The sequence below is a fragment of the Thiothrix sp. UBA5583 genome (assembly GCA_002425225.1).
GTDB classification, from domain to species: Bacteria; Pseudomonadota; Gammaproteobacteria; order Thiotrichales; family Thiotrichaceae; genus Thiothrix; species Thiothrix moscowensis.
This window is the reverse complement of the sequence record DILV01000025.1, coordinates 1-46750: the sequence shown is the minus strand read 5'-3', so window position 1 is coordinate 46750 and position 46750 is coordinate 1. Positions and strand designations below refer to the sequence as shown.

48 protein-coding genes are annotated in these 46750 nt (G+C 52.6%); 30 read left to right on the top strand and 18 right to left on the bottom strand.

Translation table 11 applies throughout. The features are described from left to right. The 14 genes from B2U47_RS08735 to rraA form a co-directional block, all read left to right on the top strand. The coding region (locus B2U47_RS08735; RefSeq protein WP_296688323.1) for a c-type cytochrome at positions 1–307 on the top strand (307 nt) is incomplete at its 5' end. Between the two features lie 101 nt (positions 308–408). Continuing rightward, a complete protein-coding gene (dapC, locus tag B2U47_RS08730) occupies positions 409–1602 on the top strand; it encodes a succinyldiaminopimelate transaminase (protein ID WP_296680026.1) in 1194 nt (397 codons plus the stop codon). A gap of 16 nt (positions 1603–1618) precedes the next feature. Then, a complete protein-coding gene (gene dapD, locus B2U47_RS08725) occupies positions 1619–2452 on the top strand; it encodes a 2,3,4,5-tetrahydropyridine-2,6-dicarboxylate N-succinyltransferase (RefSeq protein ID WP_296680023.1) in 834 nt (277 codons plus the stop codon). An 86-nt stretch (positions 2453–2538) separates the two neighbouring features. Then, a complete protein-coding gene (locus B2U47_RS08720; protein WP_296680021.1) occupies positions 2539–3186 on the top strand; it encodes a lytic transglycosylase domain-containing protein in 648 nt (215 codons plus the stop codon). A 122-nt stretch (positions 3187–3308) separates the two neighbouring features. Further along, complete coding sequence (locus B2U47_RS08715) at positions 3309–4040, top strand: MotA/TolQ/ExbB proton channel family protein (protein WP_296680019.1); 732 nt, start codon at positions 3309–3311, stop codon at positions 4038–4040. Further along, positions 4037–4471, top strand: a complete 435-nt coding sequence (locus B2U47_RS08710) for an ExbD/TolR family protein (protein WP_296680017.1) — start codon at positions 4037–4039, stop codon at positions 4469–4471. Before B2U47_RS08715 ends, B2U47_RS08710 begins: the two co-directional genes overlap by 4 nt. Before the next feature lies 1 nt (position 4472). Then, on the top strand, positions 4473–6230 hold the full coding sequence (gene msbA, locus B2U47_RS08705; RefSeq protein ID WP_296680015.1) for a lipid A export permease/ATP-binding protein MsbA: 1758 nt from the start codon (positions 4473–4475) through the stop codon (positions 6228–6230). Beyond that, positions 6211–7242, top strand: a complete 1032-nt coding sequence (lpxK, locus tag B2U47_RS08700; protein ID WP_296680012.1) for a tetraacyldisaccharide 4'-kinase — start codon at positions 6211–6213, stop codon at positions 7240–7242. Before msbA ends, lpxK begins: the two co-directional genes overlap by 20 nt. Next, positions 7181–7372 carry a Trm112 family protein gene (locus B2U47_RS08695; protein WP_210219950.1) on the top strand — a complete coding sequence of 64 codons (192 nt, stop codon included), beginning with the start codon at positions 7181–7183 and terminating at the stop codon, positions 7370–7372. The genes lpxK and B2U47_RS08695 overlap by 62 nt, the downstream gene beginning before the upstream one ends. Further along, positions 7369–8106: a 3-deoxy-manno-octulosonate cytidylyltransferase gene (gene kdsB / locus B2U47_RS08690; protein ID WP_296680001.1), complete on the top strand. Its 738-nt coding sequence runs from the start codon at positions 7369–7371 to the stop codon at positions 8104–8106. Before B2U47_RS08695 ends, kdsB begins: the two co-directional genes overlap by 4 nt. Positions 8107–8256: 150 nt before the next feature. Further along, positions 8257–9474 (top strand): OmpP1/FadL family transporter, encoded by a 1218-nt coding sequence (locus B2U47_RS08685; protein ID WP_296679999.1) that lies wholly within the window; start codon positions 8257–8259, stop codon positions 9472–9474. Positions 9475–9825: 351 nt separating this feature from the next. Beyond that, positions 9826–11340, top strand: coding sequence for a malate dehydrogenase (quinone) (gene mqo, locus B2U47_RS08680; RefSeq protein ID WP_296679998.1), 1515 nt, complete (start codon positions 9826–9828; stop codon positions 11338–11340). A 239-nt stretch (positions 11341–11579) separates the two neighbouring features. Beyond that, the gene (aceA, locus tag B2U47_RS08675; RefSeq protein WP_296679996.1) at positions 11580–12893 is read left to right on the top strand and encodes an isocitrate lyase; all 1314 of its coding nucleotides are present in this window, start codon (positions 11580–11582) and stop codon (positions 12891–12893) included. A gap of 143 nt (positions 12894–13036) precedes the next feature. Further along, on the top strand, positions 13037–13528 hold the full coding sequence (gene rraA / locus B2U47_RS08670; protein WP_296679994.1) for a ribonuclease E activity regulator RraA: 492 nt from the start codon (positions 13037–13039) through the stop codon (positions 13526–13528). Here the strand turns inward: rraA and B2U47_RS08665 are convergent, their stop codons facing one another. From B2U47_RS08665 to opgC, 5 genes are all read right to left on the bottom strand, one after another. Further along, positions 13529–15115, bottom strand: coding sequence for a TRAP transporter large permease (locus B2U47_RS08665; protein ID WP_296679991.1), 1587 nt, complete (start codon positions 15113–15115; stop codon positions 13529–13531). After that, entirely contained in the window at positions 15112–15648 is a 537-nt protein-coding gene (locus B2U47_RS08660) for a TRAP transporter small permease subunit (protein ID WP_296679989.1), read from the bottom strand. Before B2U47_RS08660 ends, B2U47_RS08665 begins: the two co-directional genes overlap by 4 nt. A gap of 159 nt (positions 15649–15807) precedes the next feature. Next, entirely contained in the window at positions 15808–16914 is a 1107-nt protein-coding gene (locus B2U47_RS08655) for a TRAP transporter substrate-binding protein (protein WP_296679987.1), read from the bottom strand. A 40-nt stretch (positions 16915–16954) separates the two neighbouring features. Then, complete coding sequence (locus B2U47_RS08650) at positions 16955–17824, bottom strand: SH3 domain-containing protein (protein WP_296679982.1); 870 nt, start codon at positions 17822–17824, stop codon at positions 16955–16957. Between the two features lie 275 nt (positions 17825–18099). Further along, positions 18100–19329, bottom strand: a complete 1230-nt coding sequence (gene opgC, locus B2U47_RS08645) for an OpgC domain-containing protein (protein ID WP_296679980.1) — start codon at positions 19327–19329, stop codon at positions 18100–18102. 137 nt (positions 19330–19466) lie between these two features. On the opposite strand from opgC, the gene B2U47_RS08640 reads away from it, so the two are divergent. Genes B2U47_RS08640 through B2U47_RS08615 form a run of 6 tightly spaced genes read left to right on the top strand, consistent with a single transcriptional unit; the run spans position 19467 to position 26154 of the window. Next, complete coding sequence (locus B2U47_RS08640) at positions 19467–20978, top strand: ArnT family glycosyltransferase (protein WP_296679978.1); 1512 nt, start codon at positions 19467–19469, stop codon at positions 20976–20978. Between the two features lie 6 nt (positions 20979–20984). Beyond that, the gene (locus B2U47_RS08635) at positions 20985–23507 is read left to right on the top strand and encodes a TIM-barrel domain-containing protein (protein ID WP_296679976.1); all 2523 of its coding nucleotides are present in this window, start codon (positions 20985–20987) and stop codon (positions 23505–23507) included. Further along, a complete protein-coding gene (locus B2U47_RS08630; protein ID WP_296679974.1) occupies positions 23504–23872 on the top strand; it encodes an EamA family transporter in 369 nt (122 codons plus the stop codon). The genes B2U47_RS08635 and B2U47_RS08630 overlap by 4 nt, the downstream gene beginning before the upstream one ends. After that, positions 23869–24267, top strand: a complete 399-nt coding sequence (locus tag B2U47_RS08625; RefSeq protein WP_296679971.1) for a hypothetical protein — start codon at positions 23869–23871, stop codon at positions 24265–24267. Before B2U47_RS08630 ends, B2U47_RS08625 begins: the two co-directional genes overlap by 4 nt. Further along, positions 24260–25000: a dolichyl-phosphate beta-glucosyltransferase gene (locus B2U47_RS08620; RefSeq protein WP_296679969.1), complete on the top strand. Its 741-nt coding sequence runs from the start codon at positions 24260–24262 to the stop codon at positions 24998–25000. Before B2U47_RS08625 ends, B2U47_RS08620 begins: the two co-directional genes overlap by 8 nt. Continuing rightward, positions 25000–26154 (top strand): deoxyguanosinetriphosphate triphosphohydrolase, encoded by a 1155-nt coding sequence (locus B2U47_RS08615; RefSeq protein WP_296679968.1) that lies wholly within the window; start codon positions 25000–25002, stop codon positions 26152–26154. The genes B2U47_RS08620 and B2U47_RS08615 overlap by 1 nt, the downstream gene beginning before the upstream one ends. A gap of 3 nt (positions 26155–26157) precedes the next feature. On the opposite strand, the gene B2U47_RS08610 is transcribed toward B2U47_RS08615, so the two are convergent. The 6 genes from B2U47_RS08610 to B2U47_RS08585 form a co-directional block, all read right to left on the bottom strand. Continuing rightward, the gene (locus tag B2U47_RS08610) at positions 26158–26853 is read right to left on the bottom strand and encodes a hypothetical protein (RefSeq protein ID WP_296679966.1); all 696 of its coding nucleotides are present in this window, start codon (positions 26851–26853) and stop codon (positions 26158–26160) included. Positions 26854–27010: 157 nt separating this feature from the next. Next, positions 27011–27640: a DUF4124 domain-containing protein gene (locus B2U47_RS08605; RefSeq protein ID WP_296679964.1), complete on the bottom strand. Its 630-nt coding sequence runs from the start codon at positions 27638–27640 to the stop codon at positions 27011–27013. A gap of 302 nt (positions 27641–27942) precedes the next feature. Continuing rightward, positions 27943–28422, bottom strand: coding sequence for a YidB family protein (locus B2U47_RS08600; protein ID WP_296679962.1), 480 nt, complete (start codon positions 28420–28422; stop codon positions 27943–27945). 17 nt (positions 28423–28439) lie between these two features. Next, complete coding sequence (gene lysM, locus B2U47_RS08595; RefSeq protein WP_296679960.1) at positions 28440–28883, bottom strand: peptidoglycan-binding protein LysM; 444 nt, start codon at positions 28881–28883, stop codon at positions 28440–28442. 122 nt (positions 28884–29005) lie between these two features. After that, positions 29006–29614, bottom strand: a complete 609-nt coding sequence (locus tag B2U47_RS08590; protein ID WP_296679958.1) for a C40 family peptidase — start codon at positions 29612–29614, stop codon at positions 29006–29008. Positions 29615–29744: 130 nt separating this feature from the next. Continuing rightward, complete coding sequence (locus tag B2U47_RS08585; RefSeq protein ID WP_296679957.1) at positions 29745–30116, bottom strand: TusE/DsrC/DsvC family sulfur relay protein; 372 nt, start codon at positions 30114–30116, stop codon at positions 29745–29747. A gap of 209 nt (positions 30117–30325) precedes the next feature. Between B2U47_RS08585 and B2U47_RS08580 the strand changes: the two genes are divergently transcribed. Beyond that, complete coding sequence (locus B2U47_RS08580; RefSeq protein ID WP_296679953.1) at positions 30326–30931, top strand: hypothetical protein; 606 nt, start codon at positions 30326–30328, stop codon at positions 30929–30931. A 17-nt stretch (positions 30932–30948) separates the two neighbouring features. Here the strand turns inward: B2U47_RS08580 and B2U47_RS08575 are convergent, their stop codons facing one another. The 5 genes from B2U47_RS08575 to B2U47_RS08555 all read right to left on the bottom strand — a co-directional run bounded on the left by B2U47_RS08575 (position 30949) and on the right by B2U47_RS08555 (position 36809). Beyond that, positions 30949–32175, bottom strand: a complete 1227-nt coding sequence (locus B2U47_RS08575) for a primosomal protein N' (replication factor Y) - superfamily II helicase (RefSeq protein WP_296679951.1) — start codon at positions 32173–32175, stop codon at positions 30949–30951. A 12-nt stretch (positions 32176–32187) separates the two neighbouring features. Continuing rightward, entirely contained in the window at positions 32188–33282 is a 1095-nt protein-coding gene (locus B2U47_RS08570; RefSeq protein WP_296679949.1) for an SPFH domain-containing protein, read from the bottom strand. A 2-nt stretch (positions 33283–33284) separates the two neighbouring features. Further along, entirely contained in the window at positions 33285–34454 is a 1170-nt protein-coding gene (locus B2U47_RS08565; protein WP_296679948.1) for a toxic anion resistance protein, read from the bottom strand. Positions 34455–34485: 31 nt separating this feature from the next. Continuing rightward, the gene (locus B2U47_RS08560; protein ID WP_296679946.1) at positions 34486–35337 is read right to left on the bottom strand and encodes a 5-bromo-4-chloroindolyl phosphate hydrolysis family protein; all 852 of its coding nucleotides are present in this window, start codon (positions 35335–35337) and stop codon (positions 34486–34488) included. 680 nt (positions 35338–36017) lie between these two features. Beyond that, on the bottom strand, positions 36018–36809 hold the full coding sequence (locus B2U47_RS08555) for a peptidoglycan DD-metalloendopeptidase family protein (RefSeq protein ID WP_296679944.1): 792 nt from the start codon (positions 36807–36809) through the stop codon (positions 36018–36020). Positions 36810–36845: 36 nt separating this feature from the next. Between B2U47_RS08555 and B2U47_RS08550 the strand changes: the two genes are divergently transcribed. Then, on the top strand, positions 36846–38018 hold the full coding sequence (locus B2U47_RS08550; protein WP_296679942.1) for a pyridoxal phosphate-dependent aminotransferase: 1173 nt from the start codon (positions 36846–36848) through the stop codon (positions 38016–38018). Here B2U47_RS08550 and ypfJ read toward each other — a convergent pair whose 3' ends face one another. Beyond that, positions 38019–38891 carry a KPN_02809 family neutral zinc metallopeptidase gene (gene ypfJ / locus B2U47_RS08545; protein WP_296679939.1) on the bottom strand — a complete coding sequence of 291 codons (873 nt, stop codon included), beginning with the start codon at positions 38889–38891 and terminating at the stop codon, positions 38019–38021. A gap of 145 nt (positions 38892–39036) precedes the next feature. On the opposite strand from ypfJ, the gene B2U47_RS08540 reads away from it, so the two are divergent. From B2U47_RS08540 to rpoS, 5 genes are all read left to right on the top strand, one after another. Beyond that, complete coding sequence (locus tag B2U47_RS08540) at positions 39037–39648, top strand: RNA polymerase sigma factor (protein WP_296688320.1); 612 nt, start codon at positions 39037–39039, stop codon at positions 39646–39648. Next, positions 39648–40061, top strand: a complete 414-nt coding sequence (locus B2U47_RS08535) for a hypothetical protein (protein WP_296679935.1) — start codon at positions 39648–39650, stop codon at positions 40059–40061. The genes B2U47_RS08540 and B2U47_RS08535 overlap by 1 nt, the downstream gene beginning before the upstream one ends. An 18-nt stretch (positions 40062–40079) precedes the next feature. Then, on the top strand, positions 40080–40301 hold the full coding sequence (locus B2U47_RS08530; protein WP_296679933.1) for a hypothetical protein: 222 nt from the start codon (positions 40080–40082) through the stop codon (positions 40299–40301). Continuing rightward, positions 40298–40765, top strand: coding sequence for a DUF3106 domain-containing protein (locus tag B2U47_RS08525; protein ID WP_296679929.1), 468 nt, complete (start codon positions 40298–40300; stop codon positions 40763–40765). The genes B2U47_RS08530 and B2U47_RS08525 overlap by 4 nt, the downstream gene beginning before the upstream one ends. A gap of 527 nt (positions 40766–41292) precedes the next feature. After that, positions 41293–42294, top strand: a complete 1002-nt coding sequence (gene rpoS, locus B2U47_RS08520) for an RNA polymerase sigma factor RpoS (RefSeq protein ID WP_296679927.1) — start codon at positions 41293–41295, stop codon at positions 42292–42294. An 18-nt stretch (positions 42295–42312) separates the two neighbouring features. Here rpoS and B2U47_RS08515 read toward each other — a convergent pair whose 3' ends face one another. Further along, complete coding sequence (locus tag B2U47_RS08515; RefSeq protein WP_296679926.1) at positions 42313–42681, bottom strand: Mth938-like domain-containing protein; 369 nt, start codon at positions 42679–42681, stop codon at positions 42313–42315. A 108-nt stretch (positions 42682–42789) separates the two neighbouring features. Between B2U47_RS08515 and alaC the strand changes: the two genes are divergently transcribed. The 3 genes from alaC to thrC are packed head-to-tail and all read left to right on the top strand — an operon-like array spanning position 42790 to position 46746. After that, a complete protein-coding gene (alaC, locus tag B2U47_RS08510; protein WP_296679924.1) occupies positions 42790–43983 on the top strand; it encodes an alanine transaminase in 1194 nt (397 codons plus the stop codon). Positions 43984–43985: 2 nt separating this feature from the next. Next, positions 43986–45296, top strand: a complete 1311-nt coding sequence (locus B2U47_RS08505) for a homoserine dehydrogenase (protein ID WP_296679922.1) — start codon at positions 43986–43988, stop codon at positions 45294–45296. 4 nt (positions 45297–45300) lie between these two features. Next, positions 45301–46746: a threonine synthase gene (thrC, locus tag B2U47_RS08500; RefSeq protein ID WP_296679920.1), complete on the top strand. Its 1446-nt coding sequence runs from the start codon at positions 45301–45303 to the stop codon at positions 46744–46746. Positions 46747–46750: the final 4 nt, after the last annotated feature.

Below are 46750 nucleotides of genomic sequence, written 5' to 3'. Positions count from 1 at the left end.
GGAAGGCATGGCAGGCATGAGCGGTATGTCTGGAATGCAAGGCATGTCCGGCATGGCTGGTGGTGCTGCTAACGGCGAGAAAGTCTATAAAGGTCTGTGCTTTAGCTGCCACGACATGGGCATTGCGGGCGCACCAAAATTGGGTGACAAGGCTGCTTGGGCGCCGCGCATTGCAACTGGCAACGATGCTCTCTACACATCTTCCCTGAAGGGCAAGAATGCAATGCCAGCCAAAGGCGGCAACCCTGCTCTGTCTGATGCCGAAGTCAAGGCCGCGGTTGATTTCATGGTTTCCAAAGCCAAGTAATCAACACGTTTCAGCGTGATCCTGAAAAAGCCCCGTTTCGGGGCTTTTTCTTTTTCCGGTATACTGCCCCTTTTTCGAGAAAATCAGGAAACCAGCGGCTGATGAATTCTGATCTTGCACGTCTGCAACCTTACCCGTTTGAAAAAATCCGCACTTTGCTGCAAGGTGTGGCTCCGGCTGATTTGCCTGCCGTTTCGTTGGCAATGGGGGAGCCAAAGCATCCCACGCCGGATTTTATCCATCAGGCGGTTGTTGCCAACATGGGTGGGTTTGCTAACTACCCGTTGACCAAAGGCATCCCAGCGTTGCGGGAAGCGATTGCAGGCTGGCTGACGCGGCGTTTCCAGTTGCCGCCGGGTTCCGTGGATGCGGAGCAGCATGTGCTGCCAGTCAACGGAACTCGTGAGGCTTTGTTCGCGTTTGCCCAGACCGTGGTGGAGCGCAGGGCAGATGCTGCGGTGGTCATGCCCAACCCGTTTTACCAGATCTACGAGGGAGCGGCATTGCTGGCGGGGGCTGAGCCGGTTTTTCTGCCCTGTACTGAGGACAACGGTTTTATCCCGGATTTTGCCGCCGTACCGGATGCGGTGTGGCAGCGTTGCCAGTTGCTGTACATTTGCAGCCCCGGCAACCCGACCGGTGCAGTCATGCCGCTGGAGACTCTCAGGCAGGTGTTGGAGCTGGCAGAAAAACACGATTTCATCATCGCGTCTGACGAGTGCTATTCCGAGCTGTATTTTGACGAAGACCAGCCTCCACCGGGGCTGCTACAGGCTGCCGCCCAAATGGGGAATACTGCTTGGAAGCGTTGTGTGGTATTCCATAGTCTTTCCAAGCGATCGAATGCGCCGGGGATGCGTTCCGGTTTTGTGGCTGGGGATGCAGCGGTACTGAAACAGTTCCTGTTGTTCCGCACCTATCACGGTTGTGCGATGCCACCGCCGTTTCAGGTCGCCAGTATCGCTGCCTGGAATGATGAAACGCATGTACAGGTCAACCGGGCATTGTACCGGCAGAAATTTGCCACAGTGATGGAAATCCTTGCACCGGTGCTGGATGTCAAACTGCCACAAGCCAGTTTCTATCTGTGGCCAGTAACCCCGGTGGATGATGAAATTTTTACCCGTGAGTTGTTTGCACGCGCCCATGTCAATGTTGTGCCGGGCAGTTATCTGTCTCGGGATGTGAATGGGCTGAATCCGGGGCGTAACCGGGTACGGCTGGCCTTGGTGGCTTCGCTGGAAGAATGTACCGAAGCGGCGGAACGTATCCGGCGCGTAACCGAAAACCTTTAAAAATCAGGAGAGAGACATGTCACAAGTTGCAGAACTGCAAGCAGTCATCGAGGAAGCGTTTGAACGCCGCGCCGACATCAACCCGCGTAATGCAGACGCCAAAACCCGCGATGCGGTCAATGCAGCGCTGGATTTGCTGAATCAGGGCAAGCTGCGGGTTGCCACCCAGCACGGGGTAGGCCAGTGGGAAGTCAACCAGTGGCTGAAAAAGGCGGTATTGCTGTCTTTCCGCCTGAATGACAACGAAGTGATGGATGGCGGCTGCACCCAGTATTACGACAAGGTTCCATCCAAATTTGCGGGGCTGAGTGCGGAAGAGTTTGCGGCAGGTGGTGTGCGTGTTGTGCCGAATGCGATTGCCCGCCGTGGTTCCTATATTGCTCCTGGCTGCGTGCTGATGCCTTCCTACGTCAATATTGGCGCGTATGTGGATAGTGGCACGATGGTGGATACCTGGGCAACCGTCGGTTCCTGTGCGCAAATCGGCAAAAACGTTCACCTTTCCGGTGGTGTAGGCATCGGTGGGGTGCTGGAGCCGGTACAGGCAGGCCCGACCATCATTGAAGACAACTGCTTCATCGGTGCGCGTTCCGAAGTGGTGGAAGGCGTGATCGTTGAAGAAGGTTCCGTCATTTCCATGGGCGTTTACATTGGTCAAAGTACCCGTATTTATGACCGTGAAACTGGCGAAGTCATGTATGGGCGTGTCCCGGCGGGTTCTGTGGTTGTTTCCGGCAACCTGCCTTCCAGCGATGGTAAATACAGTCTGTATTGTGCGGTTATTGTGAAGAAAGTGGATGCCAAAACCCGTGGCAAGGTGGGTATCAACGAATTGTTGCGTGATATTTGACGCTACATTGAACCTGTCGCACCAAATGGGGACTAATGTATTAGTCTATACTAATATATTAGTTTCCCGTGGGTATGAGGTCTGAGATGAAGTATGCATTGCTGCTTGCAACAAGTTTGCTGTGGGGGATGGCATCCAGTGCCGGGGCGCAGGTTTGTGTCAGCATGAATGCCGATGGCATCGAGAAAAAGGCTACCCCGCATCTGGAAACCATCAGCAAGTATTCCGGGCAATACGGGGTGGATACCGCGATGATCAAGGCGGTGATCGCGGTTGAATCTTGTTACAACAACACTGCCGTGTCACCCAAGGGGGCGCAGGGCTTGATGCAATTGATCCCGGCAACGGCGGCCCGCTTTGGTGTGGAGGATTCTTTCAACAGTACCCAGAATATTCATGCCGGAACCCGCTACCTGAGCTGGTTGATGCAACGTTATAACGGCGACTTGTATAAGGCGATTGCGGCTTACAATGCTGGGGAAGGGGCTGTCGACAAGTATCAGGGAATTCCCCCCTACAATGAAACCCAGCATTATGTCCGGCGAGTGCTGACCGTGTATAACCGTTTGAGTGGACAGGCGGTTGCCTTGCCTGCCGTGACCACAACGGGCGGTAAAGTATCCAAAGCAGGCGGGCGGGTTTCTGCGGTTTACCAGTCGCCCTTTGCGGGCAAACCGGGGCGTTCCGGCCTGATGGCAAACAAGGCCAAAGCACCGCATCTCTACAAACGCTGAAGTCTTTTTGTTGTGGGCAAGCATCATTGTATGATGCTATGCTTTTCTGCGTTTGTTCCTTGTGGTAAATCACCATCATACACTCACGGGCTAAATCATATAAAAATGAGGCATGAATAGGTATGTTTGAATTAATCAAGTCTGGCGGGATCATGATGTTTCCCCTGATCCTGAGTTCGGTCATTGCAGTAGCTATTATCATCGAACGTTTCATGTCGCTGCGTGTGGGCAAGGTTGTGCCCGCCGAAGATATTGAACGCGCCCGCAAACTGGCCGGTAGTAGTAAGTTGCAGGATGCACAGGTCGATGAATTGCGCAACAGTTCCCTGATGGGGCGGGTGTTGGCGACCGGGCTGGAAAGCCGTGAACTGCCGCGCCACATCATGAAGGAAAATGTCGAGGAAGCCGGGCGACACGCGGTGCAGGAACTGGAACGTTATCTGCCAGCGTTGGGCACGGTGGTGACGATTGCACCAATGATGGGTCTGTTGGGAACCGTGTTGGGCATGATAGGTGTTTTCAGTGCTATCAATGCCGCCGGAGTCGGCAACCCGCAGCAAATGGCTGGGGGGATTTCCGAAGCCCTGATTACCACCGTGGCGGGTTTGCTGATCGCCATCATCACACTGGTGTTTGAGCGCTATTTCAAGGCTAAGGTGGATGGCTATGTGGCAACCATGGAACGTGAAGCCCTGCGTCTGATCGAGATTGCTAATTCCAACCGTAAAACCATGCCCGCCATGCCTGCGGGTGCTGCGGCACGTCCTGCCCCGGCTGTGGCAGCTAGCACAGCTCAGCAACGTCCTGCTCCGGCTGCGGGAACACCTCCTGCACGTGGAGGGCGGCCTGCATGAAATTCCGTACCCGCGAACGTACCCACAGTGGTGTTGACCTGACATCACTGATTGATGTGGTGTTCATGTTGCTAATTTTTTTCATGGTAACAACCACCTTTGACAAAAATGCCGAACTCAAGATTGAACTGCCGACTGCCAGCAATACAGCGTCGACGGCTGTGCAGGACAAGCTGGAACTGTTGATCGACGGGCAGGGGCGTTATTACATCAATGGGCGCGAAGTGCTGAACAACCAACCGGAAACCCTGTTTCAGGCCATGAGCCAGACGCTGGAAGATTTGGGCAACAATACGCCACCGTTGGTGATTTCCGCTGATGCTAATGTCGATTATCAGGCGGTTGTTACGGCGATGGATATTGCCGGGCGCTTGGGTCTGACCAATTTCTCGCTGGCGACATCACAGTCAAGCCGCAAACCACAGGAATAGGATGAACATACCCCGCACGACTGGCTTGCAGGTTTACCGACGGCTGATTGGTTATTCGCTGACGTATGGGCATTACCTGTTGCTGGCTATCGTAGGGCTGATTGTCAGTGCCATTACCCAGCCGCTGTTTGCGTGGATTCTGGGGCCATTGCTGGATAAGGCGATCCTGCAACGTGATCAGGCGGTGATTGCATGGTTGCCGCTGGGCATTTTGGGGATTTTCCTGTTGCGTGGCGCTGCTATGTTCGTGTCGGGTTATTACATCGGGCTGGTGGGAAGACAAGTGACCAAAACCCTGCGTGATCAGGTGTTTGCCCACCTGTTGCGGATGCCGGTACGGTTTTTTGAGAATACGTCTTCTGGCAAGTTGCTGGCTTACGTCAGTTACTATATTGATCAGGTCGCCAATGCCAGTATTCGGGGTATCACGTCTCTGGTGCAGGATTCCGTCACCATTATCGGTTTGCTGGCGCTGATGTTTTATCAGAGTTGGCAACTGACGCTGGCAACGCTGGTGATTGCCCCACTGATTACCGTGGTTGTGGTGTATGCCACCCGCCGTTTGCGCCGTTTAAGCCACAAGGTACAGGATTCAGTGGGGCAGGTGACACAGATTGCCAATGAAATGATCCGTGGTTACAAAGTGGTGCGGATTTTCAACGGCGAGCAGTACGAGTCGCAGCGATTCTCGGCAGCCAATGAGGACAACATCAATCTGCAAATGAAACGCATGGTGACGGAGTTGCTCAGTACCCCGTTGGTGCAATTCATGGTGGCAGTGGCACTGGCGGCAATGGTGTATATTGCAACCCGTCAATCGACACTGGAAACCCTGTCTCCCGGTACGTTCATGTCTTTCATCATGTCGATGATCCTGATGCTGACCCCGATCCGCAACCTCACACAACTGAATGCACAATTGCAAACCGCGATTGCTGCCGGTGAAGGCATTTTTGAATTGCTGGACAGCCAGACCGAGCGTGACAACGGGACGCAAGTACTGCAACAGTGCCGGGGTGAAGTCGAATTCCGCGATGTGGCATTCGTTTACCCGGAAACCGACAAGACTGTGCTACGCAACATCAACCTGAAGGTCAAGCCGGGTGAGAAAATCGCGCTGGTGGGCAAATCAGGCAGTGGCAAGACCACGCTGGTGAACTTGTTGCCACGTTTCCATGATGTGCAAACTGGCGAAATCCGGCTGGATGGTGTGCTGTTGCAGGACATTCGTCTGCGTGATTTACGCAGCCATCTCGCTTATGTGGGGCAGGATATTGTGCTGTTCAATGATTCAGTACGTAACAACATTGCCTATGGTGACATGCGCGGGATGCAGGAAGAACGTATCCGCGCTGCGGCTGAAGCTGCCCATGCCTTGGAATTCATCGAAAAACTGCCACAAGGGTTTGATACGCTGATTGGTGACAACGGCGTGATGTTGTCAGGTGGGCAACGCCAGCGCCTGTCGATTGCCCGCGCCATCCTCTCTTCTGCGCAAATCCTGATTCTGGATGAGGCTACCTCTGCACTGGATACTGAATCCGAACGTCATATTCAGGCGGCGCTTGACCGTTTGCTGGAAAATCGTACCACCTTCATGATAGCCCACCGTCTTTCCACCATTGAAAATGCTGACCGGATTCTGGTCATGCAGGATGGGGAAATCATCGAATCCGGCAAACATGCCGACCTGTTGGTGCAGAATGGTCAGTACGCACGACTGCACGCGCTACAATTCCATGATGAAGCAAGCACTTGAACGCTGGTTGCTGAATGTCTGGTACGGCGATGGCTGGCTGGGCAAATACCTGCTGTTGCCATTGACCGGCGTTTTCTGTCTGCTGAGTGCTCTGAACCGCCAGTTGCAACGACGTAAACAGGTTAAACATGCTGTTCCGGTGATTGTGGTGGGCAACATTTCCGTCGGTGGCACTGGCAAGACACCGCTGGTGATCTGGTTGGTGGAACACTTGCGGGCGATGGGTTTCAAACCGGGGGTGGTAAGCCGGGGATATGGCGTAACCTTGGACAAGGGGGGATGGCGCGATGTTTCTGCCAATGCTTCCGCCAGTGAAGTTGGTGATGAACCTTTGCTGATCGTTCAACGCACCAATGTCTCTTTGGTAATTGGCAAAGACCGTAATCAAGCCATTTCCCGGCTTCTTGACCAGTATGCCTGCAACATCATCGTTGCTGATGACGGTTTGCAACATTACCGCATGGGGCGTGATCTGGAAATCTGCGTGGTGGATGGGCAACGGCGTTTTGGCAATGGCTTGTGCCTGCCTGCCGGACCATTACGTGAATCGCTCAGCCGTCTGTCAGCCTGTGATGTTGTGGCGATCAATGGTGAAAACATGCACATGCGGGGCGATACGCTGGTTAATCTCGCCACGGGTGAGCGCAAGCCATTACAGACTCTGACAGGGCAAAGTGTGCGAGTTGTGACGGGAATCGGTAATCCACAACGTTTCATCCACACTCTGGAACAGGCTGGTTTGCAGGTTGAGCCCTGTATTTACCCAGATCATCATGCTTTTTCCGGCAAGGAGCTGCATTTCGGGGATACCCGGCCTATCCTGATGACAGAGAAAGATGCGGTAAAATGCCGCCCATTCGCCAATCGCCATTGCTGGTATTTGCCAGTTGAGGCTGCGCTGGATGCCGAATTGACCCAAACATTGCTGACACATTTACAAGGATTTCATCATGGACAAGAAATTGCTGGAAATTCTGGCTTGCCCCGTGACCAAAGGGCCGCTGATTTATGACAAGGCCAAACAGGAACTGATTTCTAAATCGGCACGTCTGGCTTATCCGATCCGCGACAACATTCCGGTCATGTTGGAAGAGGAAGCCCGCCCTTTGACCCAGGAAGAGGTGGAGCAACTGGCTGAATGAATACGGTTCTGGTGATTCCTGCCCGCTACGGTTCTTCCCGTTTGCCGGGCAAACCCTTGCGTCTGCTGGCAGGCAAACCCTTGATCCAGCATGTGCATGAACGGGCACTGGAAGCGGGGTTCGCCACTGTGCTGGTGGCGACAGACGATGAACGCATCCGTGCTGTCTGTGCGGGTTTCGGGGCGCAGGTTGCGATGACGGCTTCCACCCATGAAACCGGCAGTGACCGGCTGGCAGAAGTGGTGCAACAACAGGGCTGGGCAGATGACACCATTGTGGTCAACCTGCAAGGTGACGAGCCCCTGACGCCAGTTGCCAATTTGCATCAGTTGGCGCGTAATCTGGCTCGTTTTCCGCAGGCGGGTATTGCCACGTTGGCTACACCGATTGCGGATGAAGCTGATTTTGTGAATCCGAATGTCGTCAAGGTCGTGCGGGATGAAACGGGCATGGCGTTGTATTTCAGCCGTGCCCTAATTCCGTTCCAGCGCGATGCGGGCATGGCAGTGCGGGACTATGCCTTGCGGCATATCGGCATGTATGCCTATCGGGCAAGTTTCCTTAAGGCATTTGCCGGATTGACACCAACGCTGCCGGAACAACTGGAAAAGCTGGAACAACTGCGGGCACTATCCTATGGCTACAAAATTCATGTGGATATGGCAATGCAAGTGCCAGGGGCTGGGGTAGATACGGAGGAAGACCTGCTGAAAGTTGAGGCGCTATTGCTGTAATATAACGAATCGCTAATTTTATTATATCCGAATATTCTGAATGATCATTGAGGAGGTCAATAATAACCATTTGACAGCTCAATGATGCTCTGTCACTATTCTGCAACAAAGATTGATAAATTTACGACAAAATCGTTCTGGAGGAGTTACATGCGTCGCGCAATCAACAAAACCTTGCTGGCATCATCTATTTTGCTTGCTCTCGGTTCTCAAGCTGCTTTTGCAACCAATGGTTTGGCACCTACTGGCGTAGGTATGGAACACCGTGCAATGGGTGGGGCAGGTGCTGGTTATGCTGCCAATACGATGAGCATGGGAACTAACCCTGCGTCAGGAGCCTTTATCCGCGATGGATATGATGTTGGTGTAGAGGTATTTATGCCAAGCCGGAAAGCTGAGTTTAATGGGACAGCCGTAGGTATGCCCGCTGATACTGAGTATGATGGAAATGGAAAAGATACCTTTTTTATTCCTGAAGCTGGATATAAGAAACAAATTAATGAAAAAGTTTCCGCCGGTGTTGTTGTTTATGGCAATGGTGGAATGAATACGTCTTATGAAAAAGCTAATCCTTTCGCTATTCCCTTGACATTTCCTGGTGCGCTCCCCGCAGGTGCAAGCATTGGTTCTGAAGCAGGGGTAGACTATCAGCAATTATTTGTATCTCCAACAATTTCTTATAAGATCAATGAGAATAATGCAGTCGGTATATCTGCCAACTTGGTTAGACATAAGATAAAAGTTAACCCAGGTTTTACTTTTCCGGGACATGCTTACAATTATGAGGACTCTACTGGTTTAGGTGCAACTGTAGGTTGGCAAGGTAAAATATCTCCTAGTGTTACTGCAGGTGTTTCACATAGAACCAAGGTGGCAATGGGGGATTTCGATACTTATACTTTTGGGGGGCATAAATCACTTGATGTTCCTGCCGCTACTACAGTAGGGGTTGCATGGCAAGCTACGCCTAAAACATTGGTGGCTGCTGATATTCAGCGTATTGATTATGCTAAGATTGATGCTGTCAAGGATGCTTTTGGTTGGGATAATCAAACCGTTTATAAGTTAGGTGTAAAGCACAAAGTTACAGATAAAGTTGCGATCATGGCAGGTGTAAATCGGGGTAAATCTCCTGTCGGCTCTGAAGATACAACTGCTGGTGTTTTGGCTCCTGCTGTAGTTGAAAATCATGTTTCCCTTGGTACAGAAGTGAAGCTATCATCTAAGTCTAAACTCATAGCATCTTATGTTCATGCTTTTGATAATACAGTTAAAGGCAGCAATAAAGATTTGGTTCAAGGCTCGGACTTGTTTGATTTGAGTATGGATCAGAATGCTGTCGGTGTTGCATACAGCGTAGAATTCTGAGCAAAAGAATTTGATAGGAGGAGAGTGAAGCGGGGCTAGTCTCCGCTTTTTTTATGCCTGCACTAGCGCAACACAGAATTTATATTGTCGACAATACCCATTGTGGATCAGTATTCTATCAATGCCTGGCTAGCTTGTTCAGCTACTGATTGTGTGCCTACTTGTGCGAGCTGGAAAGAAAATTTCCATTTGCCAAAAATGCTGCAATGCCGCATTTTATAAGGCTTGGAGCCTGTTTGCGTTGCAGCATTGTCGACAATTGTGCAAAAAATAATCATTTTTTGAGTGGAAATTAGCTGCTTTCCCGTTTTATCATCTGTGTCTCCGTCATCTTGGGTGTTGAAGGTAAGTATGGCTACGAAGCAGGTTGATGTTTTGCTGGTGGGCGCGGGGACAATGAGTGCAACCTTGGGTGTGTTGCTCAAACAGTTGAATCCTTCCCTGTCGATGGTAATGGTTGAGCGTCTGGAGGACGTTGCCATGGAAAGTACCAGTGGCTGGAATAATGCCGGTACTGGTCATGCTGCCTATTGCGAACTGAACTATACCCCGGAAAAACCGGACGGAACCGTTGATGCCAGCAAGGCGTTTGCAATCAATGAATCCTTTGAGCGTACCCTGCAATTCTGGTCTTACCTTGTCGAGCAGGGCGCATTGCCTGAACCCTCTTCCTTTATTAACCCGACACCTCACCTAAGTTTTGTCTGGGGCGACAAAAACGTTGAATTCTTGCGCAAACGCTTTGCAGCCATCGGGCAACATCACATGTTCGACGGGATGGAATACAGCGAAGATCCGGCAGTTTTGCGTGAATGGATGCCTTTGGTTATGGATGGGCGTGATCCTGCGCAAAAGGTTGCTGGAACACGGGTAATGCATGGTTCCGACATTAACTTTGGTTCCCTGACCCGCAGTATGGTTGGCAGCCTGCAAGCCTTTAGTGACTTTGAATTGCTGGCTGGTCACGATGTTAGCGCCATCAAGAAACAGCCTGATGGACGCTGGTATGTCCGTGCTACCAGTACAAACAGTATTTTTGATTCTGTCAGTTTCTCTGCCCGGTTTGTTTTTCTGGGTGCGGGTGGCGGTGCGTTGCCCCTGTTGCAGATGTCAGGAATTCCTGAAGGCAAAGGCTATGGCGGTTTTCCGGTCAGTGGTCAGTGGCTGGTATGCAAAAAGCCCGAGATTGTGCGCCAGCATTTCGCCAAGGTTTACGGCAAAGCCTCTATCGGTGCTCCGCCCATGTCGGTGCCGCATCTGGATACGCGCGTCATTGATGGTGAAAATGCCCTGCTGTTTGGGCCGTTTGCCGGTTTTACTACCAAATTCCTCAAACAGGGTTCTTTTACAGACCTGTTTGGTAGCATCCGGCTGAATAACTTGTGGCCGATGTTGAAAGTGGGTATGGGCAGCATGGATTTGATCCGTTACCTGATCACCGAGGTACTGCAAACCCACACGTCACGCATGAATGCCTTGCGTGAATATTTCCCCAATGCCAATAATGACGACTGGACACTGGCAACGGCTGGTCAGCGCGTGCAGATCATCAAGAAAGACCCGCAAAAAGGTGGCAAGCTGGAATTCGGTACTGAAGTACTGGCTGCAAAAGATGGCACTATTGCGGCGCTGCTGGGTGCTTCACCGGGGGCTTCTGTTACGGTGACAGCCATGTTGCAGGTGTTGGAAAAATGCTTTGTTGCTGACATGGCTTCCCCTGCGTGGCAAGCAAAACTCAAGCAGATGATTCCATCTTATGGTCAATCATTAATCAAAGACGTGGAGTTGTTACAGCATATCCGCGCTCATACTCTATCGACGCTTAAACTGGTCGAGGCAGAGGAACAGGCTGAAGCGGCAGCTTGAAACGGGTCGCATTATTGGCCTGATCAATGGTCAGGATTGAATTAATTTTATTGTCGACACTTTAACTGTCACATAACATCGGGCGACCATCAATCGCAAGAATTGTTGACACATAATTGAGAGATTCGCAAAAGCGGACACGAGGAGGAAGGGTAGTGCAATTGTACTGCCCGCAGGTGTTAGCCTGGAAAATTTTTACCGGTTTCGTTCACTTCATCAGACTCTGAGGAGACTTTTACATGACTATGACTCGTGAAGCGCAAATTGCAGCACTGAAAAAAGACTGGGCAGAAAACCCACGTTGGGCAAACGTCAAGCGCGGCTACACCGCAGAAGACGTCGTGCGTCTGCGCGGCTCTCTCCAGCCTGAATATACTCTGGCTAAGCGTGGTGCAGAAAAACTGTGGGAAAAAGTTAATGGCGGTGCTAAAAAAGGCTACGTCAATGCTTTTGGTGCTATCACTGCGGGTCAAGCCATGCAGCAAGCCAAAGCGGGCTTGGAAGCGGTTTACCTGTCCGGCTGGCAGGTTGCTGCTGACGGCAACACCTCTGAAACCATGTACCCTGACCAGTCCCTGTATGCGTATAACTCCGTACCTACTATGGTGCGTCGCATCAATAACACTTTCCAGCGTGCGGATGAAATTCAGTGGGCTAAAGGCATTAATCCAGGCGACGAAAACTTCATCGACTACTTCCTGCCAATCGTGGCGGATGCTGAAGCCGGTTTCGGTGGCGTCCTGAACGCTTTTGAACTGATGAAAAGCATGATCGTTGCTGGTGCTGCGGGCGTTCACTTTGAAGACCAGTTGGCTGCGGTGAAAAAGTGCGGTCACATGGGCGGTAAAGTGCTGGTTCCAACCAACGAAGCGGTTGAGAAGCTGATTGCAGCACGTTTCGCTGCTGACGTGATGGGCGTTCCTACCATCGTTCTGGCACGTACTGACGCTGAAGCAGCCAACCTGCTGACTTCCGACCACGACGCCAACGACAAGGCATTCCTGACTGGCGAGCGTACTGCTGAAGGTTTCTACCGCGTCAAGAACGGTCTGGAACAGGCCATCAGCCGTGGTATCGCTTACGCGCCTTACGCAGATCTGGTTTGGTGTGAAACCGGCACACCTGACATCGGCTTCGCGCGTGAATTCGCTCAGGCAGTACAAGCGGCGTGCCCTGGTCAGTTGCTGTCTTACAACTGCTCACCTTCCTTCAACTGGAAGAAGAACCTGTCTGACAGCCAGATCGCTTCCTTCCAAGAAGAGCTGTCCGCACTGGGCTACAAGTACCAGTTCATCACCCTGGCAGGTATCCACGTCAACTGGTACAACACCTTCCAGTTCGCGCACGCTTACGCTCGCGGCGAAGGCATGAAGCACTACGTCGAAATGGTACAAGAGCCAGAATTCGCTGCGCGTGACAAAGGTTACACCTTCGTCTCTCACCAGCAGGAAGTTGGCGTTGGTTACTTCGACGACGTTACCACGGTCATCCAGGGTGGCGCTTCTTCCGTAACTGCACTGACCGGTTCTACTGAAGAAGAGCAGTTCCACTAAGAACCCCCTCACCCCCTAACCCCCTCTCCCTCAAGGGGAGAGGGGGGACAGGAAATCTATTTTCTTACCCCTCTTCTTTCTTAGCCCCTCTCCCCTTGAGGGAGAGGGGTTGGGGTGAGGGGTACTCCGAAGGAGCATTCCTCATGACAGATTTCAAAACAGCCGACCTGCTCGACGCCAACGAAGACAAGCCACTGCAAGTGGTACAGCCGGGTTTCAACAACTACGGTGGTCGCAGCAAATTTTCTGGCGAAATCGTTACCATCAAGATTTACGAAGACAACTCACTGGTACGCGAACTGGTTGCCGAAGATGGCAAGGGCAAAGTGCTGGTGGTGGATGGCGGTGGTTCTACCCGTTGCGCCCTGCTGGGCGATATGCTCGCCGAAAAAGCGGTGAAAAACGGCTGGAATGGCATCGTCGTTTACGGTCTGATCCGCGATTCCGTGGACATCGGCCTGATGGATATTGGCGTAAAAGCCCTCGGCACTTTGCCGCTGAAGAGCGTCAAGCGTGGCGTGGGTTTGCGCAATGAAGTGGTACGTTTCCATGATGTCACGTTTACACCGGGGCAGTATCTGTATTCGGATGAGGACGGGATGATCGTGTCTCCCGTCCCCTTGCTTGGTGAGTAATCACTTGTCCAGTTGAAACTGGATTTCGCCACTTGGTGATTTGGCAGGTTCCTGCGGTTTGGCGGGAGCCTGCCCATCCAGTTGGAACGGAATGTCCCCACTGCCCGGACTTGTTGCCGGTTTGCCGTTTTCAATAGTGAAGTTCAACTCCTGCCCCTGTTGCACCTGTGCATGACCCTTGTCCAGCAAGGCCGTCACCAGCCCCGGCGAGAACATCACGATCACCGTCATGATCATCTGCAACACCACCCAGGGCACTGCTCCCCAGTAAATGTCGCTGCTTTTCACCTCTTTCGGCGCAACCCCGCGCAAATAGAACAGCGCAAACCCGAACGGCGGGTGCATGAACGAGGTCTGGATATTGATGCTCAAGGTAATGCCAAACCACACCAGCGCGGCGGTCGCAGCATCCGCACCACTAAAGCCCATCGCTTCCAGTTCCGGGGTGAGGATTTTCTGCGCCACCGGAGCCAGTAACGGTACGAGGATGAACACGATCTCAAAGAAATCGAGGAAAAACGCCAAAAAGAAAATGAACAGGTTGACGATGATCAGGAAGCTGACCCAGCCACCGGGCAAGTCACTAAACAGGCTTTCCACCCAATGCCCGCCATCCACGCCCTGGAACACCACCGAAAACGTGGTCGCCCCAATCAGGATGAACACCACCATCGAGGTGATACGCGCCGTATTCTTGTACGCCTGCTTGATCAGGCTTGCCCATTCTGCTGTACCGCCCAGTTGTTGGCGGCGCAGGAATGCCAGCAACACTGCACCCATCGCGCCCATTGCACCCGATTCAGTCGGGGTGGCAATCCCCAGCATGATCGTCCCCAGCACCAGAAAAATCAGCACGGCGGTAGGGATAATTCCGCGCAAGGCTTTCTTCCACAAGGCCGCGCCTTTCAGTTCGATCTTGTCTTCCGGTATCCCCGGCAGCCAGTCCGGGCGGATGCGGGTCAGGAAAAAGGTGTACAACAGGAACAGGCTGATCTGGAGGGCGGCGGGAATCCATGCCGCCAGATACATCGTGCCCACATCCGCGCTAGCCGTCGGCGTTTTCAACTGGTCGGCGAGGATGATCAGTACCAAGGAGGGCGGCACAATCTGCGCAATCGTCCCGGAAGCAGCCAGTACCCCGGTGGTGTAGCGCATGTTATAGCCATAACGCATCATAACGGGGAGCGAAATCATCGCCATTGCAATCACCTGCGCTGCCACCGTGCCGGTAATTGCCCCTAGCACAAAGCTGACCAGAATCACCGAATAGCCCAAGCCCCCACGCATCCGCCCGAACAACTGCCCCATCGAATCGAGCATATCCTCTGCCAGACGGCTACGTTCCAGTACTGCACCCATGAAGGTGAAAAACGGTATCGCCAGCAACAATTCATTGGCGATCACGCTACCAAAAATCCGCTGCGGGATGGCCTGCAAAAACTCCAGCGTAAAAAAGCCCATTTCAATCGAAATGAAGCCAAAGAACAGCCCCACCGCCATCAGTGAAAACGCCACCGGGAAGCCGAACAGCATGAACAGCACCAGCCCTGCGAACATCAGCGGCGGCATTATGTCCAGGGTTATCATTGCTCCGGCCTCTCGTAATGGGTGTCAAGCTGGATGTCGCCATGCAGGGCGGCAAGGCGTTTAATCAGTTCCGACAAGCCTTGCAGCACCAGCAGGAAAAAGCCCAGCGGCAAAATGAACTTGATCGGGTAACGCGGTAGCCCCCCGGCGTTGCTGGAATGTTCCAGGATTTCCCACGATGGCAGGAACAGCGTCTTCCACGACAGCCACGCAAACAGCGTACAGGCAGGCAACAGGAACAGCAGCAGGCCGATGATGTCGATCCACAACCGGGTGCGCTCGGAAACATTGCCGTAAACAATGTCCACCCTCACATGCCCGTTCTGCGCCAGCGTGTAAGACGTGCCCAGCATGACTGCCGCGCCGAACAGATACCACTGCAACTCCAGTGGCCAGTTATCGCTGAGATCAAGGCCATAGCGCAACAGGGCATTGCCCGCACTGACCACGCAGGCCAGCAGGATCAGCACGTTGGCCAGCCGCCCGAACCAGCCATTGAGGGTGTCAATGGCGTGGGAGAATTTTAGTAGCATGAAGAGTACCCCTCACCCCAACCCCGCACCCAGCCCCCTGAGGGGGCGTCCCTCAAGGGGAGAGGGGCTAAGAGAATAGGTTTCTTGCTCCCCCTCGCCCCTTGAGGGAGAGGGGGTTGGGGGGTGAGGGGTAGGGCGAAGGTAGGCATTCCCATAAACTTACAACTTCTTGCCAAACGCAAACTTGGCGTAAGACTGTTCCGCTACCCCAAACCATTGCGCTTGGTTGTTGCGGAATACTTTCCAGTCTTCATAGATTTTCTTGAATTTTTCGTTGGCCTTGGCTTCTTCCTCGAAGGTTTCCAGCGTAGCCTTGAAGCAGGCTTCCATGATTTCCTCGTTGAAGGAGCGCAATTTCACCCCGCTGCCCACCAGATTGGCGAGTGCCTGCGGGTTGAGTGCGTCGTACTTGGCTTGCATGTCGTTGTGTGCCAGTTGGCAAGCCGCTTCCCATGCCGCTTTGTAAGCATCCGGCAGTTTTTCCCATTGTTCCTTGTTGACGTAGAAGGAAAGCTGCGGGCCTGCTTCCCACCAGCCGGGGGTGTAGTAATTCTTGACGATCTTGGCGAAACCCAGTTTTTCGTCGTCGTAAGGGCCAACCCACTCGGCAGCGTCAATCGTGCCTTTTTCCATCGCAGGGTAGATTTCGCCGCCTGGCAATTGCTGCGGGACAACACCGAGTTTGCTCAGGACTTTGCCAGCGAAGCCACCGACACGGAATTTCAAACCTTCCAGATCTTTGACTGTGTTGATTTCCTTGTTGAACCAGCCGCCCATCTGCACGCCGGTATTGCCGCCCATGAAGTTGACCACGTTGTATTCGGCGAACAGTTCGCGCATCAGTTTCATGCCGTTGCCATGCAGCATCCACGCCGTTTGCTGGCGGGAGGTGAGACCGAAGGGGACTGCGCAATCAAACGCCAGCGCAGCATTTTTGCCGAAGTAGTAATAGGATGCAGTATGACCCGCTTCCACCGTACCATTTTGCACTGCATCCAGCACTTGCAGGCCGGGGACGATTTCACCTGCGGCGAATACTTTGACGGTGAATTTACCTTGCGTAATTTTGGCGAGTGCAGCGGCGAGGACATCTGATGCACCAAAAATGGTGTCGAGCGATTTGGGGAAACTGGAAGTCAGACGCCAGCTAACGGCGGGCAGATCGGCAGATTTTGCCTGTTCTTCAGCAACCAGCAGGGCAGGGGTGGCTACGGTCAGAGCTGCGGCGCTGACCGCAGCTTTCTTGAAAAATGAACGGCGTTCCATGGTCTCTCCTCTCTCATTTTTGACGTTAACTGTGGTGATATTAGTTCAGCAAAGTGATGCTTTCAAAAGCATCCATTTCGCCCATGACATTGCCCGCTCCGTCGTACTGAGTACCAGTACCAATGCTCGCTTTGACCTTGCGGTTTTTAAAGCTACCAGGCATTGCTGCTACATCGTTCCACGGGGTACACAAATCGGCGGCACACAAGCCGGAGTGGTCTTCGCCACGTTTGTCTGTAATAGTCAGATAGCAGTTGTCACCGCATTCATAGCTACTGATGACGCCTTCGATAGTGCGGGTGTTGCCACTTGACTGTTTGGGTTGGGCTGGCTGTGCATCCTGACTGGCAAGTTTTTCCAGAAAGGCATCGAAAGCATAAGCGCTCTTACCCTGCCATTCGATTTTGACCCAGGTGCCACTGCGCCCACCAATGGAATCGTTTTTGCCAGTGTTAGCTAGTACCTTGACTTTGCCGCCGGGGGGAACATTACCCAGCTTTTTGCCTGTGACATCGGGGGAATCACGCACTACCAGACTGGGTTGGGCACTGGATTTGTACCAGCCGTTGTTGTCGCTGCTGGTATCGGTTGCGTTGGCGATGATGTCGTTCAGCTCGGCAATGCGTGAGGTGTAGGTTTCCTTGAGGCAGTCAACATCTGTGCAGGTATCACGCTCCGCTAGCCATTCTTTTTGGGAGGCTTTCAATGCAGTGGTTTCTGAAGCGGCAGTTAGGGCTTTTTTGTAGGAAACAGCCAGCAAATCATCCAGGCTGGACAGTTGTTTGGTATTGCAGATGGTCTTTTCTGACCAGCTTTTGGCTTTGCTACAATCGAAGCTGGCAGCGGAGGCTGATTGCAGGGGGAGCAGAAGTATGGTCGCAAGCAAGACGAGTTTGGTAGGTGTTTTCATTATTGCTTCCTGTGTCGGTGGTTAGGGTGTTTTATGCTGACATTACGCAAACACAGGCGAACTGTAAACAGAGAATTTGCTTTGAATTTGAGTGGATTGGTTAAAACAAGTTCAGTTTGCATTCATTTTTCTATTCATTTTTCGTTAAGGTTGTGTGAGAATACAAGCACCCCAAGTTGAGTGACAGGATGTCGCTAATATCCCAAGGATGGGGTTTGCGGGGGGTGCGCCCACATCCCCCGCACGATTTTTTCAGTCCCGCCCCAACAAATTCCTCAATGCGGAATCCACCGGAACAAAAACTCCTTTTTCACCATTACCCACACCAGTGCCAATAACCCGGCATGAACAGCGGTGTTTACCCCAAAATCGTTGTACCCCGGTAGTGGTGTATTCATGATCGCCAGCAGCAGGAACACGTGGATGAAAAACACATACAGCGATGCCTGCCCCAACGGAATGAAAAACCACCCCAAAGCACGGTTAAGTGGTCGCCAGCACACGGTTAGCAGTGCATAAATGCTGATGAACAACACCACTACATTCAACAAGCGCCCAATACCAATCTTGTTTTTGGCAAAATACTCGCTATTAAGGTAATTGAATGTTTCCGCCGGAATCATGTTCAAGGTAATCCACTGAGAAATGTGGGGTAATGGATGATTCCATGTCAGAAAGATAAACCCTAACGATAGCAATACACTCGCCATAATCAACCATTTGCCCCACGCAGTGCGGAAAAAGGCCACAACTTCCTGTTTGTAATACCCGACCACAATACCGTGTACGTAGATCAACTGCCAGGCCATGATCGGGAAAGCGTATTCAAATTGCGCACCGGTTGGACGCAAGGACTGGAATGGCGCACCATAATGGATGGCATACACCACCCAACTAATCCCTAGCAGCAGTCCCACCCGTTGTTTGCTCAACATGAAAAACACCAAGGGTGTAATCAGGATGAACATCACCACATACATGCCAATCACCTGAAACTGATGCGGGCCGATTTGTAGCAGCAACGCCTTGCTGATCAGGGTCGACAAATTGGTATCCAGGGGCGGATAAAGCTGGTAGGTCTGGTTGATGGGCGCATCGTAAAAAGTGGTAATGACTGTGCTGTCGATCCACGGTACATAGCGGATTGCCGCCACCAGCAAGATCATCACCACACTGATGCGGTACAAATCCACCGAACGTTGTATCAGCCCCGGCATGGTCGCGGATAAGCCATCGCGTTTGACTTTCTTGCCGTACACCATCCCGACCACAATGCCGGACAGGATGACGAAAATCTCGGCGGTTGACACCATCCCAATCCGTTCCCAGCCAATAAACATCAGCAGGGAAAAAAACTCGAAGTGGCTGGCAAACAATAGTGGAATCACAAAGCCACGCATAAAGTCTAGGCGCAGGTCACGTGTTGCACCAGTTTCCGGGTATGCCCAGCTTGCGGGGATGCTGCTGGCGAATGAAGGAGGGGCTTGCAGGGTTTCTGTTCTCATGGAGTACCGCCATTTATCAGTTTTTATATCGCGTTCATCAATGCTATTGATTAGTATGACTGTAAGCAAGAGCGTACCGCCATACGGTACTGCCTGAACCCGTTACGCATACAACAATAATGCAAGGGAGAACGCCTGTGGCAACCCCAGCCAGATCTGCTGCGATACCGTACCTGTTTCTCGCCGCCATTGCCGGTGGTCTGCTGTTTTCTGCCTTGATGCGTCTCTTGTTGCATTTCAATGGCGGACATATCGACGAATACGATTACCTGTTTGTCGGCAAGCAATTGCTGGCAGGCAAGGAATGGTCAACCTATGGCTATATTTTTGGTTCCAATTTGAACTGGTACATCCTTGGGCTGGGGGAGGCTGTCGCTGGTTTGCCGGGGGCGCGGGCAGTGGCAGGTTTGTTTGGCCTGTTGTCGCTGGTTGGGGTGTATTTTTTCGTGCGCCAATTGTTCCAGTCGGTTGCAATTGCCTGGCTGGGTGTGGCACTGCTGGCGATGCAGGCAGCACATATTTTCATCAGCAAGTTTGCCACTTACGACATCATTGCCCTGGCGTTTTTCAGTTTGTCACTGGCTCCGTTGCTGCTGGCCTGCCAGCACGTGGGCAAGGCGCGTTATCTTGCCTTGCTGGCGGCCATCATCCTGTGTTCACTGGCTGTCACCAGTAAGTACGTGGTGGTGGCGTATGTGCCCTTGCTGACACTGGTTGCTGTGTGGTTGTCACCGCTGGTGGGGCTGCTGTTCGGTCTGGGCATGGCACTGGTGCTGGGGACTTATGTCGGCTGGCACTGGCAGGAGTTGCAGGGCTTGTACAACATCCAGATCAAGGGTACTCACGGGGCAAATTCCAATCATGCGTACATCTTGTGGGTTGAAACCCTGTATCTGGCTTTGCCGCTATTGCTATGGATGGCAGCACTGGGTTGGCAGTGGCGACAGCATCAGGGAGGCATCCTGCGTGATCGTACCATAGGGATCCTACTCGCTTTGCTGGTATTTGCCCTGCCACTGGCGGCGTATCACTTGCAGGGCAAGAACATGATTTCGCTGTATAAACATCTGGTATATGCATTGCTGTTCCTGATTCCGGCAATGGCATGGTTGTTGTGGCAGGTATTGCAGCAATACCAGTTTCGTTGGGGGGCGCAAGCTGTCGCGACCATGTTGGTACTGGGTATGGTGGGGCTGAATTACGCTTTCCTGCGTGATATGGAAAACGGCTACCCGGATGCCCGCCCGGTTATCGACGCCATCCAAGCTGAGCCACTGACCGAGAGCACGACTATTGCCAGCGAAGATCCTTACCTGATGCGCTATGCCGCTTTCGGCAGATTGTCACAAAATCGTATCAAGGAACTGGGCTGGATGGATAACAACATGGATGGCAAATTCGAGAAAAAGGATGTCGTCGAAGCCTTGTGGGATAAAAAATTCACTTACGTTTTCCTTAATAACCTGATTCAACCCAAAACCAACAACGACTTGCGCGGCGTGATGCAAAGCCGTGGCTACCAGAAAATACTCGAAATTCCCTGGCAAACCAGTGAAGTGATGAGCCGCCAGAAAAGCGGCGTGCTGGAATTGTACAAAAGCACCCAGCCGCCCCGTATTCCTGTCAGTGAAGATGCCATGTTCAGGTAAAGCCACATGAAACTCTGTTACCTGTTGCCTGTATTACTGTTGTGGTCGGAATGCTCTGTCGCAGGGATGCTCAGTGCCCGCCACGGGCAGGAATGTCTGGATGCAGAGTTGCTGGAATCCGGTTGGCTGCGAGCCAGTTACCGCACGGGTGATGCCTGCAACCAGCCAGCGTTTCCTGCCAGCCCTTATGTGCTGGACAGTGCCACCAAACCGGCACAGATGGAGTTGCGGGAGGCGGAAGGCAAACAAAACGCCAGTAGCGGACGAGTACAGCTAACGTTGGATAGTACGTCACTCTGTCTGGATGTGTACGATAAGGGTAAGCAACGTGCTGTCACGCGCGTTTGCCCCGGTACAGGTGAGCAAGGCTGGCTAACCCTGACTATGGACAGGGGTAACACCGAACAGCTTTACGGTCTGGGGCAGGCGCATCCCGCCCCCGGTAAACTGGATGGTGACTGGTTACAACGGGGCAAACGGGTTGCTGGCAGCAAATACGGCAACCAGATGGTGGATGCGCAAGGCGGTCTGGTTGGTAATACCCAGTTTCCGATCCTGTATGCCCTGGGCAAGGACATGACCCCGTGGGCGCTGTTTCTGGACAACCCTTACCCGCACAACTGGGATTTTCATGATGACCCGTTCAAGGTGGGGGTGAAAGGTGGTGATGACCTGCGTTTCTATGTGCGCCTTGGGGATTCACTAGCCGATTTGCGGCGTAGTTACATGCAACTGGTGGGTACGCCACTGGTTCCCAACCGCAAGCTGTTTGGTTTGTGGGTATCCGAATACGGTTATGATGACTGGGCGGAACTGGATGGGGTTAGCCAGTCCTTGCAGAAAAATGGTTTCCCGCTGGATGGCATGGTGCTGGATTTGCAGTGGTTCGGTGGTATCCGTGAAGATTCAGACGACAGCCGCATGGGGGCGCTAAGCTGGGATGAAAGCCATTTCCCCAACCCCGCCGACAAGATCAAAACCCTGGCTCAGCAACAGCATCTGGGTTTGATGCTGATTGAGGAATCCTACATCAGCAAAGGGTTGCCGGAGCATCAGAGACTGCATGAGCAGGGTTTGCTGGTCAAACAGCCTGATGGGCAGCCGGTGTATCTGGCGAAAAAACCCTGGTGGGGCAAGGGCGGCATGATCGACTGGAGCAACCCGGCAACCGGGGCATTTTGGCATGACTGGAAACGCCAGCCACTGGTGGAGATGGGCATTCTTGGACATTGGACGGATTTGGGTGAGCCAATGGATTATGCGGCTGACGGCGTTTACCACGGTTATTCCCCCGGCAAAACCAGTCATGCTGATGTGCATAACCTGTATAACCTGTTGTGGCATCGTTCAATTTTTGATGGCTATCAGCGTCATGGCAACCAGCAACGCCCTTTCATGCTGTCACGGGCGGGCGGGCCAGGAATGCAGCGTTACGGTGCTGGTATGTGGTCAGGTGATATTCCGGCACGGCTGTCAAACCTGGCGTCACATTTGAATGCGCAAATGCAGATGAGTTTGTCGGGCGTGGATTATTTCGGTTCGGATGCGGGTGGTTTTTACCGCAACTCGTTTGATGGCAAGCCGGAGGATTACAACACGCTATACACCCGCTGGTTTGCCGTTGCTGCGCTGATTGACCTGCCATTACGTCCACATGCCGATAATGTGTGCAATTGCTACCAGACCGCGCCAGACAAAGTGGGTGATGTTGCCAGCAATCTGGCCAATGTACGGCTGCGTTACGAATTGCTGCCGTATTACTATTCGCTGGCACACCGCGCCCACCGTACTGGCGACCCGATCATTGCCCCGGCCGTGTTGGCGGATGAGCATGACCCGAATTTGCGCGGTATGGGTGGGCAGAAACTGATTGGTGATCAGTTGCTGGCAGCACTCGAAACCCGCCCGGATAGCCGCACCTTGCGGGTTTACCTGCCTAAAGGTGAATGGTTCGATTACCACAGCCACACATGGCGCAGCAGCCAGGGTGAATGGCTGGAAGACGTGCCGTTGTTCCAGCACAAGGTTTACCGCTTGCCTCTGTATGCCCGTGCCGGGGCAATCATTCCCTTGCTGGAGGTCGGCAATGACAGTGCCGATGCTTTTGGACGCAAGCTAGGCAGCATGGAAAAACCTTCCCTGTTGAAACTGAAGATTTTCCCACATAGCCAGCCCACTGAATTCACCCTGTACGAAGATGACGGTGAAACCACCGCCTATTTGCAGGGCAAGGTACGTAGCACCCGCATCCGCCAGCAACGTGACACCGCCCGTCAGCAAGTGTGGATCGAAGCTGCCCAGGGTGATTATGCCAATGCGCCCCAGCAACGTGAAATCCAATTGGTGTTGGCAGAAATCGCTACGGTGGAAGCTGTGATGGTGGATGGCAAACCGCTGCCTGCGGCTGACAAAACCGGTTTCGGCTGGCAACGCAGCAATTCCAATACCCTGATGCTGCGCCTGCCTGCACTGGCAACGGCACAGGCACATCACATCGACATCCGCTATCAGGCGAAGGAGTCCCAATGATCCAGAATGTTCCGTTGTGGGTAGTCGTATTGCTGCTGGTGTCAATCGGGTGCAGCAGTGCCGCACAGATTTTCCAGAAACTGGCTGCCCACGATTTTGCCACCCATACCGGCCCAAAACTGCAATTATTGTTCAGGCGCAATATTGTGTTGAGTGTGCTGTTCCTTGGTACGGGTTTGCTGCTGTGGCTGGTGGTGCTGGGCAGGCTGGAACTGAGCATTGCCTACCCGATGCTCAGTCTGGGGTATGTGGTGGTGATGCTGGCGGCTCGCTGGTTGTTCCACGAAACTATTCCACCGCGTCGCTGGCTAGGTACTGCCCTGATCATGCTGGGAATTTCGCTGCTGGTAGGGGGTGTGGCATGAAATGGCTATTGCTGGCGACTTCGATTGTATGCGGTGCATTGGGGCAACTGTTCATGAAGGCAGGGATGCAGGCACTGGGTGCACTGACGGTTTTTTTCACGGCGCTACAAAACGGCAATGCCAGTGTGGAACAGTGGTTTGGCCTGCTGTGGGTGATGGCGGGTATTGCCTGTTACGCCATTGCCATGCTGGTGTGGATTTATGTGCTTGGTCATTTTGAGCTGAGCGTGGCGTACCCCTTGCTGAGCCTGGGGTACATTCTGGTCTATCTGGGCGCGGTGCTATGGCCCCGGATTGGCGAATCTTTCACGCTGGGCAAAACGGCGGGGATTGTGCTGATCATGCTGGGCGTGGCGCTGGTGGCAAAACCTTCCGAGGCAACACAACATGAATAACGAACGACCTTACCTTTCCATCATTATCCCGGCCTACAACGAGCAAAACCGCATTGCCGACTCGCTCTACAAGGTCAAGGATTACCTGTCTGCCCAGCCGTATCGCAGCGAAATCATTGTGGTAGATGATGGCAGCCGCGACCTGACGACCGAGGTGGTGAAATTCATCGACATCTACGGCAAGGAAACCAAGGAGCAGGACGAAGGCCAGTTGATGGAAAACATCAAGAACGTCGGCAAGGGCTTTTCCATTGCTCGCGGCATGATCAAGGCTTCCGGCGAGATCGTGTTGTTCAGCGATGCCGACCTTTCCACTCCGATTGAGGAAATCGAAAAGCTGCTGCCGTATTTTGCCCAGGGTTATGACGTGGTGATCGGTTCACGCAAGCTGACAGATTCCGAGGTGGAAAAGAAACCGTGGTATCGGGATGCAATGAGCCTGATCTTCAATATGGCGGTACGCACCCTGTCGGTTCCCGGCATCAAGGATACCCAGTGCGGTTTCAAGGCATACCGGCGCGAGGCAGCCCAGCGTATTGCCCTGTTACAACGCATTTACGGCTTCGGTTTTGATGTGGAGCATTTGTACATCGCCCGCAAGCAGGGTTTCAAAATCAAGGAAGTGGCGGTAAAGTGGGAACACATGGACGGTTCCAAAGTAGACCCGATCAAGGATTCTATCCGTATGTTTACTGATTTGTTGAAAATCCGCTGGCTGCACCGGGCGATGTGATGCAGTATTCCGTTGCCCCTTACGCTGCCGACCCGGCACATAGCCAAGGCCGCCGCTACCCGGAGGCCGCACCGCAGTACCGCAGTGAGTTCCAGCGTGACCGCGACCGTATCATCCATTCCAAGGCATTCCGGCGGCTGGAATACAAGACCCAGGTATTCGTCAATCACGAAGGCGACCTGTACCGTACCCGCCTGACCCATTCGCTGGAAGTGGCACAGATTGCCCGTTCCGTTGCCCGCAGCATGGGTCTGAATGAAGACCTGACGGAAGCCATTGCCCTTTCCCACGATCTCGGCCACACCCCGTTCGGTCATGCCGGGCAGGACGAACTCAACGACTGCATGAAGGCGTTCGGTGGTTTTGAACACAACCTGCAATCGCTGCGGGTAGTGGATGTGCTGGAAGATAGCTATGCTGATTTTCCCGGCATTAACCTGACCTTTGAAACCCGCGAAGGCATCCTCAAGCATTGCGCAGTCAAACACGCCGCCGCTTTGGGCGATGTGGGAGAGCGTTTCCTCAACAAAACCCAGCCGTCGCTGGAGGCGCAGCTTACCAATCTGGCAGATGAAATTGCCTACAATAACCATGACATTGAGGACGGTTTGCGTTCCGGTCTGATCACGCTGGCGCAGTTGCAGGAAGTGCCGGTGTTTGCTGCCGAATACGAGGCTGTGTTGAAGGCTTACCCTGATCTGCAAGGGCGGCGTCTGATCCGCGAAACCTTGCGCCGCATGATCGGGCGCATGGTGGTTGACCTGACCGAAAGCAGCCAGGCCGCCATTCTGGCTTCCGGGGTGCAAACACTGGCAGAGGTGCGTGCCCAGTCTGCCGCGCTGATACGTTACAGTGAGACCATGCGCAGCCAGAAAAACGTGCTGAAGAAGTTTTTGCGCGAAAACCTGTATTTCCACCCGACCGTCTACCGCATGACCTGGCGGGCTCGGCAAGTGGTACGGGCGCTGTTTGCCGCTTACATGCAGGATGTGCGTTTGCTCACACCCAAGTATCAGGCGTTTGCCAAACGTTATGAAGCCGAGACTGGCGAAGCGGGCAGGGCGCGGGCGATTGCCGATTTCATTGCGGGCATGACTGATCGTTACGCCATGCGCGAATACGGGCAGTTGTTTGATCTGGCAGGCTTGCGCTGAACCTCAGTGTGGCTGGCAGTATTGGGCTGTGGGTGCAACTTCCGCAATTTCGACAGCAGCGCCCTTGGTAATGACAAATTCGCTCAGGCCGACGTGACCGGATTGTTGCCCCCAGTCATAGGTGTAGCCCAACCGTGTCCACGGATAGCCTTTTTCCCCGTAAGACCCGCTTTTGAGCTGGTTGATCCAGGCTTTGTGGCTGTCACTGATGGCAAGACGGCTGGACTGGGGGAAATCCACTCCCGCTTCATGGTCGCTGATTTCAGGGTCGGGACTGGGGCGGAACAGGTCAGCGGGATTCACCCACATTTCCACGACTTTGGTTTTGCCGGAAGCAGGCGGCAACCCCAGTAACTGTTCCAGCCGCAGGGTTTTGTCGCCACGGATGCGAGTACAAAAATCCTTGAATTCAGGTACGGCAGTCACCCATACCTCGCGGGAAAGGCGCATGGTTTGGTGTATCTTGTCATCATAGCCGTTGTAATTTGTCCAGGTGGCAACCCGAACCTGCGGGTTGCGAGTGTCTTGCCCTTTCCAGACCAGGCGTGGATTACTGGGGGTAATGGCGGTCAGTTTGGTTGAAATTTCATGCGGTTCGGTTTGCTCCGCATCCTTGACGGCAGCGAGGTAGGCTTGTTTGAGTTCTGCATCATTTCGGGTAAGCGGTAAGGAGGTGCAGGCAGACAACAACAGGGACATGCCAAGCAAAACGCTGCATAAAACGGGATGTCTGCATAGGGTCATGGGTACACCTGCCTTTTACCATGCTGGAGAAGGTATCCATATTAATGCAAACAAGGCGCAAATTCAGCCGGTTTATGGTTGTCTGCTACACATCAATAGGCAAACCCTCAGCTCAGTTGGCAGCGGGTATGGACTTGGTGGCTGCTCCTTCCTGAGCGGCGCTGCCTGTACCTGCATCGCTGCTAGCCGTACCGGTAGTGCTTGCCGCATTGATGCCTTCGTCCTTTTCTCCTGACAGGCGTTCATCCATGGCTTTTTCGGTAGCACTGGTTTGGCGGTCGGGCGAATCCTTGAACATTTCAGGGCGACACATGCTGTTGATGTTTTTTTCCATCTCTTTCATTTTCTGGGTTTTCTCTTCCGCTGTAAGGAAGCGTTCTCCTTGATCGTCTTTCCATTTGATCAGGGCATTGGCGGTCATCTGCTTGAGGGCAGCAGATTGTTGCTGGCAGAAATCGCGGTGTTTTTCCTCGCTTTTCTTGCCTTCTTCTGCTGCTTTGTCCATGTCGCTTTTGGGTTCAGCAGCGCTAGTGGTGTTTTTAGGGATGACGTTGCCCAGCTTGCCAGTGGATAGCTTGATGTCATCTTCAATATTCTTGCCTTGGGCATCAGCAGGAGGCGGTGTCGCCGTGTAGTGGGTTTTACCGTTTTTGTCTGTCCACTTGTACATTTCAGCGTTGACAACATTCATGTTTGCCAGGATGCCAAGCATGGCTATGGATACATAAACTGCTGGTTTCATTGGTGTGCCACCTTGTTTTGTTATATGGCAAGCCGTACAGGGAAAACCTGTGTCGAGACTTGCGGCTGCATGACGTTTGCGTCCAATGCTGCAAGTATGCCATGAAAGTAGTAAAGGATGGATGCTGGTCGTCGGAAAATGGCAGTGTACGCAAGTCAGTGGTAGTCAGTGGTGGCTGCTACAGCAGGACAAGGCGGCGGTGACTTTACATACCCAAACGCTACTAACAAAAATGCCAACCAGCTTAACTGATTGGCATTAGCCTTTCGGCGGTTTTTATGTGATCGGATGAGCGGTTAGTCTTAACGCCCGAACAGCTTGCTTGCCAGCCCGATCGCACCTTGTACGCCACCCACTGCGTCCAGCATACTGCCCAGATCCAGGGAACCGTTAGGTGATGCCTTGTCTACAACATTCGGTACGGCAGCTTGCAAGCCGCTCAGTGCCGATTCTTGGCTGATACCCAGTTGCTGTGCAAATGCGGCGATTTTGTCCTGACCAAACATTTGAGACAGTTGACCCGCAGATGGTTGCTCATTGGCTCCCTGACCTAGCCATGAAGCAGCCAGTGAAGCCAGACCTGAATCATTACCGCCCTGCATTCCGGCAATCATGGAAACTAGCCCGCCGAGGCCGCCAGCTTGTGACTGACCTTGGCTATTGCCCATAAGCCCCATCATGGCAGAAGCGATTTCAGTGATTTCCAGTTGACCGTCACGGTCTTTATCCAGTTGGCTCTGAAACAACTGGGCACCCAGTTGCATGAGGTTTCCCATATCCATGTAGGTGTTTCCTTTGGTTAGACGTTTTTCGGAATACGAATTTTCTGGCCTGGGAAGATCAGGTCAGCATTTTTGATGACTTCGCGATTAACTTCCACGATCTTGGTGTATTTCGCACCGTTGCCGTAGGCGTGTTCAGCGATTTTCCACAGGGTGTCGCCTTTCTTGATGATGTAGAATTCATCATCGCCACCGATCTGGCTACCATCAGCAATGGTCATGCCATCGGCCTTGACCTCCTGTATGCCCATTGCGTTGCCTGCCATCAGTACAGCTTTTTCCAGTGCTTCGGCGGATTCTGCCTGACCGGAAATGGTAGCTACACCATCCTGCACCTGTACCTGCAAACCACTTACGCCGGGGTTGTCTTCATTGATGTGCTGCTCCAGGGCTGCTGGTGCTTCTTCTTCTTTGCCGAAAAGTTTTTTGCCAATATCACGGGCAAAATCGAACAGTCCCATCTCGTTTCTCCTTTGTATTGAAGTGGAATAATCTCCGCCACATAGTATAGTCGTTTTGTTTCAAAGAAACACTGACCGGACTATTGGTCGAGAAACAGGATGGGATGGTTCAAAGCATTGTATTACGCGAGAAAACTGCCAAACTTGACCAGACGTTGTTGCCAGTAGGGTCGGCTCAGGTTGTCTACAGTGACTTTGGCTCCACCGGAAGCGGCATGGATGAATTGTCCGCGTCCTATATAAATGCCCACATGGTTGACTGTACTGCCGCTGGTACGGAAGAAAATCAGGTCGCCGGGGCGCATCTCATTGAAACTGATGGTGCGGCTGGCGTGACTTTGTTCGGCTGCGGTGCGTGGTAGGTTGATGCCATTGGCATTTCGGTAGACATACTGGGTCAAACCACTGCAATCAAAGCCTTCACGCGGTGTTTCGCCACCAAACTTGTAACGTGTCCCCAATGCCTGATGTGCCTGTGCCAGCAAGGCTCGCCGTGCGGGTGCGTCATCCGGTTCGTATTGTTGGGAAAATAGTGGTCGTGATGGATAAGGTCGATTATAAGAAGCCAAATAAGGTCGGACACCATCATCATAGAATCCGTATTGGGATCCCCCTTCCGGCATTGGTGCATAAGCGTACATGCTGTAAGTTGGATAAGGTAAGGTTGGCGCACAGCCACCCAGTAATGCCGTTGTAGCGCCCAGCCACAACGCAGCCTGAAATTTCCCCATTTGATCAAACCCCTGTTTTTTGTTATGGATTATGACAGGGCTTCATTCTATAAGTTCTAAACTGAACATAAACAAAAAACCCGATCGAAAATAATATCCGACCGGGTTTCGAGAGAAGATTCCTGATAATCTACCAGTTGGTGCCAAAACTTCTGTCAGTTTCATTGCCCAGTTTAGGCAAATCTGCCAGATCATGAATAGTGCTAAGAGGGCCGTTGGGGAACAGTTGATACAGGTACTTGCGCCCGCCTTTACCTGCAAATTCATCCTGCACAAGATCAGCCAGCATTCGGGCATTCTGGCAATCATCACAGTGCTCGTAAAATTCAAGGACAAAATCAATGACATCCATGTGTTCACCGGTCAGTGTCATACCTAATGCAGCAGCACGCCGCTCAATGTGCTTGTAGACATTATCGGTTTTTAGTACTGGCAATGGGGCACGCATGACCGGAATGGCGCGAGGGAACATTTCATCCAGGGATACATCGCTAAACATCATAATCTGACCCTCCTGATTGTGGCTCTAATGTGGTGATGTGGACTCTTTATATCTCTGATGGTAAGGGTGTAATTTGTTTGAATATTACCAAAGTAATATTCCTGAGTGTTTTTGTCAAGTAGCGGGCGGTTTTTTGTTACAAGGAGGCAGCAAGGTTGTGAGGGGTAAGTTATGCTATGACTGTCTGGCGTAGAGGGGGAAACAAGACAATGACTGGTTTTGCAAGCCAACTGAGAAGTCTGGAACTGGCAGCTTATGGCTGGTCGCCTGCTGACTGGCAACGGCTGTTTTACCCGGAAGATCTGCCGCAAGAGTGGCAGATTTCCTATTACGCCAACGAGTTTGCTAGCGTGCTGTTGCCAGTCTCGGTTTGGGATGAATTGCCAGCCCGGCAAGCGGTTTTATGGATGGCAGAAGTACGCCCCGAGTTCCGTTTCTTTGTGGAAATCACCCCGGCATTACTGCGGGCTGACCATTGGTCGCAGGTACAGGAGGCCATTGGAAAACACTTGTTCCAACAAGTGCAGGGTTTATGGGTGACGGTGGATGCAGTGACCGCGTTACCCAATGAATGGCAGGAACAATTTGCCTTGCATGTGCAGCAAGCCGGAGAACTGCTGGCAGTACCGTCAGTTTCTGCTGGTGTACACTGTGGCTTGTTACGTACTACCGAACCCTTGTCGCCACAGATCTTGCGTCAGGTGTTTGAGCAATTGAAAACAACGGCTGCTTGCCCGGATATGTTGCTGTTTCTGGAGACACCCTGGCGGACAGTGGAACAAATCCGCATCATGCAACAATTGTATGGCATCTGAGCCATGGCATCAGGCTATCAGCGACCGTAGCTGGGGTTGTAACGGTATGGGTCGTATTGGTAAGGGTTGCTGGGCAAGCGTTGGTAAGGCTGTTGATACTGGTAATGCTCAATGCCTTGCTCCAGTGCCTGTTCAAACACGCCCGCCTTTTCCAGATAGTAACCCACGCCTGCCAGTACACTGAGTGCCAGCAAGGCTGTAAGTACAATCTTGATGACACTGTAAGGGCGTTCACCCTGAGTTTTGCCGTTTCGGCCATTGATGACGAAGCGGTAGGTTTCATCGTTATAGCGGAAGGCTGCCGACCAGACCGGCAATAACAGGTGCTTGAAGGTGGTGGCATGGTGCTGGGTTTGCAGGTTGTGTACCCGTTGCTGGTCGCCGCCGATGTCGCTGAGTACGGCATTATGGATGCGGTTGTCCATGATGCCACGTGCCATTTCAAAGCCTTCGTTCAGGTCAATCTGGTAGATTTCGCTTTGGAAACCACTCAGGTAGCTCTCGTTGTAGGGCACGAGCTGGTGCAAATCCCACGGTTCCAGCCGGTCGAGAATGGCGCGGGGCAGGGTGCGGGTTGCGCCTACTAGTACATCATCAAAAAACAGTCTCACCCGACCGCTGACGGGTGTCCAGCGGACTCGCGGGACGTTTTGCACCTGCTGGCGGGGACGCCCGTCCACCGTGACCGTGACAACCTGCTGTTCGTAGTAAATGACGCCGCGCTCCCCCCGGTAGAACGTGTCGGTATGGCTGTCGTAAGTCCAGTAGGGGATGTAAATGCCCAGCAGTTTTTCATCGCGTTTGGCTTTGTTCTTGAGGGCAGACGGGGCAAACCACAAGCCGCCAATCCATTTGTCGAAGGATTCACGGGCTTCCTTCTCGGTAATCAGGAAGGGCAGCAGGGATTTGGGTTGGAACAGGCGAGCCTGTTCCGTACCCGTGACGACCGGCGTGCCACAAAACGGGCAGTCCCCGGCATGGTAGTTGGGTTTAAGCTCGAACGTGGCTGCACAATTGGGGCACTTGATTACCTGCGTATTATCCAGCGGGCGCAGGCGGGATTGCTCCAGCGCCCGTAGTGCCTGCTCGAAACTGTATTCGCGGATGGTTTCAGTACTGGTTTTGATCGCGTTCTGATGCCCGCAGTAAGTGCAGGCCAGAGATTCGCTCCCCGGCTGGTAAACGAGATCGGCTCCGCACTCTTCGCAAGGAAAGTGCTGTTGTTTGGTATTGTTGTCAGCCATGCTGTGCCGTGCTTATTCCGCGCTTTGGGAAGGAACCGCTGGTGGAATCGGGGGAGGGGTCTGCTTGCTGAACAAACCTTGCAAGGCTGCCATTTCCCCGGCTGCCTGCCAGCTAGCCATGCCGGTTTGCCATACCAGCGTGGTGGCAGTCAGTTGACCACTTTGCACCATGTGTTGCAATTGCGGCAAACCAAACGGGCCGCTGGCTTCCTGACCAACTGCTACATGCCAACTGCTGTCCGGGATGGGGGGCGGGACAGCAGCGGCTGGCTTGTTGAGCACTTCCGCCATTTTGTTGGCAACGGCAAAACCCATGCCCATATCCAGCGCACTATTGGATGTGCCGTTGCCGATACCCTCAGCGGTCTGGAATTGCAGGTATTTGTCGAGGTTGCCGATCACGCCCATGCTGGTACGTTTGTCGAGCGCATCTTCCACTTCAGTGGGCAGGGAAATGTTTTCCAGCATGATGGATGTCAGCTTGATGCCGTAAGCAGCAAATTCCGGTGCAATCCGTTGGGTAACAAACTGCCCCAACTGCTCATAGTTGGCAGCCAGATCCAGTACCGGGATATTGGCTCCCGCCACCACGCTGCTGAAACGGGTCACGATCATGCTGCGCAACTGGTTGCTGATCTGGTCAACGGTGAAATTGCCATCTGTCCCCATGATTTCCTGCATGAACTTGCGGGCATCATCAATGCGGATGGCATAAGTCCCGAATGCCCGCAAGCGTACTGCCCCAAACTCGCTGTCACGCACGATGACCGGGTTACTGGTTCCCCATTTCAGGTTGGTGAACTGTTTGGTATTGAAGAAATAGACTTCAGCCTTGAACGGGCTTTGGAAACCGTGATCCCAGTGTTGCAGGGTGGAAAGCAGCGGCAGGTTCTGGGTTTCCAGTACATACAGGCCAGGGCTGAGTACATCAGCAACTTCGCCTTCGTTGACGAAAATAGCGACCTGCGATTCGCGCACGGTCAGTTTCGCACCATACTTGATTTCATTGCCGTGCCGCTCGAAACGGTAGACCATCGTATCGCTGCTGTCGTCTGTCCATTCGATGACATCGACAAATTCACCCATCAGTTTGTCCCAGAGTCCCATGGTTATGCTCCTTGGCGTGGGCTGTCAGATTTGGCTTTGGCAGAAATGAGGGCCTGTCGCAGTTCGCCCTCCATGACCTTGAGTTCTTCTTCGGCTTTGGCACGCATGGTCTTGCCTTCATCAGCAATCCGCAGGGAATCGTTGATGGTATCAATCAAGGTCTGATTGGCTTTCTTGACCGATTCGATGTCGAACACGCCGCGTTCCATCTGTTTGCGGGTTTCCTCGTTGCCCAGACGCAGGGTCTCAGCGTTCTTTTCCAGCAATTCGTTGGTCAGGTCAGAGGCTTCTTTTACCACCTTGGCAGCGTCACTCATGCGGAAAATGGTCACGGCTTGTGCCAACTGGTTTTTCCACAGCGGAACGGTGTTGATCAGGGTGGAATTGATCTTGTTAATCAGGGTTTTGTCATTTTCCTGCACCAGACGGATGCTGGGCAGGCTTTGCATGGCTACCTGACGGGTCAGGCGCAGGTCGTGTACGCGGCGTTCCAAGTCGTCACGCGCGGAACGCAGGTCACGCAGGTTTTGTGCCAGTACCAGATCTTCAGTCTTGGCCTGGACTTCAGCAACCAGTTTGGGGATGTCGTTGCTGTCCAGACGTTTCAATTTTTCATCGCCCGCAGAAATATAGGCTTCCAGCTTGTGGAAGAAATCCAGGTTGGCTTCGTACAGCTTGTCGAGTGTTACCACGTCAGTCAGCAACTGGGTTTTATGGCCTTCCATTTCATCGGTGATGGTGTCGATCTGCTTGCGCACGTCTTCGTATTTGCTGAGGAACTCGACTACCGGCTTGGTCTTGCCGATCAGTTTTTCCCACCAGCTTGGCTCGTCATCCGGGTTGAGGGAATCAATGTCGAAACCCTTGATGGCAGTAATCATGTTGGTGAGGGATTTGCCCGCCGAGCCAATATCTTTGTTTTTGACGCCATTGAGCATTTTTTCAGAAATGGTGGTCATCTGCTCCTGGGTCTTGGTACCGAAGAACATGATGCTGCTGCGGTCAGTCATGTTGATTTCGGCAATAATGCTTTCCATTTCCTGCTGAAGCTGGGTAGGAGCCTGGCTGTAGGCTACCAGTTCTGTAGTCATTTCCGGCAGGGGAGCCAGTTCAGTACCGGGAATGATGGCTGGGGCTGTCTGGACTGTGGTGGTGGTTTGGGTTTCATTCATGGTGGTCATCTCCTTGGGTATCATTATTGGCTTAGAGGACGCCTTCGCGTTTGAGCTGGGTTTCCAGCACTTCTATTTGTACGTCCAGATCGAAATGATTGTCTTCCAGTAGTTTGGTGTGCTGTTCAGCGAAGGTTTGTTCTATCGAATCCAGCACGCGGCTGAAATTGGTTTCCAGCGCCACCGGTTTGTTATCCTGATGAGCGCGAGCATAACCTTCAGTCACGCGCTGAGTTCCATCCAAATACACCTTGAGGAACTTGCGGGCGCGTGACAGGCGGGTAGGGTCATCTTCAATGCTGGTGAGGACTTCACGTGCCTTGCTGGTGATGCGTTGCAGACGGGCATTGAATTCCGGGTTGTTGATTTTGCGGCGTGCCTGTTCGATGGCGTCAATCTTGACATTGGCAGCATCCAGCGCATCCAGTACCTCGTCAATGGTGACACCAATGGAAATACCGGTAGCTTTGTCCCTGCGCGGGTCTAACCCGTAATACAGGGCAAAACCGAGGAACGTGACCGCACCAACTAGGGTGGATGGCAGGATGGAACCCATAGCAAAGCTGGAATTCCACCAGTCCAGCACGCCAATCGCGAGACTGATGATAATGGCTGCTACCGTTTTGAAAGGGGTTGATGGAGCACGGGCAATTTTACGCCGTTCATATTCCCCTTGCAGGCGGAATCCGTGGCGGGCAATGCTAGCTCCCAGCATCAGAGCAGCAAATACCCCTCCAGTCACTAGTGTATCCATGACTGCCCCCCGCATCAGCGAACCAATGGCAGTAATCAGGACAGGTAAGGGCAACAGGTACAGCAAGATGCCTTTGATTCCGTAGCGGACATTATGCAGGGTGGGTTCGTAGCGTTTGGCAGCACTCATCATTGCTCCGTTTCAGAACAGGGGTGGAAACATATGAAAGATGGACATCACGCTGACGCCACCGATTGTGACAACCAGAAGAATGAAGCCGACCGTCTTTTTTAGTGTATAGGCCATATGTCCTCCTTTTTTGGGTTAGTGTAACCGTATATGGGGAAATAGCCTATCTCATTCAAGTGATTGCGCCAGAAAAAGATTTTATTTATGAACGGAAGCTGTATAATGCGGGAATGTAAAAAAAAGGCGGGTTATGAAATTCCCGCCCTTTGTGAAGGTGACTCAAGAACACCGGAATCAGTGAATATCCGGTTCCAAGCGAAAGCAAACCCCCTGTTTGCTGCCTTTTGCTTGGCAGGCTGGCGAAACTACGTGGTCAACTCCCAGTGTTTACCAAGTAGGAATGCCGGTCTGTTACCCCTGAACATCAGCCCTGTAACCAGCTCCCCAATGAATGGCCGGTCAGGAAAGATGTTCAGGTTGTTAACCTCAGCTTGCCGTCATTCCGAATCTCTTATGCCATTGAGTGTCAGAACGGCGGAACAGCTTATTTTTTGTATTTCAGAAACCTCTGACGACGAAACCGCTACCACAAACCCCAAGTTCACGATCTCTGCTGAAGTTGAAGCCATGTTAAGCCGGAGTCACTGAATCCAAACTGAATCTTTGGATTAATTTTTGCGCTATAGGAGCAGGGCTGGGTCAACCGCTTCACCATTCAGGTAGATAGACCAATGCAGGTGTGGTCCGGTGGCACGCCCGGTACGACCCACTTCCCCCAATACATCGCCTTGTAGCAAGGTGTCACCCGGCTTTACCCGTGTTTGACTCAGGTGCGCATACAGACTGATGACACCTGAACCATGATCTACATACACCGAGTTGCCGCTGAAAAAGAAATCACCGACATGAATAACCCGCCCAGCAGCCGTTGCCTTGACAGGTGTGCCGGTAGGAGCGGCAATGTCCATACCGCTGTGGGGATTGCGGGGTAACTCGTTGATGATGCGGCGCAGGCCAAAACTTCCGGTATCGCGCCCTGGTACGGGTCTGATGAAGTTCAGGTCAGGTTGGGTAGTGGCGGAAAAACGGCTTCTTACCTGTTTCTGGATATTCAGTTCCCGCACAATACGTTCGGAAGATTCTTCATCCGGGGTGACTTTGTTAGGGTCAGTGATCCTGATGCGCTGAGTACGATATTGTTTGTTTTTTATTTCAAATTCAAGGGGTTTTCCTGAAACTAGCAAGCGTTGTGTGCCGGGTTCGGCATCAAGTGGAAGCCCAATCAATGCCTGCCATTGATCGCCTTGGGGAACAACTGTTACGCGCTTGCCTGCATACTGTACAATGGGCAGCTTGTCTGACAAAGGTGCAACCGGCAGCACCGCAATTCCCCCCGGAACAGGGTTTGCACGGGGAAATGCTGCAAGCTGGGTGGAATACAGTGCGATTCCGAGAAATAGCCATTTTTTCATTTTTACTACCTGATGGAATTGGTGCAAAACAATTTTATGGCTGAGCATAACATAGCTGCTGCGCGGATGCGGGAAATCCAGCCTTTCCATGTCATGGCCTTGCTGGCAGAGGCACGGCGACGAGAAGCGCTAGGGCAGGACATTATCCACATGGAAGTCGGCGAACCGGATTTTCCTACGCCTTATCCCATTGTGGCAGCCGGTATCCAGGCTTTGCAGGCAGGGCATACCAAATACACAGCGGCCAAAGGGTTGCCGCAGCTACGTGAGGCTATTGCGGGCTATTATGCGCAGCGCTTTGGCGTGAACATTTCCCCGCAACGCATTGTGGTCACGCCCGGTGCATCCGGTGCTTTGCAACTGGTGCTTGGAGCCATGCTGAATCCGGGGGATGAAGTGTTGATGACTGATCCAGGGTATCCGTGTAATCGCCATTTTGTTCGTCTGTTTGAGGGCAAGGCGGTTGGGATTCCGGTAGGGGCAAACAGTCAATACCAACTGACAACGCAGCACATCCGTCAGTACTGGAATGCGGCAACGCGGGCAGTCATGCTGGCAAGTCCGGCTAACCCAACAGGCACGGTGCTGGATTTGCCAGCATTGGCAACCATGTACGCAGTCACCCAACAATTGGGCGGTCATCTGATCGTCGATGAAATTTATCAAGGTCTGACTTACGGTGTGGATGATGTGACCGCCTTGTCGGTTGACCCGGACAACATTTGGGTCATCAACAGCTTTTCCAAATATTTTGGCATGACCGGCTGGCGGCTGGGTTGGGTGGTTGCCCCGGAATATTGGGTGGAAACACTGGATCGTCTGGCACAAAATGTATTTCTTGCTGCCCCAACCCCGGCACAATATGCGGCACTGGCTGCTTTCACCCCTGAAGCACTGGACGTTATGGAAATGCAACGGCAGGAGCTGCAACGTCGGCGGGATTTCCTGCTGCCCGCCTTGCGTGAACTGGGTTTTGATGTGCAAGTGGAACCGCAAGGCGCGTTTTACGTTTACACAGGTATGGAGCGCTTTGGTAATGATGCCCAGCAGTTATGTCTGGAGATGCTGGATAAAACCGGGGTGGTATTTACCCCCGGTATTGATTTCGGTAGCCATCAGGCAGCGACACATGTGCGTTTCGCTTACACCACCAGTATTGACAGGCTGGCAGAAGCGATGGAACGGCTGGCTCGCCATTTACCCCGCTGACTACTTGCCGAAAGTATTGCAATCCCGCAGATCGCCGGAGCGCAGGCCACGCTGGAACCATTCCATGCGCTGGCGTGAGGAACCGTGGGTGAACGAGTCCGGGTTGATACGCCGCCCGGACATGCGTTGTAGGCGGTCATCCCCGATTGCACCAGCCGCAGAAATGGCTTCCTCAATATCGCCTTCTTCCAGCACATTGAACTGCTGATGGGCTTTGTGCGCCCAGACTCCGGCAAAACAGTCGGCCTGCAATTCCAAGGCAACTGACAGGGCGTTGCTGTCACGTTCGCCCATACGGGCTTGCAAGCGGGTAACTTCGTCGGTTGTGCCCATCAGGTTTTGCACATGATGCCCGATTTCATGTCCTAAAACGTATGCTTGTGCAAAATCGCCTGAGCCGCCCAGACTTTTCAGTTCGCGGAAAAAGCCCAGATCAATGTAAACCTTGTGGTCGCCAGGACAGTAGAAGGGGCCGGTTGCGGCCGAAGAGTAGCCACAGGCCGAATCGGTACTGTCTGTAAACAAAACCAGTTTGGGTTCCTGGTAACGGCTTCCGAGCTGCCGGAAAATCGGATTCCAGACATCTTCTGTACTGGCGAGAACCGCAGAAGCAAATTGTCCAGCCTCATCATTGGGAGCACCACCTGCTACTTGGGTGGAGTTGCTGCTACTTCCACCACCCATGTTGCCCAGAATGGCATTTGCCCCGCCGACCATACCTAGCAGTTGCAACGGGTTCGCGCCCATGAACCAGCCAATCAGCACAATTGCCACGGTTCCCAGCAAACCGATACGGAAACCACCACCGCCACCGCCACCAATGCCTCGGCGGTCTTCAACATTGCTGCTCTGCCTTCCTGTTTTCCAGCGCATTTTTTGTTCTCCAAACTCTTTGGTGGGCAAAAGGGAACTATTTCACAGAACTAAAACTAAATGGGGGGTATATGTCAACTTCTAAATGGTTGAATCGTTATTAAGGAGGGAGTTCGCGGCAATGGTCTGGCGAACTGAAAGAGAGATGATGGATACAACGGCGCTGATAACCGGTCACAACGACCCGCTCAAACAGGATTCGCCAGGGCGTAATGCTTTGGCGTCAATGGCAAGGATGAACAGCTTTTTGCGCGGTGTTGAGCATCGGGCGTTTGTGATTGCGCGTTTGGCAACCCAGGATGATGAAGAAGCTCTGGATATTGTGCAGGACGCGATGTTCAAGTTGGTGCAGAAGTATTCATCCCACTCGGATGGGGAGTGGGGGGCGTTGTTTCATGCCATCCTGCATAGTCGTATCAATGACTGGCATCGTCGGCAGAAAGTGCGTAACCGCTGGCGGGTATTCTTTTTCCGCTCGGATGATGACGAAGATGATTTCAGCCCGGAAGAGAATATCGCCCAGACACAGTTTCCCGAGCCGGAGGAGCAGGTGTTGCAGGCTGAAATGAGTAAAACCATGCTGAATGCAGTCGGAACGTTGCCATTGCGCCAACAGCAGGCACTTCTGTTGCGGGCATGGGAGGGCTATGACATTGCAGAAACTGCTAAAATAATGAAGTGTTCGGAAGGGAGTGTGAAAACACATTATTCCCGCGCCATCCACAGTTTGCGAGAAAAACTGGGAGAGTATCAGTGATGGAAAAATTAACAGAAAACATATTGATTGAATCAGTCAAACAGGGGCTGGATTATTCTGCTGACAATCTGGATATGCATACACGGGTGCGATTGACCCGTATCAGATTGCAGGCGATCGAACAAAATAACCGTTCGTCGTCATTTTTTCACGTTCCGTCGTTTGCGCACGGATTTGCAGCCGCTGCTGTGGTCACACTCTTTGTAGCGTTATGGGTCTTGCCCAATGCTGACCAAATGTTGTCCCCACAATCTGTTCCACCCGTTTCGACCTTGGTGATGCCAGAGACGGAAGCTTCTGCTTCGGCAAGCGTGTTGGATGGGAACGAAATGGACATACTGATGTCCCACGAGGAGATGGATTTCCTCGAAAATCTGGAAATTTACGAATGGTTGGAAGCCGAATACGGCTAACGATGACAGGTGATACTCATGGACAGGAAAGGACTCCGTAATAGTTTGTGCGTTTTTTTCGTTTTGTTGCTGTGGCTGGTTCCGGCAGCAGCCGATGAAACGGTTGAAGAAATCACAAGCATGATGGAATGGTGGGATGAATATGGTAGCTATTGGGATGAGGCCGAAGGTTTGATTGAATTTGCCAGTGATGAACCGATTTATTTGCTGGCGGATAATACAGTGGAGACTTCGGAATGAAATCCAGCAAGCAAGGACGTTTTGTCTATTCCCTTCTCGGTGTTGCTGCCATGCTGTTTAGCGGTCAGGTGGCGGCGGATCAGGTCAAATGGTCAGATCTGAACGGTAACGAGCAATCAGTGTTGCAACCGTTTGCCAACAAATGGGACAGCTTTTCGGAGAGTAAGCAAAAGACCTTGCGCCGCTGGGCTGCCAAGTCGCCGGAAGAGCGTGAGCGTATCAGGCAGCGCTACAAGGACTGGAACAATCTGTCAGCCAGCCAGAAACAGACAGTTTCCAAGCAGCTTACCCGTTTCAAGCAAATGCCTGCCAGCAAGAAAGCCAAGTTGAAAGCGTGGCATCAGTGGGTCAAAAGTTTGCCGGTTGCCGAGCAGCAAAAGCTCAAACAGGTATGGTCTAGCATGAACGATGCCGAGCGTAAAGCTTACGTGCAGCAGTTGCAGCAAAAATACGGCAATCGGTAATCTGGCTTTTCGCCCCGTTATTACACAGGTTGTTGCCAGGGTTTGCACCAGGTGGAAATGGGCAAAAATCAAGACAGAAGGCGCACCTTCCAGCTTTAGTTTGTTGCTGGGATGTGTGCCTTGTTCATTTTACAAGCACTAGCAAGAGTTGTGTCGTCCTGGAGAAAGTCCAGGAAATCTTTTGATGCCCTCTAAAATACGATAATCGTTCTTGATGTGTTGCAATAATCCGATGAACGGTAGCTTATTGCTGGATTGCATTCAGGTTTCATTCAGCTTTGATTTTCATCTGTTTTTTCCTGCCTTTGATGTGTTGCTTGATAATCAGTCACTTAGATATGGCGTTAAGTTTTCGTTAAGCTCTTTCCGATAGCAAACTTTTGTGCTAACTTGCTCCGAAATTAATGATGAGTGTCGATTTGGGGATGTAAACGACCCTTGCTGCACGGTGAAGTGCAGGTAGGGTGGAGGCAATGCTGAATGCCTTGTTTGTTCCAAGCCCTTTCAAAAACAAAGGAGTCTTAACAATGCCAAGACCACAGACTCGCGCTGGCAACGAAGAGGAAGAGTTCGTTGCATTTTCTACCACCGAAGAAGATGACGATGTGCCTGAGCTGGATGCGGATATCGATGATGATTGTGACAGTGAGGAGCTGGCTTTTCCTGTCGTGTCCTCGTCGGTTGCTACGCATGATATGGATGCCACCCAATTGTATCTGCGTGAAATCGAGTTTTCTCCCTTACTGACCCCTGAGGAAGAAATTATCTATGGGCGGCTTGCCCGTAATGGTGATGAGTTGGGGCGCAAAAAAATGATTACCTGCAATTTGCGTCTGGTTGTCAAAATTGCCCGTCGTTATATGGGGCGGGGTCTGCCGCTGCCAGACCTGATTGAGGAAGGCAACCTTGGCCTGATCCATGCGGTAGAAAAATTCGATCCTGAGCGTGGTTTCCGTTTTTCTACTTATGCTACCTGGTGGATTCGTCAGAACATTGAGCGGGCGTTGATGAATCAGACCCGCACCATCCGTCTGCCCATTCATGTCAACAAGGAACTGAATGCCTACATGCGCAAGGTGCGTGAAATGACCCAGAAGCTGGGTTATGAGCCATCCGTGCAGGAGGTGGCGGCAGCCATGGGCAAGCCGGTTGATTCCCTGCGCAAGTTGCTGGATTTCAATGAGCGCATCACGTCGCTGGATATTCCGGTGGGCAAGGAAGGTGATAGCCCACTGGTGGATTTTGTCAGTAGCGATGAAAGTGACGAGCCTGCCAGCAAGCTGGAAGATGAAGACATTACCCAGTCGGTTGATAACTGGTTGAACCAGTTGGAGTTCAAGCAGAAGGAGGTGATTGTGCGCCGTTTCGGCCTGCATGGTCACGAGCGTGCTACACTGGAAGAAGTGGGTGCTGCTTTGGGTCTGACCCGTGAGCGGGTACGTCAAATCCAGATGGATGCCCTCAAGCGCCTGCGCCGTATTCTTGAAAACAAGGGGCTTTCCGGGGAAAGCCTGCTGGGTATGGTGTAATTCCCTGTTTCGGGCTTGCTACAGGAAGAAAGCCGCAGCCACGCGACGGGCTTCCGACAACAATACATTATAAGTACGGCAAGCGGCATCGGTGCTCATGATTTCAAAGCCGATGCCGTTTTGTACCAACGCTTTCCAGATAGCTGCGGTTGGCAGAGTTTGAACAGCCCCGCTACCAATAATGATAACTTCAGACTGTAGGGCAAATAGTGCTTGCAAGTCATCCACAGTCAGATCTTCCATGCGGGTAGGCCGCCATTCTGTCATCAGGGTGTTGGCTCCCAAAATAAAGCTGTTTGTCAGTGTTTCCTGATTGACCCTTATCCAGTCTTTGCCGTAACCCGTGATGCGGTTGGTGGCGTTGCCTGTGTCTTCGCTGAATTTCATTCTGATTCCCTTGTCCTTTCTCAATTGACAGCCTGCATGGTGGATTGTAATGTGGCTGGCTTATCTGTGGCCCCAGTGATGGGTTGTTTTCTTCGATGGATTTGAACCGTGCAGGACGATTTTCAAAGAATAAACAGGCTTCCAACGTATGTTTTCAAAATCACTGATGCCCTCAAGCGCGAAGCCCGTGCCAAAGGTGAGGACATCATTGATTTCGGCATGGGTAATCCTGACCAGCCAACACCTAAACACATTGTAGATAAGTTGGTGGAAACAGCCCAACGGCTTGATACGCACCGCTATTCCATGTCACGCGGTATCCCGCGTCTGCGCAAGGCTATCAGCAACTGGTACAAGCGCAAGTTTGACGTGGATATTGACCCGGAAACTGAGGCGATTACCACCATCGGTTCCAAGGAGGGGCTGGCGCATCTGGCACTGGCAACCCTGAGCCGGGGCGATACTGTGCTAGTTCCCAACCCCGCTTACCCAATTCATCCCTATGGCAGCATTATTGCTGATGCCGATATTCGCCATGTACCGCTGGTTCCGGGCAAGGATTTCTTTGAAGAGCTGGAAGCAGCCATCAAAAACTCCTGGCCCAAGCCCAAGATGCTGATCATCAACTTCCCTGGCAATCCGACTGGGCAGTGTGTGGAACTGGATTTCTTCGAGCGCGTCATCAAGGTTGCCAAAGAGCATGATGTGTGGGTTATCCACGATATTGCTTACGGGGAAATCTGCTTTGACGGCTACCAAGCGCCTTCCATTTTGCAAGTGCCAGGGGCGAAAGACATCGCGGTGGAATTCTATTCCCTGTCCAAAACCTATAACATGCCGGGCTGGCGGGTAGGCTTCATGTGTGGCAACCCGACGCTGGTCAAGGCACTGGAACGGATCAAGTCTTATCTGGACTACGGTACGTTCACCCCCATTCAGGTGGCAGCGATTGCCGCGCTGGATGGCCCGCAGGATTGTGTGGAGGAAATTCGCAGCATGTACGAAAGCCGCCGCAATGTGTTGTGCGATGGTCTGAATGCGGCAGGCTGGACGGTCGAGCGACCTAAAGCCAGTATGTTCGTGTGGGCAAAAATCCCTGACCAGTATGCGGCAATGGGGTCGCTGGAATTCGCCAAAAAACTGTTGCGTGACGCACAGGTGGCTGTATCACCGGGTATTGGTTTCGGTGAATACGGTGACGACCATGTGCGCTTCAGCCTGATTGAAAATGAACACAGAACCCGTCAGGCAATCCGCAACATCAAACAAATGTTCCGTAAAGATCAAGGTATTAAGGAGTAAGCATGGAACCTGTCAAGGTTGGCCTGCTGGGGCTGGGAACAGTCGGTGGCGGTACTGCAACAGTTTTGAAGCGTAATGCAGAAGAAATCACCCGTCGTGCTGGGCGTGGCATTGTGATTGATTACGCTGCAAACCTTGATCTGAGCCGTGCTGTCGAACTGGGGCTGGGTGAAGTGCGTTTGACCAGCGATGCTTTTGAAGTGGTCAACGATCCTGACATCCAGATTGTGGTGGAGTTGATCGGTGGTTATACCGTAGCACGCGATCTGGTGTTGCAGGCAATCCGCAATGGCAAGCATGTCGTGACTGCCAACAAGGCACTGATTGCCCTGCACGGCAATGAGATTTTTGCCGCTGCCCAGGAAAAAGGCGTGATGGTGGCGTTTGAAGCCGCTGTTGCCGGTGGCATTCCGGTCATCAAGGCTGTGCGCGAAGGTTTGGCGGCGAATCGTATTGAGTGGCTGGCTGGCATCATCAATGGAACCAGCAACTTTATCCTGACCGAAATGCGTGACAAGGGGCGCAGTTTCGCTGATGTTCTGGCAGAGGCGCAGGCACTGGGTTATGCCGAAGCTGATCCGACTTTCGATGTGGAAGGGATTGATGCAGGTCACAAGCTGACCATCCTGTCATCCATTGCATTCGGCATCCCCTTGCAGTTCAAACAAACCTATACCGCAGGCATTTCCAGCATCACGGCGGAAGATGTCAGTTACGCTGCTGAGCTGGGCTACCGGATCAAACTGCTGGGCATTGCTCGCCGTACCAGCAAAGGTATTGAGCAGCGGGTGCACCCGACATTGATTCCGCAAAGCCGCCTGATTGCAAGTGTGGATGGAGTCATGAATGCTGTGTTGGTCAAAGGTGATGCGGTTGGCTCAACCCTGTATTACGGGGCTGGTGCGGGTGCGGAACCGACGGCTTCGGCTGTGGTGGCAGATTTGGTGGACATTACCCGTGCGCTCACTTCTGACCCGGAAAACCGTGTGCCACATCTGGCTTTCCAGCCATCCAGTCTGGCGGATACGGCGATTTTGCCGATTGAGGAAGTGGAAACAGCCTTCTATTTGCGCATGTGTGCGGTTGACCGCCCCGGTGTGCTGGCAGAAGTGACCCGCATTTTGGGCGACCGTCAGATCAGTATTGAAGCCTTTATCCAGAAAGAGCCGAAAAGTGGTGAAAACAAGGTGAGCATTATCATGCTGACCCAGCGTGTACGCGAAGGCAACATGAACGAAGCCATTGCTGCCATCGAAGCGCTGGATAGCATTTGTAGTGATGTCACCCGCATCCGTGTAGAAAGTTTGGGCTAAACCAATGAAATACATTTCAACTCGTGGGCAATCGCCTGCGCAATCCTTTTGTGAGATTCTGCTGGGCGGGTTAGCCCCGGATGGTGGTCTGTATTTGCCGGAAACCTATCCGCATTTCAGTGATGCGGAACTGGCGCAGATGCGTGGCATGACTTACCCTGAGCTGGCTTTTGCCGTGTTGTCACGTTTTGCTACCGATATTCCGGCAGATGATCTCAAAGCGATTATTGACAAAACCTACACGGCAGAAGTGTATTGCAACGTGCGGGCTGGTGAGGATGCACAGGATATAACGCCGTTGCATACACTGGAGCCAGGCTTGGCGTTGTTGTGCCTGTCCAATGGACCGACGCTGGCATTCAAGGATATGGCGATGCAACTGCTTGGCAATCTGTTTGAGTATGTGCTGGCGAAAGCAGGGCAGGGCATCAATATTCTTGGTGCAACTTCCGGTGATACAGGCTCTTCCGCCGAATATGCCATGCGTGGCAAGCAGGGTGTGAATGTGTTCATGTTGTCGCCACATGGCAAGATGAGCCGTTTTCAAACCGCGCAAATGTTCAGCCTGCAAGACCCAAATATTTACAATATTGCAGTCAAAGGTGTATTTGATGATTGTCAGGACATCGTGAAAGCGGTTTCCAACGATCATGCTTTCAAGCAAGCCAACCGTATTGGTGCGGTCAATTCGATCAACTGGGCGCGTGTTGCTGCGCAAATTGTTTACTATTTCAAAGGCTATTTTGCAGCGACTACCGATAACAGCCAACAGGTCAGTTTTACTGTGCCTTCTGGCAATTTTGGTAACGTGTGTGCCGGGCATATTGCACGGATGATGGGGTTGCCGATCAGGCATCTGGTGGTGGCGACCAACGAAAATGATGTGCTGGATGAGTTTTTCCGCACAGGTGTGTATCGTCCGCGTGGTGCTGCTAATACCTGGCATACCAGTAGCCCGTCAATGGATATTTCCAAGGCTTCCAACTTTGAGCGTTTCGTGTTCGATCTGGTGGGGCGCGATGCTGACCAAGTGCGCGAGCTGTGGGGCGAAGTGGATAATGGCGGTGCATTCAACCTGAATGTTGGTGGTTCATTTGCCAACGTGACAGAATTTGGTTTCCAGTCGGGTGCAAGTTCACATGCCAACCGGATGCAGACTATCCGCAACGTCTGGGAAACTTACGGTGTGATGATCGACACCCACACGGCAGATGGGGTGAAAGTTGCATTGGAATACCGCGAAGCCGGTGTGCCGATGCTGGTGCTAGAAACCGCGTTGCCAGCCAAGTTTGAGGATTCCATCCGTGAAGCCCTGGGGCGTGACCCGGTACGTCCGGCAGGCATGGAAGCGTTGGAAAGCCTGCCACAACGTTTTGAAGTCATGGAAGCCGATGCAGAGGCCATCAAGGGATTCATTGTTCAGCATACACGCTTAGGGCAATCGCATTAAAAAT

Coding starts and splice junctions, on each gene's coding strand:
- B2U47_RS08630 (WP_296679974.1), top strand. CDS start 23,504: ATGATCCAGAATGTTCCGTTGTGGGTAGTCGTATTGCTGCTGGTGTCA.
- msbA (WP_296680015.1), top strand. CDS start 4,473: ATGAACATACCCCGCACGACTGGCTTGCAGGTTTACCGACGGCTGATT.
- B2U47_RS08620 (WP_296679969.1), top strand. CDS start 24,260: ATGAATAACGAACGACCTTACCTTTCCATCATTATCCCGGCCTACAAC.
- B2U47_RS08505 (WP_296679922.1), top strand. CDS start 43,986: ATGGAACCTGTCAAGGTTGGCCTGCTGGGGCTGGGAACAGTCGGTGGC.
- B2U47_RS08635 (WP_296679976.1), top strand. CDS start 20,985: ATGAAACTCTGTTACCTGTTGCCTGTATTACTGTTGTGGTCGGAATGC.
- B2U47_RS08535 (WP_296679935.1), top strand. CDS start 39,648: ATGGAAAAATTAACAGAAAACATATTGATTGAATCAGTCAAACAGGGG.
- lpxK (WP_296680012.1), top strand. CDS start 6,211: ATGATGAAGCAAGCACTTGAACGCTGGTTGCTGAATGTCTGGTACGGC.
- B2U47_RS08580 (WP_296679953.1), top strand. CDS start 30,326: ATGACTGGTTTTGCAAGCCAACTGAGAAGTCTGGAACTGGCAGCTTAT.
- B2U47_RS08665 (WP_296679991.1), bottom strand. CDS start 15,115: ATGATAACCCTGGACATAATGCCGCCGCTGATGTTCGCAGGGCTGGTG.
- rpoS (WP_296679927.1), top strand. CDS start 41,293: ATGCCAAGACCACAGACTCGCGCTGGCAACGAAGAGGAAGAGTTCGTT.
- mqo (WP_296679998.1), top strand. CDS start 9,826: ATGGCTACGAAGCAGGTTGATGTTTTGCTGGTGGGCGCGGGGACAATG.
- thrC (WP_296679920.1), top strand. CDS start 45,301: ATGAAATACATTTCAACTCGTGGGCAATCGCCTGCGCAATCCTTTTGT.
- B2U47_RS08565 (WP_296679948.1), bottom strand. CDS start 34,454: ATGAATGAAACCCAAACCACCACCACAGTCCAGACAGCCCCAGCCATC.
- B2U47_RS08655 (WP_296679987.1), bottom strand. CDS start 16,914: ATGGAACGCCGTTCATTTTTCAAGAAAGCTGCGGTCAGCGCCGCAGCT.
- kdsB (WP_296680001.1), top strand. CDS start 7,369: ATGAATACGGTTCTGGTGATTCCTGCCCGCTACGGTTCTTCCCGTTTG.
- B2U47_RS08660 (WP_296679989.1), bottom strand. CDS start 15,648: ATGCTACTAAAATTCTCCCACGCCATTGACACCCTCAATGGCTGGTTC.
- B2U47_RS08525 (WP_296679929.1), top strand. CDS start 40,298: ATGAAATCCAGCAAGCAAGGACGTTTTGTCTATTCCCTTCTCGGTGTT.
- B2U47_RS08695 (WP_210219950.1), top strand. CDS start 7,181: ATGGACAAGAAATTGCTGGAAATTCTGGCTTGCCCCGTGACCAAAGGG.
- lysM (WP_296679960.1), bottom strand. CDS start 28,883: ATGGGACTGTTCGATTTTGCCCGTGATATTGGCAAAAAACTTTTCGGC.
- rraA (WP_296679994.1), top strand. CDS start 13,037: ATGACAGATTTCAAAACAGCCGACCTGCTCGACGCCAACGAAGACAAG.
- B2U47_RS08560 (WP_296679946.1), bottom strand. CDS start 35,337: ATGAGTGCTGCCAAACGCTACGAACCCACCCTGCATAATGTCCGCTAC.
- B2U47_RS08650 (WP_296679982.1), bottom strand. CDS start 17,824: ATGAAAACACCTACCAAACTCGTCTTGCTTGCGACCATACTTCTGCTC.
- B2U47_RS08615 (WP_296679968.1), top strand. CDS start 25,000: ATGCAGTATTCCGTTGCCCCTTACGCTGCCGACCCGGCACATAGCCAA.
- B2U47_RS08715 (WP_296680019.1), top strand. CDS start 3,309: ATGTTTGAATTAATCAAGTCTGGCGGGATCATGATGTTTCCCCTGATC.
- B2U47_RS08530 (WP_296679933.1), top strand. CDS start 40,080: ATGGACAGGAAAGGACTCCGTAATAGTTTGTGCGTTTTTTTCGTTTTG.
- B2U47_RS08550 (WP_296679942.1), top strand. CDS start 36,846: ATGGCTGAGCATAACATAGCTGCTGCGCGGATGCGGGAAATCCAGCCT.
- B2U47_RS08590 (WP_296679958.1), bottom strand. CDS start 29,614: ATGGGGAAATTTCAGGCTGCGTTGTGGCTGGGCGCTACAACGGCATTA.
- B2U47_RS08720 (WP_296680021.1), top strand. CDS start 2,539: ATGAAGTATGCATTGCTGCTTGCAACAAGTTTGCTGTGGGGGATGGCA.
- aceA (WP_296679996.1), top strand. CDS start 11,580: ATGACTATGACTCGTGAAGCGCAAATTGCAGCACTGAAAAAAGACTGG.
- dapC (WP_296680026.1), top strand. CDS start 409: ATGAATTCTGATCTTGCACGTCTGCAACCTTACCCGTTTGAAAAAATC.
- B2U47_RS08570 (WP_296679949.1), bottom strand. CDS start 33,282: ATGGGACTCTGGGACAAACTGATGGGTGAATTTGTCGATGTCATCGAA.
- B2U47_RS08625 (WP_296679971.1), top strand. CDS start 23,869: ATGAAATGGCTATTGCTGGCGACTTCGATTGTATGCGGTGCATTGGGG.
- opgC (WP_296679980.1), bottom strand. CDS start 19,329: ATGAGAACAGAAACCCTGCAAGCCCCTCCTTCATTCGCCAGCAGCATC.
- B2U47_RS08710 (WP_296680017.1), top strand. CDS start 4,037: ATGAAATTCCGTACCCGCGAACGTACCCACAGTGGTGTTGACCTGACA.
- B2U47_RS08585 (WP_296679957.1), bottom strand. CDS start 30,116: ATGATGTTTAGCGATGTATCCCTGGATGAAATGTTCCCTCGCGCCATT.
- B2U47_RS08540 (WP_296688320.1), top strand. CDS start 39,037: ATGATGGATACAACGGCGCTGATAACCGGTCACAACGACCCGCTCAAA.
- B2U47_RS08515 (WP_296679926.1), bottom strand. CDS start 42,681: ATGAAATTCAGCGAAGACACAGGCAACGCCACCAACCGCATCACGGGT.
- B2U47_RS08610 (WP_296679966.1), bottom strand. CDS start 26,853: ATGTCCCTGTTGTTGTCTGCCTGCACCTCCTTACCGCTTACCCGAAAT.
- B2U47_RS08600 (WP_296679962.1), bottom strand. CDS start 28,422: ATGGATATGGGAAACCTCATGCAACTGGGTGCCCAGTTGTTTCAGAGC.
- B2U47_RS08685 (WP_296679999.1), top strand. CDS start 8,257: ATGCGTCGCGCAATCAACAAAACCTTGCTGGCATCATCTATTTTGCTT.
- B2U47_RS08605 (WP_296679964.1), bottom strand. CDS start 27,640: ATGAAACCAGCAGTTTATGTATCCATAGCCATGCTTGGCATCCTGGCA.
- B2U47_RS08575 (WP_296679951.1), bottom strand. CDS start 32,175: ATGGCTGACAACAATACCAAACAACAGCACTTTCCTTGCGAAGAGTGC.
- dapD (WP_296680023.1), top strand. CDS start 1,619: ATGTCACAAGTTGCAGAACTGCAAGCAGTCATCGAGGAAGCGTTTGAA.
- ypfJ (WP_296679939.1), bottom strand. CDS start 38,891: ATGCGCTGGAAAACAGGAAGGCAGAGCAGCAATGTTGAAGACCGCCGA.
- B2U47_RS08555 (WP_296679944.1), bottom strand. CDS start 36,809: ATGAAAAAATGGCTATTTCTCGGAATCGCACTGTATTCCACCCAGCTT.